Genomic DNA, 56,005 nt, shown 5'->3' with positions numbered 1-56,005 from the left:
AGATAGTCCGAAATATGCGAAACAACGGCCAGGTCGTGGCTGATGAAGAGATATGTCAACCCCAGTTCCTCCTGCAGGTCCTTCATGAGGTTGAGAATTTGCGCCTGAACGGAGACGTCCAGAGCCGAGGTCGGTTCGTCGCAAACCAGGAATTCAGGATCACCAGCCAGGGCTCGGGCAATGGAGATGCGCTGACGCTGTCCGCCGGAGAATTCATGCGGATACTTGTCGCCATCCTTTTCCGAGAACCCCACATGCTCGAGCAGTTTGGCGATCCGCTTGCGCATGGGCGCTCCCTCCTCGAGCAATCCATGTGTGCGAATGGGTTCTGCAATGATGTTGCGAACACGCCAGCGCGGATTCAGGCTGGCATAGGGGTCCTGGAAAATGATCTGGATACGTCGCTGGAAAGGCGCGAGTTCCCGAGGAGTCTTGAGCCTGGAGACCGGCTTGTCATCGAAGAAAATTTCTCCCTGCGTCGGCTGATAGAGGCCTACGAGAAGGCGGGCCACGGTGGATTTGCCACATCCCGATTCGCCGACAAGGCTGAATGTCTTCCCGCGCGGAATGTCAAAGCTGATGTCGTCCACGGCGCGCAAGCTCCTGCGATGCCTGCCATGCAGCAGACGCGTCAGGAACGGCGGCGAGATATCGAAATGCTTGGAGAGCCCCTGGACGGAGACCAGTGGTGAAGATGAGTGCCACGCAGAGCTCTTGACCTGAAGGATGTCTGTCATGGCTCTGTACTTCCTGACATGGCCCGCTCTTCGTCATACAGCCAGCAGGCCACTTTCGAATCCTCGACCGGGATCGGGTCCGGGCGTTCCCTGACACAGCGCTCGAATACCTTCGGGCAACGCGGGTTGAAGGCACAACCGGGCGGAATCTCGGTCAACCGCGGCATGGCGCCATCAATCTGAGTCAGGCGTCCCAGTTTCTGCCCCACCGTCGGAATCGCTCCCATAAGGCCCTTCGTATATGGATGGAAGGGGTGCTTGATGACCTTCTGTACAGGACCGATCTCGGCCAAGCGACCGGCGTACATCACGGCCACCCGGTCCGCGGTTTCGGCAATCACGCCCATATCGTGAGTGATCAGCATGACGGCGGTTCCCTGCTCGCGGCACAGGCGCTTCAGAAGATCGATGATCTGCGCCTGGATCGAGACGTCGAGAGCTGTTGTCGGTTCGTCGGCAATGATCAGGGAGGGATTGGCGCAAACCGCGAGTGCGATCACGATACGCTGGCGCATGCCGCCCGAGAACTGGTGGGGATACTGATCGATGCGTTCCTTCGGAGCGGACAGCCCGACCTCGGACAACAGCTCGATACTGCGTCGCCGCGCCTGGCTCTCGGTCATGTCCAGATGGGTGCAGATCGTCTCAACCAACTGCTTTCCCACCGTATAGAGGGGATTGAGGCTTGTCAGCGGATCCTGGAAAACCATGCCGATCTGCCGGCCCCGTATGCGCCGCAACTGTTCATGCGACAGGTTGTCGATCCGCTGACCTTTCAGGCGAACCTCACCGCCGGCGATCTGGCCCGGTGGCTCCAAAAGGTTGATGACAGCCGTGCCTGTCAGAGACTTGCCCGCGCCGGATTCACCGACAACGCCCAGCACTTCGCCCGGCTGGATATCGAAGGACACATCGTCAACGGCAACCAGCGTGCCGCGTCGTGTCGGAAATTCGAGACGCAGGTTGCGAACCTCCAGCAGAGGCGTTTCTGATGAACTGCTTTCCGTCATTACCTCAACTTCGGATTCAGGGCATCGCGCAGCCAGTCCCCCAGCAGATTCACTGACAGGGCCAGCATCACCAACGCGATGCCGGGAAAGATGGTGATCCACCACTCTCCCGAGAAAAGGAAATCATTACCGATACGAATCAGGGTCCCCAGCGAGGGCGTGGTTGGCGGCACGCCCACACCCAGGAACGAGAGCGTGGCTTCGGCAATTATGGCCAGAGCCAGGCCGATGGTGGCGATCACGAGAACAGAACCCATGACATTCGGCAGGACATGCCGGAACAGGATGGTGAACGGCCGCACGCCAATGACCCGCGCCGCCTGCACATACTCCCGATTCTTCTCGACCATGGTGGTGCCCCTCACGGTGCGGGCATACTGGACCCAGTCCGACAGACCGATGGAGATGATCAGGACATAGATCGCCATATGATCCTGGTAGTCGCGTGGTATCATCGCCTTGGCCAGACCGAAGATCAGCAGCGCCACGAGAATGGCAGGAAAGCTGAGCTGCACGTCCGCGATCCGCATGATGACCGTATCGATCCAGCCTCCGCGATAGCCCGCGATCAGCCCCAGGGTCACCCCCAGGACCATGGCGAAGAGAACCGCACAGAATCCAACCAGCAGGGAAATTCGGGCACCGTAGATGATGGCGGAAAAGACATCGCGACCCTGGTCGTCCGTGCCGAACACGTAGAAATTCCCGCTCATCCCCTCTTCGAACGGCGGCGTGAAGCCGTCCATGAGATGCAGCGAACCAGCCTGGAAAGGCGTATAGGGAGCAATCAGCGGCGCGAAGATCGCCGCCAGGAAGAACATCAGCGTAACGATCGCCGAGAGAACCGTTATCGGGGAACGCGAAAAGCTGTGCCAGATATCGCTGTCGAAAACGCGATGCAGGAGGCCCTGAGGCCTGTCCTGCAGGACCGGCTCCCCATGCCCCTGTGCCGTGGTCTCCATTGATTGCTGTTCTGGTCCGGAGGCACTCATTCAGACACCTCTTCTCAAGCGGCCGCCCGCGCCGTGGGGGCTTCCACACGCAGGCGCGGGTCCACGATGTAGTACAGCAGGTCGACAATCAGGTTGATGATGACGAAGAACAGCGCGATCAGGATCAGATATGCTGCCATGACCGGAATATCGACGAAGCGAATGGCGATGATGAACAGCAGCCCCACACCCGGCCACTGGAAAACCGTCTCGGTGATGATCGCAAAGGCGATGATTGACCCCAACTGCAAGCCCGTAATGGTGATCACCGGCACCAGCGTGTTCTTGAGGGCGTGGCCGAAGTTGACCGAACGGTTTGTCAGGCCACGTGCGCGGGCAAATTTGATGTAGTCCGTACGCAGGACCTCCAGCATCTCGGCGCGGACAAGCCGCATGATCAGGGTCAACTGATAGAGTCCCAGTGTCACGGCCGGCAGGACCAGAGCCTGCAAGCCGCTGACTGTCAGGAATCCGGTGCGCCACCCCCCGAGACTGACCACCTCGCCCCGACCGTAGGACGGCAGCCACTGCAGATTGACGGCGAAGAGCCAGATCAGAAGGATGCCGATCAGGAACGTTGGCAGAGACACCCCGATCAGGGAAGCCGTCATCACGAAACGGCTGATCCAGCCATAGCGATTGAGGGCACTGTACACACCCAGAATGATTCCCAGGGTCAGGGCAAAGGCCGCAGAGGTCACGGCCAACTCGATGGTCGCCGGCAAGCGCTCCGCAATCAGTTCGGCCACCGGTCGTGTCGTACGATAGGAAATCCCGAATTCGCCCTGAACGGCGTTGCCCACAAACCGCAGGAATTGCACCGGTACAGGATCATTGAGGCCCAGCTGTTCGCGCAATTCCGCGCGCTGCTTCATGGTGGCTTCCTGGCCCACCATGTTGTTGATGGGATCGCCGACAAAGTTGAACAGGCTGAAGGCGACCAGCGCCACCACCAGCATCACCACAATGGACTGCAATAAACGACGTACGATGAAGGCGAACATCTGCAGGGATCAGTTCACGTTAACGATCAGGGCAATCGACAAAAGCACTCCGCCGGAACCTCTTTCGAGGTTCCGGCGGAAGCAGGGTGCACTCATTCAATTATCGAAGGTGGCTGTCGCCAGGTGCGGCTGATTGTCGGCCCGCAGAGGAACGTTCACACCTTCGCGCGTCGCCCAGTTCAGGACCTGCAGGTGGATCGGCAGGTAGACGAGCTCTGAATCGGCCAATTCCCAGGCCTCGGCGATCATCTCGTTGCGCCGCTCCTCATTCACCTCGGTGCCCATTTCCTGGACCAACTCGTCCATGCGCTCGTTGGAAAAGCCGGTGGCGTTCCAGGAGCCACGCTCTCCGTCATCGGTATGATAGAGATAGTTGAAGACGTATTCGCTGTCGAAGGTGGGGACACCCCAGCCAAGCAGGTAGAAGCCGACTTCGCGATTGCCAATGTCCTGGAAATGCAGGCTGCGGGTCTGGGAGACGAGATCGATCTCGATATCGATTTGACCCAGCATCCCGGCCACGGCCTGGCAGATGGCTTCGTCGTTGATATAGCGGTCATTCGGGCAGTGGAGGGTCAGCTCGAAACCGTCCTCATAGCCGGCCTCGGCCAGCAGTTCCCGTGCCTTCTCCTGATCGACGGCCAGCCGCTCATCGAGTTCTTCCGGATAGCCATTGATGAAGGGAGGTGCGATGGTCCCGGTCGGTATCGAGCGGCCACGCATGACGACCCGCTGGATGGTCTCCGCATCAACCGCATGGTACATGGCCTGACGCACGCGCTTGTCGGCCATGGGGTTCACGCCATCCACGTTGTCGAATTCGCTGTCTTCCTCGCGCAAGTTGAAACCAAGGAAGATGGTGCGGTTCTCCTCGCCCTGTTCGATGTTGATGTCGCCTTCTTCTTCCAAGCGCTCCAGGTCCTGCACGGGCGGATCGAGAACGAAGTCCAGTTCACCGGACAACAGGGCTGCGACACGCGTCGAATCCGAGGAGATCGGCGTATAGACGACGCGCTCGACCTCCATGGGAAAGCGGTCCATCCCCCAGTAGTCGTCGTTGCGCGTCAGCACGGTGCGTACGTCGCCTTCCCTGGACTCCAGCTTGAACGGCCCCGTTCCCATGGCATTGCGAACGGCGTAGCTTTCTTCGCCGCTGGCATAGTCCTGGGCGGTTTCCACATCATGCTCCTCGGCCCACTCCTTGCTCATCATGGAAATCTGGGTGAGTTGCTGGGGCAGGATCGGATTGGGCCCGGAGGTATGAATGTGGATCGTTGTGTCGTCGACAATCTCGATGTTCTCGATCGATGAGATGTAGTTCCGGAAATCAGAAGGTTCCGTGCGCGCCCGATTCAGCGAAAAGGCCACGTCCTCGGCCGAGAAATCCGAACCGTCGTGGAATTTCACATCATCGCGAATCTCGAATTCCCAGACCGTCTCCTCGACGGCCTCCCATGAGGTGGCCAGGCCTGGCTCGATCGACATGTCATTGGCCCGCATGACCAGCGGATCATGCAGATGCAGAGACATGGTATTGGTCGGACCTTCATTCTGGGCATGAGGGTCCAGCGTCAGCGCATCGCCCTGGCTTGCCCAGCGCAGTGTTTCCGCCTGTGCCGCCGAGGCCAGCGCCAGACTGCTCCCAAGGAGCACACTCATCAGAAGTGTTCTTGTTTGCATCGTGATTTTCCTCTCCCTGTGGACGGCTCTGGGGCCGATTTTCTGATTGAACTAAGTTCGAAGCACAACCGGTCAAAAGCCGATTTCATAAGGTATTGATTACCATGACACAGACTCTTTCGCCCTGTCAGCCAGGATTTTCATGAACAACCAAAGAGAAGAATATATTTCGAATAAAACAACCACTATGGGAACAATGCTGCCTTTCATCTGGTGGCTTATTCCGCGCTCAATCCCGGCGGCGACCAAGGAGGTGCAGGAAGGACCCAGCCACGTTCCCGGAAACCAGGCCTTCCGATCCACGGTCCCGACCGCGGGCATCCCGCACCGTGAATAGGGAGTCCGCGGGGCCGAGTGCCAGTGTTTGCGCATAGTGGAATTCATGGGCCGTCAGTTCATCGCTGGTATCCTGCCAGAACGGCAGCGTTCTACAGGCATGAAGCCGGCGATAGCCGAGATGCAGGCGCGGGGTTTCGAATGAGGTGTGAAGCGGCAGGAAGCCAAGCATCGGAAACTCCTGGCCCCTGGCATCCGTCAACAGCTTCCCCAGGGTCATGTAGCCTCCACATTCGCCATAGACGAAAGCGCCCCGCTCAACGACTGCCGTCATGCCCAGGCGAAAACGATCGGCCTGACTGAGCCGTTCCGCATGAAGTTCCGGATAACCACCCGGCAGATAGACCGCATCGCTGGCAGGATCCGGCACCTCGTTGTCCAACGGCGAGAAGAATGTCAGTTCCGCCCCACTGGACCGCCAATGCTGAAGAAGGTGGGGATAGACAAAGGAAAAGCAGACATCCTGTGCTATGGCCACCCTCTGTCCCGGAGGGTTTGGTAATTCCCCAGCGACCTGGGACCTGACGGGCTGGAAAGCCGGGCGGGTACAGATCTCCTGAAGTGTTTCCAGGTCCAGGTGCTGCTCCATTTTGTCCGCAGCAGTCTCCAGGAAGGCATCGAGATCGTTGCGTTCACTGGCCTGGACCAGGCCCAGATGACGGTTCGGCGCGTGCAGCTTCTCGTCGCGCGGCACGCCCCCCAGAACCGGAATATCCAATGGAGCCAGGGCTTCCTGCAACATCTCAAGGTGAACGTCCGATCCCACGCGATTGAGGATAATGCCGCCCAGCACCAGCTCCGGCTTGTGGTCGCGAAAGCCTTTCACCAGTGCGGCAACGGATTGTCCCTGCCCACGAACGTCGACCACCAGCACTGCTGGCAATCCCAGGGTCACGGCAAGATCCGCCGTCGAGCCGAGCCCGTTTGAAGCCGCGTCGAACAGCCCCATCACCCCCTCGACCAGAACAAGGTCACGATCCGCTCCTGCCTGCAGGAAAAGGTGCTGCAGAAGTCCGTCCGACATGGCCCAGGGGTCCAGGTTGAAGGCCGGACACCCTGTTGCCCGTTCATGAAAGCGGGGATCGATATAGTCGGGCCCGACCTTGGCACCTGCGACACGGACGCCTTTCCGGCGCAAGGCCCTCAACAGAGCCAGGGTGATCGTGGTCTTGCCGGCCCCCGAAGACGGGGCGGCGATGATGGCACCGCGCGAGTCAGCCGGCATCGCTCTTGTGCCGCAGGCCCAGAGGATCGGCCACGAGTTTACGGCCGGCCAGCGCGCCCACCCAGTCCAGGGCCGCACGCAAACGCACCACTTCCCCCAGGACCACCATGGCCGGTGGCTCGATACCCGAGTCGGCGAGTGCCTGAGGGGCTTCGCCAAGCGTTGTTTCCAGTACCCGCTGGTCCGTGAGCGTGGCCTGGCTGATGATCGCCATCGGTTCGTCGGCACGGCGTCCGCCTTCCATCAGGCAGTCCCGAATTTCGACCAGATGCTTCAAGGCCATATACATCACGATGACGGGAGACGACTTCGCAACGGCCGGCCAATCGATCGCACTGGGCGTCAGTCCCGTGGCATCGTGGCCGGTCAGGAAGGTGACAATGCTGTTTGTATCACGATGGGTGACGGGAATCCCGGCATAGGCCAGCCCACCGATTCCAGCGGATATGCCGGGAATGATGCGAAAAGGAATGCCCGCTTCGACCAGGGCCAGCGCCTCCTCCCCTCCACGCCCGAAGACGAAGGGATCGCCCCCCTTGAGTCGAAGCACACGCTTGCCCTGCCGTGCCAGCTCTATGATGCGCAGCGTGATATCCGCTTGCTTCGCGGAAGGTTTGCCGCCGCGCTTGCCGGCATACTCAAGGAAGGCATCGGAGCGGGCCAGGGAGAGAATATCCTTCCCCACCAGGGCGTCATAGATGATCGCGTCGGCGGAATGCAGGGCGTGGACACTGGCAAGGGTCAACAGCGCAGGATCCCCCGGGCCTGCACCTGCCAGCCAGACCCACCCCGGCTCGAACTGGGGCATTGGAAGGCCTTCAAGCATCCTCAACTCCCTTGCGGATAATTCGATCTTGCGTCTGGTCACTGCCCCGCAAGCCACCTATAAATTCTGCATGACTCGCAAGCCGGAAGGAACACTGCGGCGGGGCTGGACCACGGGCGCCTGCGCCACGGCCGCCACCAAGGCAGCCTGCATCGCCCTTCTTGAAGGCGACTTCCCCGATCCTGTCGAGATTCTCCTGCCCAAAGGCGAGCGCCCCTGTTTCCCGCTGGCCTTTGAGAGCCGGCAACCGGACAGCGCATCGGCCGGCATTATCAAGGATGCCGGAGACGACCCCGACGTGACCCACGGCGCCCTGATTATCTCGACGGTCCGTCACGCTCCGCCAGGTTGCGGTATTCTCTTCCGCGCCGGACCCGGTGTCGGAACCGTTACACTTGAAGGTCTGCCCGTACCACCGGGGGAAGCCGCCATCAATCCGGTTCCGCGTCAAATGATGCAGGACGTGGTCTGCGGACTGACTGGGCGAAATGTCCCCGACATGGAGATCGAGATCTCCATTCCCGAAGGGGAAAGGCTGGCGGAGAAGACCTGGAATCCTCGCCTCGGTATCACGGGAGGGCTCTCGATCCTGGGAACCACCGGGGTGGTGCATCCCTTCTCCTGCTCGGCCTGGATCCACTCTATCCATCGGGGGATCGATGTTGCCCGCGCCAAGGGAACTGAACGGGTTGCCGGCTGTACCGGCTCGACCTCGGAGAAAACGGTCCAGCAACTCTATGGCCTGCCGGATCATGCCATGCTCGATATGGGCGACTTTGCCGGCGGCATGCTGAAGTACCTGCGCCGCAATCCCGTGCCGATGGTCACGATCGGCGGCGGCTTTGGTAAACTGGTCAAGCTCGCACAGGGGTTTCTCGACCTCCATTCGGGGCGCAGTCAGGTGGATTTCGAGTGGCTTGCCGGAGAAATGGACAGCCTTGGCGCTTCGCCTGGGCTTGTGGATCAGGTGCGTATTGCCAACACGGCTGCACAAGTGCTTACGCTGGCAGCGGACGAAAGCCTGCCACTCGCGGAGCGCATCGCTGGGAAGGCGTGCGAAACGGCACAAAAGACCCTGGGGCACGCTCCTTGCCAGGTGGATGTCGTCGTGGTCAATCGACAGGGCCAAATCGTGGGGCAAAGCAATGGTTAGCCTGTTGATTCTCGGCGGTACGCAGGAGGCGGCGGAACTGGCTCGCCGGCTGACCCGCGACACCGACTGGCGCATCATCACTTCCCTGGCCGGACGGACGCGACATCCCGCCACCCTGCCTGGCGAAGTTCGCATCGGAGGGTTCGGAGGCAGCTCCGGTCTCGCGGAATACCTGCGCCAGGAAAGAATCGACCTGGTGCTGGATGCAACCCACCCCTTCGCCCAGAAGATGCCAGGCCATGCCGAGCGTGCAGCAACCCTTGCCGGCGTGCTGCGAATCAAGCTGCTGCGGCCGGCTTGGGTGCCGCAGGCCGAGGACCGCTGGATTCCGGTGCCTGGCCTCGAAGAGGCCGCCGAGGCCCTGCCCGTCTCGTCCCGGACTTTCCTGACCACGGGGCGGCAGGAACTGGCGCCTTTCACCGGTCGCAGCGATGTACATTTCGTGGTGCGGCTCGTCGATCGGCCGGAGGATCCCTTGCCTCTGGTGCAATACGAGGTCATCACCCAGCGTGGACCTTTCCGGACGGACGAGGAAACCGGCTTACTGACCGAGCACAGGATCGACTGCCTCGTCAGCAAGAACAGCGGCGGCAGTGCTTCGTATGCCAAGATCGAGGCCGCCCGCAACCTTGGCCTGCCAGTTGTCATGGTCGAGCGACCGCCCATCCCTCCCGGCGCCCTGGCAAACTCGGTTGAGGAAGCCCTGGACTGGATCGGCGAGATCATCCGCTGACCTTTTTTCTGTGCGGGCGCAGGACGTGAACATGGTCGGCATCATAAAGAGCGCTGTCCCGGAAACGCCCTGGTTCCAGCACCGGCCCCACTAGGACCAGGGCCGTGCGCGTGATCTTGGCCGCCCTTACCTTGGCCTGGATATCCGAAAGCGTGCCGTGGATATAGAGTTCGTCCGGCCAGCTGGCCCGATAGGCGACCACCACCGGACAATCCTCGCCGTAGTAGGGAATCAGCTTTTCCCGCACGACCCGCAGATTGCGGACCGAAAGATGAATCGCCAGCGTGGCACCGCTCTTGCCAAGCACCTCCAGATCCTCGCCCGGCGGCATGGAAGATGATTTCATGGCCGTTCGCGTCAGGATCACTGTCTGGCTTATTTCCGGGAGGGTCAGCTCCCGCCCCAACTCCGCTGCGGCAGCTGCGAAAGCCGGCACGCCCGGCACGATCCGGAAGGGAATGCCCAGTTCATCAAGACGGCGTATCTGCTCGCCGATCGCGCCATAGAGCGAGGGATCTCCGGAATGCACACGGGCAACATCCTGGCCACGTTCGTGCGCTGCCTGGATACGCGCGATTATGTCCTCCAGTGTCATCGAGGCGGTATCCTCGACGATTGCTCCCTCTGGCGCCTCGGCCACAACTTCGGCCGGCACCAACGAACCGGCATAGAGGCAGACGGGACTGCGCCGAATCAGGTTGAGTCCGCGCAAGGTAATCAGGTCCGGTGCCCCCGGCCCCGCACCGATGAAATGAACCGTCATGACGCCGTCTCCGTTTTCCTGTTCTTGGCCGCATAGCCCCGCGGGGTATAAACCCACTGTCTCCCGTCCGAACGCGGCACCACGCGGCTCTGAGTGCTGCCCACAAGGACAGTGGTCAGCATGTCCACATCATCGACCTCCAGATCCGCCAACCGAATCACCTCCATGCGCTCACCCTCACGGCCCAGATTGCTGCCCAGCACCACCGGCGTTTGCGGAGGCCGTGCCGTCAGCAGGATTTCCTTGGCCCGGGCCAACTGATGCCGTCGGCGGCGCGAGACGGGATTGTAGAAGGCAATCACGAAATCGCCTTCCGCCGCAGCTTTCAGACGCCGCTCGATCGCCTCCCAGGGGGTCAGCAGATCGGAGAGCGAAATGCAGCAGAAATCGTGCCCGAAAGGCGCTCCGATACGGGCCCCCATGGCCTGGAAGGCGGAAATGCCGGGCGCAACCTCGATCTCGATGCGCGGCCAGCGGTCATCCTCGCCTCGCTCCAGCAGTTCGAAGACCAGGGTTGCCATAGCATAGATACCGATATCCCCGGACGAGACCAGTGCCACATTGCGCCCCTCGGCCGCCAGATCGAGCGCGGCGCGAACCCGAACCTCTTCCTCGCCCAGATCAAAGACGTGATGCCGCTTGCCCTCAGTCAAGGGACCCAGCAGGTCCAGATAGAGACCATAGCCCACCAGGTCTTCCGCTTCGGTGATCATGCGCGTGACTTCCGGCGTACGCCACTCGGATCGCCCGGGGCCGATGCCAACCACCGACAGGCGGCCACGGGGCCTGCCGACCTTTTCGGGCTCGACCGGCGCGGAAGATCTGGCCAGAGCACAAGTTGCGCGCCGGCTTTTCCGCTTGGGCACCTCCAAAGTCCCGCTTTCACCCGCTGCGGCCAGGGCAGCAGCCTCTGCCACCCCATGACAGCCAACTTCCTGAAAGACCACTTCGGAGGGATGCGCCAATCGCGGTGTTTCCGCCTCCAGAATTTCTGATGCCAGGAAACGAGCGGGAACACCCAGCCCCTCCGCCAAATGATGGACGGCAGCTTCATCCGCCTTCACATCGATCGAGACGACCAGGGCCACTGCGTCCCGGGCATAGCCGCTTTCGGACAGCGTTTCCTCAACCAGTGTCTCAAGTTCAGTCGGCGAACAGTTCCGCTCGCAGCCGACGCCTAGCGTGAGCAAGGAAGGATGATAGACCAGACGCCGGCCGCTGCCTTCACTGACCCTCGGGCCAATGGCAACTTCAAGCGTTCCTTCAGGCAACTGAGGAAGACCCTGCAGAAAAGCGGGCAGAGAACTGTTTGTCCTAACCTTTTCCCCACTCATAAGCGCCGCAGAAAAGGCTTTTACATCCTGTGGATTGGCCAGGCACCAGCCACGAGGTGGATCGTCCAATGCCGTGTCGAACTTCAGGTCACTGGCAGTGGTGACCGCGGCCATGCCTTCCAGCTGCTCTGCCAGGAAACGCGCAAGGCGATTGGCGCCATGATGCCCGCCGAGCAGCGGTACGACAGTGCTGCCATCCTCGGCCAGGGCGAGAACAGGCGGCTCGCTGAACTTGTCGCCCAGCATCGGTGCCAGTATCCGGATCAGGATCCCGCAAGCGCAAATGCCGACGATCGGACGTTCTTCAGCAAACAGGGAGCGCAGTCGTTCGCCCGTCTCCGTGAAGCTTTCATCACAATCCTCGACACGCCCTTCCAGCCCATAGAGCGTGCTTCCCGGAAGCTGGGGCTGGAGCCGTCGTCCCAGTTCGCCTGCCGTGGGTGTGAGGGCGATGAAGGCCGTGTTGTGCGGAAGTTCTGCCGTCATCGCCATGCGTCTCCACGTCGATGGATCAGGATCATCGAGAAATAGGGCACGCCGTCCTCGGCAACTTCCTGCATGGACAGAATCCTTTGGGTCGCCAAGGTGGCGCGTTCCACATAGCGCGCCTGGTCCTGCAGCCCCATCCTCAGCAGAAGTGCCTGGACGCGTGCGAAATGTCGGCCGGGCTTGATAATGGCCACGGCATCAAAGGCGCGGATGCGCTCCTCCAGTTCCTCGTCAGGCAAGGGAGCCGGCAGGATGGCCAGCGTATCGTTCCGGGCTGCCAGGGGCGCGCCAAGCGCGGCAGCACAGGCCGTCAAGGAGGTGACACCGGGAACGACTTCGGTGGGAAAGCGCGCCGCGAGCCGTCCAAAGAGATACATGAAGGAGCCATAGAAGAAGGGATCGCCCTCGCAGAGCACAGCAACCTGGTGCCCTGAATCCAGGCAATCCGACAGCTCTCGGCTGGCACGGTCATACGCCGCCTGGGCCGGGCCGCGTTCCACGGTCATCGGTATCCGGATGGCGATTTCCCGCTGCCAATCCTGCAGGTAATCCGAAACGATGGAGCGGGCGAAACTCTCGCCATCCTCCAGCGTGGGATAGGCAACCACCTCGCAGGAGGCCAGCAATCGATGAGCCTTGAGCGTCAGGAGTTCGGGGTCGCCGGGCCCCAGGCCCAGCCCGTAGAGGCGGCCGCTCATATCCCGGCCCCTTCCGGCTTGCGAAGCGCCCACTGGGTAACAGGCATGGCGGAGCGCCAGCCGCGGAAGGGTCCAACCGGTTCAGCCCGGGACACGCTCAGGCGTTTCAATTCCCCTCCATGTTCCGCCTGCAATGCCGTGAGGCGGGCCTCACCTTCCAGGGTGACGGCATTGGCCACCAGCCGCCCGCCTGGCTTCAGCGCTTGCCAGCAGGCCTTGAAGACTCCCGTGGTGTTGATGCCCCCGCCGATAAAAACAGCATGGGGGGCCGGCAGGCCCGCCAGGCAATCCGGAGCCTCACCTGATACGATCTGCAGGTAAGGAACTCCCAAGCTTGTCGCGTTGCTGGAGATCATCTCGCAGCGCACTGCCTGACGTTCGATCGCCGCTGCCTGGCAGGTCGGATGGCACCGCATCCACTCCACGGCAACGGACCCGCAGCCCGAGCCCACATCCCAGAGCAGCTGTCCCGGCCCCGGCATGAGAGCCGAGAGCGTGACGGCACGCACCTCGCGCTTGGTCATCTGGCCGTCGTGTCGAAAAGCCTCGTCGGGCAGGCCCGGAACGGTAGGCAGTATCTCGGCCTCCGCGCCGGCCCGACAGGCAACGGCGATGGTGTTAAAATCGGCAATGGCGGGGAATTCAGCCTGGTCGGCGCGCAGGTGCAGAGTCCGTTCCTTCGGCCCTCCCATATGCTCCAGGACATGCATTTCACTGCCGCCGAATCCCTTCTCGCAGAGCAAGCGCGCCACTTCGGCCGGTGTCGCACCGCTGTCGCTCAGGACCAGCAGGCGGGCATCCGGCTGGATCGCCGGTATGATCAGGGAGGTCGGGCGGCCATGGAGCGTCAGCTGCGCGACATCCGGCAGGGACCAGCCAAGCCGGGCACAGGCCAGGGAAAAGGCCGAGGGCGCCGGGATCACCTGCATCTCTTCCATGGGAATCCGGCGAGCCAGGGTTGAGCCGATGCCGAAACAGAAGGGATCGCCCGTCGCCAGCACGCAGAGTGCCTGGCCGCGCCGGCGTTGGATTTCCTCGACCAGGGCGCTAAGCGGCGACGGCCAAGCCATGCGCTCCCGACCGTCCTCCGGCAGCATCGCCAAGTGGCGCTCGCCGCCGATCAGCACATCCGCTCCGGCAATCAGGGCTATGGCCTCTTCGCCCAGGCCCTCCAGGCCGTCCTCGCCGATCCCCACGATGGAAAGCCACCGGCTCATGGGGCCTCGCCTCCCGCCAGGGCATTGACGGCAGCAGCGGCAATGGCACTGCCGCCGCGGCGCCCGCGCACGGTAACGTAGGGAATCCCGAAGGGGTTTTCTATGAGTTCTTCCTTGGACTCGGCTGCCCCCACGAAGCCGACCGGAAATCCGAGAATCACGGCAGGGTGCGGCGCACCCTTTTCCAGGAGTTCCAGTAGGCGGAACAGAGCCGTGGGCGCATTCCCGATCGCCACGACCCCCCCGTCCAGATGCTCGGCCCAGAGATCCACGGCCGCCGCAGATCGGGTCGTCGAGAGATCCTGGGCAAGCTGCGGCACAGTGGACTCATTCAGGGTGCAGATCACCGCATTGGCGGCCGGTAGCCGAGAGGGAATGATGCCGCGGGCCAGCATTTCGCAATCCACCAGCACCGGCTTCCCCTCCTGCAGGGCCCCGACACCGGCCTCCACCGCATGGTCGCTCACGCGGATATCCCCGGCCAGATCGACCATGCCGCAGGAATGGATCATGCGGATCGCCAGGGCATGGGCCGCCTGTGGCAGATGCTCGAGCACGGCTTCCCGACGCACGGTCGCAAAGGACTGCCGATAGATTGCCGCCGGATCGCGCAGATAGTCTCTCTGCGGCATGATCATCTGTCCTTCTGACCGTCTCCGGCATTGTCCTTCAGCGTGCGAGGGCCCAGAGGATGGTCGGCATGCGGATAGGGATGATGATGCCCGTGCCCGTGATCATGGCCATGATCGTGATGATGCCCATGGTCGTGACCATGGTGGTGATGATCGCCATGATGGTGATCGTTGTGGCTGTGTTCGCCGGACCCGATACCCTCCACATGATGATGGTGGCTTTCCTGCGGCAGTCCCACTTCCGACTCGAAACCGAGCACCTGTTCGCGGTACTTGCACATCTGGCAGTTCATGTTGTTGGCGCCTTCCAGGATCTCCTCCACGCGCGCGGCCATGGTGTTCAGGACCTGTGGGTGATCGTTCAGGTACGGGGCCTTGATGAACTTGATCTCGGGATGGCGCGCCGCCACGCGATCCGTGTGCTCGTAGATCCGCCGCACCAGGACACCGGTGAACAGGAAATAGGGGAAGACAATGATGCGCTTGAAACCCAGGCGCGCCGCATGCTCCAGGCCGGGCTCCACCAACGGAAAGGTGACCCCGGAATAGCAGGTCTCGGCCCAGCCGAACCCCATGCCCTCCCAGAGCATGCGCGTGACCTTGGAGACGTTGGAGTTGGCATCGGGGTCGGAAGCACCGCGTCCCACCACGACCAGCAGCGTGTCATGCCGGGAAACGCTGTCGTCTGCACCGTCCAGGGCTTCCTGGATCCGGTCGCCGGCCGCATGCAGCATCTTGAGGTCAATGCCCAGTTCCCGGCCGTAATTGATCTCCAGGCCGGGATGCTGTGCCTGATAGGTGTTCAGCACCGAAGGGATATCGTTCTTGGCATGACCGGCCGCGAACAGCATGCCCGGCACAGCCAGGATACGCTCCACCTGCTGCTCGCGCAGTTTGTCCAGGCCATCCCGAATCACCGGCCGCGCGAACTCCAGATAACCGTAATCCACCGGCCAATCCGGGAAGCGCCGGCGCATGTGATCCGCCAGCGTCGCGAATTCCGCCACGGCCTGCTCATCGCGGCTGCCATGTCCACAGACCATCAATCCCAGGCGCTCGGCCATCGTCTTCCTCCTGCTTTAACCGTCTTGCTGTTTGCGATTCCGGCGACTCAGATCTGTCCGCCGCCGAGCATCCAGGCACCGGCCACGGCCATGACGCCACCTGCCACGCGCATGGCCGGGGTGTAGGCCAGACGGCCGGACGTCATTCCGAGTGCGATCCCTGCGGCATGCAGGAGAGCCGTCGCCAGCAGGAAGCCCGCAATATAGGCGCCCGGCGCACCGCCGCCGGGCATTTCCACGCCGTGCGCATAGCCATGGAACACGGCGAAGAGGCCGACCAGGGCTGCGCCAACTTCCCAGCGCACACGCACTGCTGCCGCGATCAGGACGCCAAGGACCAGGACCGACAGGGCGATACCGCTCTCGGCCAGGGCAAACTGCCAGCCGGCAAGGCCTGCAGCACCGGCCACAGCCATGGCCAGTACAAACATGCTCGGGACACTCCACAGCGCTCGTCCTCCCAGAGAATAGGCCCAGATTCCGACAGCCACCATGGCCAGAAGATGGTCCAGTCCAGTGACAGGATGCGTGAGCCCGCTCATGAACGTGGCTCCGGCCTGCGTCTCGTGTCCCGGATGCGCGGCGACGACCGAGGCCAAAAGCATGGCCGGCAGAAAAACGATCAGGAAACGGGACGTCCTGCAAATTGCTGTTTGAATCATTCTATCCCCCTTGTTGAGCGCAGCCCGTCGGCTGCACGTTTGTACAAATGCGTATCGGCCTCCCGCTCTTGTGCGGAAGGCAACTCGATTCATCGTTTGGCGGCAGGCTGACTGACTTGCGCAATGTCGACGCTTTCCGCGGACAAGCGCTTACAGGTGCTGGAACAGTTCCGGACTTGACCCCCGGCTTGGGTCGGTCGCACCGGATTGCCTTTCATCCCCTGACGGGGAACCGTCCAATGTTGGCCTTACGGTAGAAAGACCATGGCAAAGGGTCAAGCACTGTGGCACCACAACATGTCGTATCCTGGCCGCAGAGACTCCACAAAAGCAGCGGCACGACACTTGAAGGTCGGCGATGATTTACCATTTCTTTTCACAAAGGCGCCATTCTGGGCCTTTTCGCGGCGGGCCGCGATAACGGACGCCGACGAAGCATCAACCAGCAACCTTGCTCAACTAAGAGGAGGCCGCTGTACTTATGAGCAGATCTTCCTATCTGAACTCCCCTCTGCTGCTCGGATTCGACCAGCTGGAGCGTGCAATCGACCGCATGCACAAGAACAGTGGGGATGGCTATCCTCCCTACAATGTCGAACAGGTGGATGAGACCCATCTGCGAATCACGCTGGCTGTGGCCGGCTTTTCCGAGGATGACCTGGAGGTGAAGCTGGAAAATAATCAGCTGAGTATCCGCGGGCGCCAGCCCGAGGAGGACAGCGAGCGAACTTTCCTGTATCGCGGCATAGCCTCTCGTCAGTTCCAGCGGAATTTCATGCTTGCGGACGGTATGGAGGTTAAGGGAGCCCGCCTTGACAACGGACTGCTTCACGTCGAGTTGAAGCGACAGATGGATGATGAAGTGGTTCGCACTATCAAGATCGAGCGCAAGCAGAGTTCGAAAAGCGCGGAACCCAGCACAATTGACCAGGAATCCGCCTGAACGACAGGCCGGAGAAGAAGGGGTCTGACGGTGAGAACACGACAGACCGCCTGTTATCAAAAGGTACTTGTATCATGCAGAACACGACTCACAGCGATCTGAAACAGCTGACCCAGGACGACTTCCTGTCATTCGGCGTCGATGATGTCGCCTATGTACGTCCATTCCAGGGTGCCATCGGCATCTTCGCGGCAGATGGTACGAAAATCGCTGTCATGGCTGATTTCGATGTTGCCTGTGCCGCTGTGCGCCAGAATGGCATGGAGCCCATGACCGTTCATTGATATCGCCGAAAAGCAGCAGGGGAATGCCGGGATCGAGTCGACATTCCCCTACTCAAGGCGCCCTCTGTCCGCAATGGCGTCACGCAAACCCCCTCCTTGGTGCAGAAGGTTATAGCCTGACAGGTCAGGCGGCGTGACTGGCCGCGGACTCGGTCAATATGGCATAGAGCCCATCCCGGCTCTCTGTCCCCCGCAGCTTGTCGCAGATCGTGCGGTCGCGCAGCAAACGCGAGACGCGCGCCAACGCCTTCAGATGATCCGCACCCGCCTTTTCCGGCGCCAGGAGCACACAGATCAGGTCGACGGGCTGTTCATCTATGGAATCGAACTCGACAGGGGTTTCCAGGCGCGCGAAGAGGCAGTGCAGGCGATCAAGCTCCGCCAGCTTGCCATGGGGAATCGCGATGCCATAACCGACACCCGTCGTTCCCAGACGTTCACGCTCGACCAGCACTTCGAAGATCGCTCTCTCGGGCTGGCCGGTAACGTCCGCAGCACGCTTGGCAAGCTCCTGCAAAGCCTGCTTCTTGCTTGTAACTCGCAATGCTGGAAGAACCCCTTCGGGGCTCAGCATATCGGCGATATCCATAACAATTTGTCCTGATGCTAACTGTCGCGGTTGCCGCGTGGATCAACCCATCCGACATTCCCGTCATTGCGCCGGTAGACGACATTCAGGCCACCATGTGCCCGGTTGCGGAACATGAGAAGCGGTACCTCGGCAAGGTCCATGCGCATGACCGCCTCACCCACCGTCAGACTTGGAATCTCCGTCTCCATCTCGGCGATCACAATGGGCTGATCGCCTTCGCCGTCGATGGCCCCTTCACCGGCAGATGCCTCGCCTTCTTCCGGCTCCGGTTCGGGGGCCAGAATATACTGTTGAGCCGGCAGGACATCGTGGGCGGATGCCCGACCATTGTTATGATCGCGCAGTCGCCTCTTGTAACGCCTCAGTCGCTTCGCAAGACGGTCCGCTGCACTGTCAAAGGCAGGATAGACCTCGTTTGCCTCACCGGAAGCCTGCAGCAGCATACCACGCCCGATATGCACCGAAACCTGAGCACGGAAGAAATGCGACTCCTTCGACAGGGTCACATTCGCCTCTATGGCATCTCCGAAATACTTGTCCAGAATCGTGCTCAGTTGATCTTGGGCATGCTGGCGGAAGGCTTCACCGGTATCGATGTGCCGTCCTTTGACCGACAACTGCATGTGATGTTCCCCAGTAATGAGCTCGAGTGTCTTGTTCGGCCCGGCTCCAAAGCGCGCGGACCATATGTGCGGCCTGTCGGTAAGTCAATAGCAACAAATCACTCCACACAGACCGTACTGAAAGTATATCGGAAGCACCCCCCCTTCCTGCAAGACGGAAGGTTGTGACTTACTATCTTGCCCTTTGCGCTTTGTCACGACGTCGCTGAACCGACGATGGAATATTCATTGATTCTCGATACTTAGCTACTGTTCTTCGAGCGATATCGATATTCTCCCGACGCAACGCCGCGACGATGGCGTCATCGCTGAGTATGGCCCCGGCAGGTTCGTCGTCAATCAGCGAACGTATCCTGTGACGCACGGATTCCGAAGAGTGCTCGCCGCCTTCCGTTCCCGAAATCGAGGTCGAGAAGAAGTACTTGAGCTCGAACACTCCGCGTGGGGTGGAAATGAACTTGCTGTTCGTAACCCTGCTGACCGTGGACTCATGCATCTCGATGGCTTCCGCGACCGTGCGCAGGATCAAGGGACGCAGATGGGACACGCCGTGACGGAAAAACCCGTCCTGCTGACGTACGATCTCCTCGCTGACACGCAGGATCGTGTTGGCGCGTTGGTGCAGGGAGCGGACCAGCCAGTTCGCGGCCTGGAACTGCTCGTTCACGAATTCCTTTTCCTGGCGATTGCGACAGCGCGTCACGATGCGATTGTAATCGACCCGGTTGACCAGGACGCGCGGCAGCGTATCGGGATTGAGCTCCAGTTGCCAGCTCCCATCCGGGCGCATGCGCATCAGGATATCCGGCACCACTGGATCGGCCGGCTGGGTGTTGTATAACAGAGCCGGCTTGGGGTCGAGCTGACGCAACTCCGCCAGCATCTCGGCGAAATCTTCGTCATCAACGCCGCAGACACGCTGGAGCTTGCTGAAATCCCGGCTGGCCATGAGTTCGAGGTTGTCCAGCAGGCTGGCCATGGCCGGGTCGAAGCGGTTGCGGTCGATCAGCTGCAGCTTCAGGCATTCCTTGAGATCACGGGCGAATATCCCTGCGGGCTCCAACGTCTGGAGCGTCGCCAGAACTTCTTCCAGCCTTGCACGTGTACAGCCCAGCTGGTCACAGGCCTGATCAAGATCGACCTGCAGATATCCCGCCTCGTCCAGTCCGTCCAGCAGGTAGAAGGCGATCAAGCGCTCCTCGGCCGTCGCAAACGTCAGCTGCACCTGCTCCAGCAGGCCATCCCGGAACGAGCGTTCGGCCGCCAGGTTCTCATCCGCCGGGCGGCCCTCATCCTCGAAGCTTCCGCCTGTTCCTGCCGCGGCCGAGGGAAGGGACCATTCCCCCTCGCCTCCCCAGTCATCAGAAGGGCTGTTGTCGTCATACTCGTAGGTGGCATCCAGGGGCGCATTGCCGGCCTCGCCAAGGTTATCGGAAAGCGCATGATCAAAGCTGTCACGTCCGTCCTCTCCGAAGGCCTCGTCTTCGGATCCCCCGCCACCAAACGACTCTGCTGTCTGCGCCCCCTCACCGCCGGCTTCGCTCGTCTGGGCAGAAGCCAGAGCATCCTCACCTCCCTCCTCTCGTTCCAGAAGGGGATTCTGCTCCAGTTCGCGTTCGACGAATTCAGCCAGTTCCTGACTGGAGAACTGCAGCAGCTTGATCGCCTGCTGCAGCTGCGGCGTCATCACTAGCGATTGGGACTGGCGCAGCTCTAGACGCTGAGAAACAGCCATAGTGGAAAGCCTACAGGCTGAACCTTTCACCCAGGTAAACGCGGCGCACTTCCTCGTGGGCCACGATCTCGGATGGAGCGCCCTCCATCAGCACCCGCCCTTCATGGATGATATAAGCCCTATCAACGATCTCCAGTGTCTCGCGCACATTGTGATCGGTAATCAGGACACCGATGCCCCTGTCCTTCAGGTGAATCACCAACTCGCGTATGTCGTTCACGGCAATCGGGTCGATGCCCGCCAGCGGCTCGTCCAGCAGGATGAACTGCGGCTGCGCAGCCAGGGCCCTGGCGATCTCGCAGCGCCGCCGCTCCCCGCCAGAGAGCGAGACCGCCGGTGAGCGCCGGAGATGGGTGATGGAAAACTCATCCAGAAGAGCCTCAAGGGATCGTCTCTGGCGGGCCCGATCCTTCTCCACGACCTCGAGCACGGCCCGGATATTCTCCTCTACTGTAAGGCCGCGGAAGATCGAGGCTTCCTGGGGCAGATAGCCTATGCCCAGGCGCGCCCTGCGGTACATGGGAAGGTCGGTGATATCCTCGCCATCAAGGGCGATATACCCGGTATCTGGGGCCAGAAGCCCCGTGATGATGTAAAAAGAGGTTGTCTTTCCCGCGCCATTGGGCCCCAGCAGGCCAACGGCCTCGCCCCGGCGCAGGCGGATGGAGATATCCTTCAGGACCACCCGCTTCTGAAAGCTCTTGCCGATACTGACGGCTTCCAGCCCCCTATGCTGCGGGACCAGTCGGGCAATTTCCTGCGTTGCATCAACAACGTTGCTTGTATCGTTCATTGGCTCTCCGGGGCATTGTCGTTGTTCCCGGATGAACCGGACGTATCATCTTCCTCATCTGGAGAAATCAACCCGCTGACACCCTGGCCTTCCGTCGCCAACAGGCGGCTGACTCCGGTGCGCATATTTATCTCGGCCCGGTCGCCATTCAATTGATTGTTGCCGCGGGTGACCTTCACGTTGCCTTCCAGAGTCGCCGTCTCGTTATGGGCATAGTATACGCCCTGTTCCCCACTGGCGAATACAGTATCGTTCTCGACCTCGACATTTCCCACGGCCTCGGCTTCCTGCATCTCGGATCCGCCGTTCTCGGAGTCCCCGTTTTCAGTCTCCCCGTTCGCGGTGTCCTCGAAATAGGCCGTGATCACGTCTCCGCGAATCTGATCACCGTTCGCGCGATCGACAAAGGCGTTGCCGCGCGCAATGGCAATGGGACCGGGACCGTCGGCATTCTCCTCGTATTCCAGGCTGTCGCGGGCCGTCACGGTTTCCTCGGCACTTACATAGCGCAGATCGTCGCCGGTTACCTCCAGTGAACCTTCTTCCAGGAAGTAGATGGCGTGATCACCGAAGATCTCCTCGCCGTTCTCCGTCACGATCCGCACCTGGCCGACGGCCTCGACCTTGTATATGTCCTCTCGATCCTCCTCGCTGCGGTAATGGGCAAGCAGGCGGTCGGCATAGACCGTCAGATCGTCGCGCACGGCGACGGCATCGCCGATGGCGATATAGACCTGGCGATCCCGATGCCACTCGATCCCCTCGCTGGCCTGGACCTCGATCGTGGAGTCGCCCTGCTGAACGCTCATTTCCTGTGCGATGGAGAGGCTCGAGAAAGCCATGAGGGACATCATCAACGTCCCTGCCAGCAAAAGCCGTTTCTTCATTGTTCCGAAGTCCCCCCCTGATGCACCTGTTCCGTTTGCTGTTCGCCCTCTTGTTGCTTCTTCTCGTCATAGAGGGTCAGCTTGCTCTTGCCGGTAAAGTAAATCACACGCCCCTCATCTTCCAGCCGGAAGCCCTGGGAAATGATATGCCCTCCCGGGCCAAGACCGTTGACGGGCTGATGGCCTTCCGCACGTCCCTGAGAAAGTTCAAGGAAGGCCGACGACGTCATGATCTTGAAGCCTTCGTCGTTTCGCAGATTGACATCGCCTTCCAGGTCCATGTTCTCCGCCTTGCGGTCATACATACCGGAAAGCGCCGTCAGGGTCACCCAACTGCCGTCCTTTTCGAACAGATCCCCCTTGGGATTGTCCAGTTCCACATAGCGCTTGCTGCCGGAGGCGTAGTTGGCGGTATTGGCCGTCAGATTATAGGGGCGGCCCTTCGTATCGACCCCTTCGAATTGCGGACCGAGCAGGCGCGAACGGGACTCCTCGGAACTTCTCCGGTCACTGCTCTTGAGACCAAAATCCCCGGATTTCTCCTGAAGCTGCGGCCAGAAGAAGACCAGCCCCACGCAGACCACGGCCACGAGCGGTAAAATCACCCGCAGCCACCCCATCACCTTCCTGCTTCGGGAAAGAGCGGTGGGAGGACGAACGTTAGGGGGATCTTCGCTGTCAGTTGTCTTCATCTTTGTTCAGGCAACACCTTCGCGCAGGAGATCATGCATGCGCAGGAAACCTATGGGCTTGTTCTCCTCGACGACGAACAGGCTGGTAATCTTGTGGGCGTGCATCAAGCGCAGGGCCTCCACGGCCAGGGCACCAGCGCGTATCGTTAGGGGACTGGCCGTCATCACATCACCCGCCGTCTGCTCCAGCAGGTCGGCATCGATATGGCGGCGCAGGTCACCATCGGTGATGATGCCGATCAGTTCGCCAGCCGCGTTTACTACGCCAACACAGCCGAAGGTCATCGCACTCATGGTGATGATGGCCTCCTTCATCGAGCTTTCCGGCTGGCACAGCGGCAATTCGCCGGGGCCATGCATGATGTCGGAGACCCGTACGAGCTTCTTGCCAAGGGATCCACCGGGATGGAAAACCTGAAAATCCTCGGGTGAGAAACCGCGACGCTCCAGAAGGGCGATCGCCAGGGCATCTCCCAGGGCCAGCGCCATGGTGGTCGAGGTGGTGGGGGCCAGTCCCATGGGACAGGCCTCATCCACGGGCGGCAACAACAGGACCGTGTCCGCCGCTTCTCCCAGCACGCTTTCCCGGCGGCTGGTGATGGCGATCAGCGGGATATTGAATCGGCGGCTATAGGAAACGATCGCCGCCAGTTCGGGCGTGTTCCCGGAATTCGACAGCGCGATGATGGCATCACGCCGGGTCACCATGCCCAGGTCACCGTGACTGGCCTCGGCCGGATGGACAAACTGCGAGGGCGTTCCCGTGGAGGCCAGCGTGGCAGCGATTTTGCAGCCAACATGACCGCTCTTGCCCATGCCAGTGACGATAACGCGTCCCTCGACCTTCTGCAGTCGATCCAGGGCTTCGATAAACTCCGCGCCCAGGGAATCAGACAGCGCGTTCAGCCCTTCCGTTTCGGTGGCCAGAGCACGCCGCGCAGCGCCAATGTCATTGTGTTCGTGCTCTTGTTCGGCCGCAAGTTTACGGCTTGCCTGTACATCCATATCCAAAAAACCGGTCCCGTAATTCCAAGTGCATCAGATGATCACATCGGCGCAGGAAATAATATATACGCAGATGATATAGAAACCCTGTGCTTTAAAGCAGAAAAAAGCGGCAACGATAAGATCGCGTATCGTCGCAGACCGATCCCGGCAGCGTAAACGCTAGTGCGCAAAGATATCGACTTCATCCCAGCCGGCCAGGTCCAGCCGTGCCCGGTGGGGCAGGAAGTCGAAGCAGGCCTGTGCCAGGTCCAGCCTGCCTTCCCGCGCCAGCATGTCGTCCAGCCGTGCGCGCAGGGCATGCAGATAGAGAACATCGGAGGCGGCATAGCGCAGCTGTTCCTCGCTCAACTCCTCCGCACCCCAGTCGGAAGACTGCTGCTGTTTCGAGATGGAGACGTTCAGCAGGTCTGCGCAAAGGTCCTTCAGGCCGTGCCGGTCCGTGAAGGTCCGCACCAGCTTGGAGGCGATCTTCGTACAGTAGACCGGAGTACAGGCGATGCCGAGGTAACGCTCGATGGCCGCGATGTCGAAGCGCCCGAAATGAAACAGCTTCGTTACCGCCGTATCGGCCAGCAGGGACTTCAGCCGGGGCGCCTCGTAGCCATCGCTGAACTGTACAAGATGGGCCGTGCCGTCTCCCGTCGAAAGCTGTATGAGACACAGGCGGTCGCGTTGCAGGTTCAGCCCCATGGTTTCACAATCCACGGCGAGGCTGTTGCCTGTGATCTCGAAATCGGCAGGCAAATCGTTACGATGCAGGGTGACAGTCAAGAGCGGCTTTCCATCGGGAATGAGTAAGCGTATGGCTTCTGCAGCAAAGGCGCAAAGATATCGCCCGCTTGGCAGGTGTCAACTTTGCCCTGCAGAAATGCTATACAGCGCCACGAATCGAACAGCAACCAGCCGGGACACGCAACCGGATGCAAGTAAGGGGTGCAGGAGGACTCAATGGCTCAGGGTACAGTGACGATTTTCGGAGGCTCGGGATTCATCGGACGCTACATCGTCGAGCGCCTGGCCGATCAGGGCTGGACGATCCGTGTGGCGGTTCGCCGTCCCCAGCGTGCCCAGTTCCTCAAACCCCTGGGAAACGTCGGCCAGATCGTGCCCATTCCCTGTGACCTGAACAGCAGCGCGGCCATTCGCAGCGCCCTGGAAGGTGTCGATGCCGCCATCAACCTGGTCGGCATCATGCAGGAGAGCGGCAGCCAGAATTTCTCCAACCTGCAATCTCAGGGCGCACGCCTGATTGCTGAAACAGCTGCCGAACTGGGGATCGGCGCCTTCGTCCAGATGTCCGCCATCGGCGCCTCGGAAGAGTCCGGCTCGGAATATGCCCGTACCAAGGCCGCCGGCGAGGAGGCCGTCCGCAAGGCCCTGCCCGATGCGGTGATTCTCAGGCCCTCGGTCGTGTTCGGCCCGGAAGACGACTTCTTCAACCGCTTTGCCGTCATGGCGCGCCTTTCCCCCTTCCTGCCGCTTATCGGTGGCGGACATACAAGGTTCCAGCCGGTTTACGTGGGCGACGTGGCCGACGCCGCCGTGTTCACCCTGCAGGAGCCCAAGTGCTACGGAAAATTCTACGAACTGGGCGGACCAAGGATCTACAGCTTCCGGGAACTGATGGAACTGATGCTGAAGGCCATTCGCCGCAAGCGCCTTCTGGTTCCCGTTCCCTTCGGCATGGCTTCAATCATGGGCAGCGTCGCCCAACTGCTGCCCTTCGCCCCTATCACGGCTGACCAGGTCGAGTTGCTGAAGAGCGACAACGTCGTTTCGGACAATGCATTGACCCTGGAAAGCCTGGGCATCGAGAAGCACTCCGCCGAGGTCATCATTCCCACCTATCTGGACCGCTATCGCCCGGGTGGACGCTTCAACCCCAACTGACTGGAACGAACGGCACTCAGACATGGGGTTTCAGGTCTACGGGAAAGCGCGCCTGGATACGCTCCATCAGTTGGTCCCGGACATCGCGAAAGGCCTGTAGCTGGATTTCCCGGTTGCCCTCGGTCAGGGACGGGTCGAAAGTGTTCCAGAACTCCACGTCGCAGGCCATGGTGCGGGTCATCTCGACGGCGGCGTGCTGTGCCTCGGGCGAAAGCGAGACGACCAGATCGAAGGAGCTGTCCTGCAGGTCCTCGAAGGTCTTGCTCCGGTGCCGCGACAGGTCGATCCCCAGCTCGTCGAGAACTGCGATGGCAAACCCATCCACTTCACCGGCACGGATGCCCACCGAATCGACGTAGATCCTGTGGCCCAACAGGTGCTTGAGGATTGCCTCCGCCATCGGTGAACGGATGGAATTCTCGGTACAGGCGAAAAGTACGGCCCCCGGCAGATCTGCCATCGGCTTCATCCTCGCACGTGCAGGACACAGAGCAGGGTAAACAGCCGGCGGGAGGTATCATGATCCACCTCGATCTTGCCGCTCAAGCGCTCTCGCAGCAATTCGGCTCCCTCGTTGTGCAGGCCACGGCGGCCCATGTCTATGGCCTCGATCTGGGAGGGACTGGCCGTTCGAATCGCCTCGTAATAGCTTTCACAGACCAGAAAATAGTCCTTCACGAGCTTGCGGAACGGAATCAGCGGCAGGACGATGCTGCACAGTTCCTCCTCGCCTGTCCTGTCGAAAACCTGAAAGAGCAGTCGTGTGCTTTCCTCGATTCCCAGATGCAAGACGAAGGGTCCCGCGAAATCACCCTGCGGCGCAAAATGGTTCTCCTCCAGCAGGTCATAGATGGCGACGGCACGTTCGTGCTCAACTTCGGGATTCCGTCGGACGCCCATCCGCTCGTCGAGAGTGATATTGACGATGCGGTGGTCCGGCATGGATCAGTCGCCCTGTTTATCCAACCCCAAGCGAACGGCAAGCGACAGGGCGTGCGCGTCCAGACCCTCGGCGCGGGCCAGGGTCATGGCGGGCGGACCAACCGCCGGCAATGATGTTTCCGTTGCCTGGATCACGGAGCTGCGTTTCAGGAAGTCGAGGACGGAGAGTCCCGATGAGAAGCGGGCCGAACGGCCGGTGGGCAGCACGTGATTGGGGCCGGCCAGATAGTCTCCCAATGCTTCCGGAGTGTGGCGTCCCAGGAATATCGCGCCGGCATGACGTATATGCGCGGCCAGCTGCTCGGGCTCCGCCACAGCCAGTTCCAGATGCTCCGGCGCTACGCGATTCACCAGCTCGGCCGCCTCGTCCAGCTGTCCGACGCGTATCAGCGCCCCGTGCGTGTGCCAGCTCTCGCCGGCAATCTCGCTGCGCGGCAGTCGCTGCAGATACACCTCGATCTGCCGCTTTACCTTCTCGAGAAAGTCCGCGTCATCGGAGATCAGGATCGATTGGGCCGAGGTGTCGTGTTCGGCCTGGCTCAGCAGGTCGGCCGCGATCCATGATGGATCGTTCTCTGCATCGGCCACCACGAGGATCTCCGAGGGGCCGGCAATCATGTCGATCCCGACATGGCCGAAAACCTGGCGCTTTGCCGATGCCACATAGGCATTGCCGGGCCCGGTGATCTTGTCCACCGGGGCCACGCTTTCCGTCCCGTAAGCCAGCGCTGCCACCGCCTGGGCCCCGCCCATGCGATAGATCTCGTCGACCCCCGCCATCCGAGCCGCCGCCAGAACCAGGGGGGCGACCTGGCCGTCCGGCGTGGGGACGGCCATGGCCACGCGCGACACCCCGGCCACCTTGGCCGGAATGGCGTTCATCAGGACCGAGGACGGATACGAGGCCGTACCGCCGGGCACATAGAGCCCGACCGCATCGATGGCATTCCAGCGATGGCCGAGACGCACGCCCGTTGCATCATCGTAGGACAGGTCTTCAGGCTTCTGACGTCGGTGGTAATCGCTGATCCTCTCGGTCGCCAGTTCCAGCGCCTCCAGCGTCTGTCGCTCGCAGAGACGTTCAGCTTCATCGATCTCGCGCTTCGAGAACCGCAAGGTGTCTGCGCTCAGAGGTACCCGGTCCAGCTTCTCCGTCAGCTCCAGCAGTGCGGCATCCCCCTCGCGGCGGACCCGATCGATGATGGCCGCCACGATCTCGTCCACGGCCTGCTCCGAATCCCGCCGCGCCTCGAGGAATTCCTTGAAGTCCTGCTCGAAGGAGCTCGCGGTTTTGTCCAGCTCATACGGCATCTACGGCCTCGCGAAAGCGGTCGATCCAGCTGTTCAGCGCCGTGGGGCGCGTCTTGAGGGCAGCCCGGTTGACAATCAGCTTGGATGTCACCTCGGCTATGGTTTCCACCTCTACCAGCTCGTTGGCCGACAAGGTGCTGCCCGTGGAGACCAGGTCGACGATACGCCGGCACAGCCCCAGAGCGGGCGCCAGCTCCATGGCACCGTTCAGCTTGATGCATTCTGCCTGAACGCCGCGCGCCGCAAAATGCGAGCGCGTCACCGAAGGATACTTGGTGGCCACGCGGATATGGCTCCAGCGGGCAGGATCGTCGCTTTTCTTGAGGCTCTGCGGCTCGGCAACGGACAGGCGGCAATGGCCGATGTTCAGATCGACCGGAGCATAGATCTCGGGATAATCAAACTCCATCAGCACATCGTTGCCGGCCACGCCCAGATGGGCTGCGCCAAAGGCGACAAAGGTCGCGACATCGAACGAGCGCACCCGCACCACTTCGATATCCGGCAGATTGGTCCGGAAGCGCAGCTGGCGCGAGGACTCATCGGAGAATGCGGCTTCCGGCTCGATGCCGACCGCCTCCAGCAAGGGAACCAGTTCCTTGAGGATGCGTCCCTTGGGAACGGCCAGAACAAGCGGTTGGGGCTGCGGCACTGCGCGTCTCCCGTGGACTTCAGGAATTCCGAGAGCCGCTGCACGGCCCTCGACTGCACTCGACTCCGGAGATTTAGCCCGCCTCCGGTTCGGCGTCCAGAACATGCTCGGGTCGCGCAAAGGTTGGCCAGGGCTCTCCCAGGTCCTTCATATGGCAACGCACCTCGGACACCTTCAGATGGATTTCTCCCCCTTCGGAAAAATAGAGGACGATATCCTTCGGCCAGGTGGCGATGGTCAGCAGATTGAGGAAGTGGCTCTTGTCCTTGAGGTCGATATTGCGCGTGGACACAGAGCGAACCTTGTCGAACACGAGGCCGGCATGGGTGCGATGATAGACGGGGCGGGCCTCGGCATCCGAAAAACTGGCATCGTCTTTCTTGCTGTCTGAGTCCGCATCCGAATCCTCACTGGGCTCCGGTTCGGGAATGGCCTCTTCCTGGAGGTCACTGTCGACCTGAAGCTGTCGCACGGCACGGTCGATCCCTTCATCATCCTCCACTTCCTCCCACTTGAAGCGGTTGAGGACCATGACAAAGCGCTTCTCCTTCTTCAGGAAGGCAATATCACGCACGGGCACGAGCGAATCCTGCAGGCAGGATGCCAGCACATCCATGTCCGCAGCATCGCGGGCGCGCAGTTTCAGGGCCGTCGACTCTGTCATGAGGGGGTGCTCTCCTTGCTTCTGACGATGCTGGCTCCACAGGCAGCGAGTTTCTCCTCGATCCGTTCATAGCCACGATCCAGATGATAGACGCGATTCAGCTCCGTCTCACCCTCTGCTGCCAGGGCGGCCAGCACCAGGGATACAGAGGCCCTGAGGTCGGTCGCCATGACCGGCGCGGCCTTCAGGCGCTGCCGGCCACGGACCAGGGCCGAGGCGCCGTGAACCGTTATGTCGGCGCCCATGCGCATGAGTTCAGGCACATGCATGAAGCGATTCTCGAAGATCGTCTCCGTAATCATGGAGGCTCCTTCGGCCGTCGCCATCAGGGCCATGAACTGTGCCTGCAGGTCCGTGGCGAAGCCGGGAAAGGCCTCGGTCATGATGTCCGCGCCCTGCAAGGGCCCATTGGCCCGGCGCACTCGGAGTCCCGTTTCCACCGGATCGATCGCGACACCGGCCTGCCTGAGAACCTGAAAGGGCTTTTCCAGGTGATCCGCCCGCGCTCCTTCCAGACAGAGGTCCCCATCACTGATCGCGGCCGCCATGACGAAGGTTCCGGTCTCGATGCGGTCCGGAATTACGTGATGGGTCGCGCCCGCCAGGCTTGCGCGCCCTCTTATGGTGATTTCGTCCTTGCCGGCGCCTTCGATGTCGGCCCCCATGGCCGTCAGACAGTTGGCCAAGTCGACAATCTCGGGCTCGCGGGCCGCATTGACCAGCCGGGTTTCCCCCTCGGCCAGGGCTGCAGCCATCATGAGATTCTCGGTCGCACCGACGGACACGTTGGAGAAGATGATTTCCGCACCCTTCAGCCCATTCGGTGCCTGTGCCTGGATGTAACCGTCCGCCAGCTCGATCTGGGCACCCATCGCCTCCAGGCCGCCCAGGTGCAGGTCGACGGGGCGCGTTCCAATGGCGCAACCTCCCGGAAGAGACACCTCGGCATGCCCCTGCCTCGCCAGCAGAGGTCCGAGCACAAGGACACTGGCCCGCATCTTGCGCACCAGGTCGTAGGGCGCGACCGTCGAGGCAATCTCATCTGCCCTGAAAACGAGGCTACGCCCTGACGGACCGTTGCCCCTCTCCTCGACGCTGACACCCAGCAGGCCCAGCAGCTCGGACATGGTCCGGATATCGGCCAGTTGCGGAACATTCTCCAGGCACAACGTCTTCCGGGTCAGCAGGCTGGCCGCCATCAGGGGCAGCGCGGCATTCTTCGAACCGCTAATCCGTATCGTTCCATTCAGCGGTACACCGCCGGTGATCTTGATCTTGTCCATACAGTCCCTGCAATCTCGGCGCCGGAGTCCGGAGGGCAACCCCAGCGAAGGTTAGTCTTCGTTCCCCTGCTCCTGCGTGCCGCTCTCCTTGCGCGAACGCGTCTGCGCCTTGCGCTTCTTCAGGTTGGCACGCAAGGCCGCGGCGAGCCGGGACTGGCGCTCGTTGCCCTTCGCATCGGCGCCGGAGGAGTCAGATTTCCGCTTCGTCTGTGACATGGCAGCACTCTTGTCAGGCAATACGGCAGGATCAAGGTATATGACCGGAAAAACGGGCTTTTCCGAACGGGATACATCTGTACCTTACGCCATGCAACTTTCCTGTTGACGCGGGGCTTCTTCCTGTGTCGTCAACTAACATCGCTGCGGGGGGATGAAAACGGCATTCACAGTTTCACCCCGTTGGAAATATAGAACCAGACCGCTGATCATGGGGATCTCTCTTGCTGGATAGAAAATTCATCCTGGAAAACCTGGAGGCCGTACGAAGCAATTGTGCCAACCGGGGCATCGATGTCGACCTCGACAGCTTTGCCGAGCTCGACGGGAAACGGCGGTCCCTCCAGCAGGAGGTCGACCGCCTGAATCAGGAAGCCAACGCCACGGCGAAATCCATCAAGGACGCAAAGGATCCCGACGAGCGGCAGAAGCTGATCGACCAGGGCAAGCAGCTGCGCACCCAGCGGGCCGAGGCGGAGGAGAAGCTGCAGCAAGCCAAGGACGAGTTGGAAGCCCTGCAGTCCATTATCCCCAACATGAGCCACCCGGCCGCCCCCATCGGTGCTTCGGATGCCGACAATGCCGAGCTAGAGCGCGGCGCGACCCCCCTGCCCAGCTTCGACTTCAAGCCTCTGGATCATCTCGAGATCGGCGAGAAGCTTGACCTGATCGACATGGAGGCCGGCAGCAAGGTCACCGGCCATGGTTTCTACTTCCTGAAGAACGACGCCGTGTTGCTGGACCTGGCGCTGCAGAACTATGCCCTGAACATCCTGGTGAAGGACGGCTTCGCGCCCGTAACCACCCCGGACCTGGCACGCAACGAAGTGATGCGCGGAACCGGCTATGTTCCGCGCGGAGCGGAAACCCAGATCTACAGCATCGCCGAGACCGACCTCAGCCTGATCGCGACTTCGGAGATCACGCTGGCCGGCCTGCAGGCCGGCGAGATCCTTCCGCAGGATCAGATGCCCATCAAGCTCTGCGGAATAAGTCATTGTTTTCGCACGGAAGCGGGGGCACACGGTCGGGCTTCGCGCGGCCTCTACCGCGTCCATCAGTTCACCAAGGTGGAGATGTTCGCCTTCACCATGCCGGACGGCAGTCCCGAGATGCACCAGCGCATGCTGGACCTGGAGAAGCAGATCTTCGACGGCCTGGGTATCCCCTACCGCGTCATCGAGAACGCCACCGGCGACCTGGGCGCCGCCGCCTATCGGAAATACGACCTGGAAGCCTGGATGCCCGGCCGCGGCGACGGCGGGGAATTCGGCGAGATCACCAGCACCAGCAACTGCACGGACTACCAGGCGCGTCGCCTCAACATCCGCTACCGCGGCGAGGACGGCAAGGTTGCCGGATTCCTGCACACGCTGAACGGCACGGCGATCGCCATCAGCCGGGCCCTCATTGCGATCCTGGAGAACTATCAGCAGGCCGATGGCAGCGTGCGCGTCCCCGAAGTTCTGCGCCCCTTCCTCGGCAAGGACGTGATCGGGTCGACCGGCTGACCCGCTGCGTTGCCGCACGCAAGACGAACGCCCCGCAGCCCGTGCTGCAGGGCTTGTCGTTTACGAGCTTGCCGGAGATGCCTCGTTCTCGTCGCTTGAGATCTCGCCCATGGTTTCGCTGGGGGCCTCCGGCTCCGTCTCTTGAGGATCCGGCGTGATCGGCTCTTCCCGCAGTCCCTTCACCAGACAATAGCACATGCCCAGCATGATCACGCAGAAGGGAAGACCGGCCGTGATCGACGCCGCCTGCAGGGCTTCCAGCCCGCCGGCCACCAGCAGGACGGCCGCCACCACACCCTCGGTCACGGCCCAGAAGATACGCTGGCTCTTGGGCGGATCCGTGTGCCCGCCGGCGGTCAGCATGTCGATCACCAGGCTGCCCGAGTCCGAAGAGGTCACGAAGTAGCTGACGATCATGATCACAGCGATCAGGGAGATGATCGCATTCCAGGGCAATTCCTCGAGCATGACGAACAGGGTAGTTGCGACATTCTCCTGGGCCGCGGCCGCCAGCCCGACGCCTTGGTTGACCTCCAGATCCAGGGCCGTGCCGCCAAAAATCGACAGCCACACGAAGGTTGCCAATGTCGGAGCCAGAAGGACGCCCAGCACGAATTCCCGGATGGTCCGGCCGCGCGAGACACGGGCGATGAACATGCCCACGAAGGGCGCCCAGGAAATCCACCAGCCCCAATAGAAAATGGTCCAGGAGTTCTGCCAGCCCGTGTTCGCGAAGGTGTCGTTCCAGAAGCTCATGCCGATGAGGTTCTGCAGGTAATCGCCTGACGTCTCCACGAAAAAGCGCAGAATGAAGAGTGTCGGCCCCGCCACCAGGATGAACAGCAGCAGGATGACGCTGACTATGATGTTGAACTGGCTGAGGCGCTGAATGCCCTTGGTCAGGCCCAGCACGACCGAGATCGTGGCAAATCCCGTGATGATGGCGATCAGGACCACCTGGGTGAAGGAGGATTCGGTGATGCCGAACACGTGATTGAGCCCGGCGTTGATCTGCAGGACGCCGAGTCCCAGCGAGGTCGCCACGCCGAACATCGTCCCGAAAACCGCCAGGATATCTATGAGATGCCCGATCGGACCGTAGATCCTGTCGCCCAGCAACGGGTAGAAGGCGGAGCGGATGGTCAGCGGCAGCTTCTGCCGGAACGCGAAATAGGCGATGGACAGGCCCGTCACGGAATAGATCGCCCACGGGTGCAGGCCCCAGTGATAATAGGTATAGCGCATGGCCCGAATGGCCGCTTCCGCGGATTCTCCCTCGCCATGCGGCGGGCTCATGTAATGAAAGAGAGGCTCGGCCACACTCCAGAACAGCAAGCCGATACCCATGCCGGCACTGAACAGCATGGCAAACCAGCCAACCAGGCTGAAGCGTGGACTTTCGAAGGGATCGCCCAGCCGGACATGGCCGTAGCGCGACGCCATGAGGGCGATGACGAAGATCAGGAATATCGACGCCGACAGGATGTAGAACCAGCCGAAGCTCGACGAGATCCAGGACTGCACGTCCATGAAGACGCCTTCGGCGGTCCCGGTGAAGCCTGCGCCGAAGATGATGAATGCGATGATGAGTCCCGCACTGACCAGGAAGACCGGTGCGCAGACTTCGGGGAAGATGCCGAAGCTGGTCGTCCTGACCTTCGCAAAGTTCTCCTCGCTGTCCTTGGCCATGAGTCGCCTCTTTCTGGTCTTCACCTGACGGAAGGTATTTTCCCAGGGCACTATGGCGATTGACCCTAGCAACCTGAAAGACGTGAACAAGCCTCAGCATTGTGACAGCCGCCGTGACCACGGAATGCGCCCCTGAGTCATCTGCGGAACATTCCGCGGGAGTGCCTTCATGGCGACAAATTCACTGCCAAACTGTCGAACCATGAACGCAACAAGGCTCTACAGACTTTCGCATCTTCCCCTCGCACTTCTGCTTGTGCTCCTTCTGTCTCTGGGACTGCCCGGGACCTTGCAAGCCGAAGTTCTCGACGATGCGACGTATCGCATTTTCCTGAACGGCTTTCCCGTCGGCGAGCACCATTTGCGTGTCGAACGCCAGGGAGATCGCGTGATCGCCCACCAGAAGGGCGAGGCCACCATCTCTCTCGGCCCCATCGTCATCACCCGCGTCAAGCAGGAAACCGAAGAGATCCTGGAGGACGGGAAACTGGTCGAACTCAACATCACCAACACGAACGGCTACTACAACGAGAAGGTGCGCCACATCACCGCGCGGCGGGGAGAGAACGGCAAGATCAAGCTCAATGACGACGGGGATCGCGACCATGTCCTGCCGGCCTCCGCCCTGCCCGCCACCGGCTGGAATCCCGATGCCATGCAAGCACCGGTCCTGATCCGCCCGCACAAGGGACGGCCCTCGGACGTGCCTTCGGATATCGAGATCACCTATCATGGCGAGGAGCGCATCGACACACCGTCCGGACGCGTGATGACGGAAAGCTGGGAGATGGAGGGCGATCTTGACGCCCGCCTCTGGTACGAGAAGGAAACCCAGCATCTCATGCGCCTCGTCTTCCGTTACAAGGGCAACCGGGTGGAGTACGAGCGCCAACCCTAGGGGACCCGAATCGTCCGGACAGCCGCCGCAGCCGCTTGTTTAGGGATTTCTTAACCCTCCGCTGAGTAGAATTTTTCCTGGAATAATCCCTTCTGTGTCCCTGCAGGTTCAGGGGAAAGGGTCGCTTGCGGCTGTGCAGTCCATGTATCGCAGAAAAACCTGGCCTCTGCTCTCCATCTGGCGACGCTATGCGCGCCGCAAGGAGGGTGCCGTCACGGTCGAGTTCGCGCTGATCGCGGGCGCGCTCGTGCTTCTCATCGTGGGTATCCTGGAACTCGGCATCATCATGCTCATCAATTCCAGCCTCGAGGGCTCGGCCCGCAACGCCGCGCGCTACGGAATCACGGGCCAGGCCTCGACGATCAGCGTCGAGGAACGCGAAAGCCGGATCCGGGAAACCGCGGCCCGCATGCTGCCGAAGTTCCTCGATACCGATCAGCTCGACCTCCACATGCTGAACTACCGCGAGTTCGACCATATCGGCGAGGCCGAGCCCTTCGAGGATGCCAACGGCAACGGCAGCTACGACCTGGGCGAGACCTTCACCGACCTGAACGGAAACGGGACATGGGACGAGGATGCCGGCCTGGAAGGCGCCGGCGAGTCGGGCAGCATCGTCGTCTACGAGCTGCGCTATCCCTGGTCCGTCATCACCCCCCTGTTCGGACAATTCTTCTCCGACGGCAAACTGGACCTCTCGGCGCGTATCGTCGTGAAGAACGAGCCCTATGATGTTCAGGATCGCTAGCCTGTTCCGCATAGGCCGACGGCTGCGCGGCTTCCTGCGCGGGCGGCGCGCAGTCTCCGCCCTCGAATTCGCCCTGCTGGCGCCGGTCATACTGCTGTTGCTGATGGGCGGGTTCGAGATGTTCCGGCTCTATCTCTTCACCACCAAGGTGGATCGCGCCGTGGTCAGCATCGGGGACGTGACCGCACGCCTGCCTGAGGTCACCGAAAGCGACCTGGTGGATATCTTCGAACTGGCCGGCGAACTGGGCAGCCCCTTCGAACTGAGCGCGAGCGATTACCGCATCTATCTCGTCTCCATTTCCAACGACGACGATGACCTGACGGTCAACTGGGTGCGCGATCACGGCAGCCTGGCCGAAGACGGCCGGCTTGCGGATAACCTGGAAACACTGGTGGACCCGAATCTTGTCAGCGAGGAGTTCGACAGCCTGATCGCCAGCGAAGCGGTGTTCCGCTACGAACCGGTCTTCCCAGGCTTCCTGTTCGACGAACGCCGGATTTACCGCAACGCCTTCTTCCGTCCCCGCCTGGGGCGTCTGACGACGGTCAGCCCCTGACCCGGAAACAGCGGGACTCCTCGGTGATTCTGCTGCGATAAAGAAAACATTAACCAAAACCACCTATAAAAAACGACAGGAATTGGATCCAAGCCTGTTCGAAAGGGGCTGAATGCATGTGGCCGTCCACGAGAACTTTCCTTCGCCTGTCCGCTCTTTCCCTGTCACTCGGCCTGGCCGCCTGCGGTTCTGTCGACAGCCGGTACGAGCGGCCGGTCTCCGGCTCCAACCTCGAAGAGATCAACGCGAGTGGAATGAGTTCGGATCAGCTCGTACGCATCGCCAACGCCAGTGCAAGCTCCGGTGACCTCTCGCTGGCGATGAAGCTCTATCGGGATGCCAGCAAGAAGGCGCCGCGCGACCCGATGCCCTGGATCGGTCTGGGCGACACGATGGTCAGTGCCCGGCTGCTCGACCAGGCGACCGAAGCTTACGACAATGCTCTCAACCTGGAGCCGAACTCACCCGGCGCGAAGCTTGGCATGGCACGTATCCACTTGATGCTGGAGCAGGCTCCGGAAGCGCGCGCCTTGCTGGAAGAGGTGCAGGAGATCCAGCCGGAAAACTGGCGTATCTACAATAGCCTGGGTGTGTCCGAGGACCTTGCCAAGAACCACGCGCGCGCCCAGGATTACTATCTCCAAGCCCTGGATTTCTCGCCCCGCAACCTGTCGGTCCTGACCAACTATTCCCTCTCGCTGGCGCTCGACGGCAACCACGCGGACGCCATCTCGATCCTGGAAGACGTGATCGAGGAACCCTCGGCCACGGCCCGGCACCGTCAGAACCTGGCACTGGTCTATGGACTCGCGGGCTCCGAGAACAACGCCCAGCAAATGGCGCGCAGGGATCTCTCCGACCGGGATGTCGAAAACAACATGGACTTCTACCGCTTCATCCGCGGCATGACGAACGGCTCGGCGGGCGAGTTCATCCCGCGCCAGTACGACAGCCGCCTGGAGGGTCAGGCCGGGGAAGATAGCGGGCTCAGCGAAGCTGAAAGACAGAAGATGGAACAGGCCATGGACTCCTACTTCCAGTAAGGCCTGCAGTGCTGGATGGCTTCTCTCAATGTTATCCTGCTGAGGATGTCTTCCCCAACGCTTCTCTCAAGACATATACTCCAAAGCACTGAGGATCGCCGGCCCGAGAATGACGATAAACAGCGCGGGCAGGATGAAGGCAATCAACGGCACCGTCATGATGACGGGCAGCCGCCCGGCCTTTTGCTCGGCCGCCAGCAGGCGTTCCCGGCGGAATTCTGCCGACAGCGTGCGCAGGGCATGTGACAGCGGTGTGCCGTAGCGCTCGGCCTGGGTCAGGGCCAGCACCACGCTGGTCGCCAGCGGCAGGTTCACACGCTTCGAGAAGTTGGTCAGCGCTTCCTCGCGGTCCTGGAAGAAGGTCAGCTCGGCATTCAACAGCGAAAGCTCCTCCGCCGTCACCGCATTGGAGCGCTCGAAATCCTCGGCCACCTTCTTGAGCGCCCCGTCGAGCCCCAGCCCCGCCTCGGCACAGACCACCAGAAGGTCGAGTGCATCGGGAATGCCCTTGCCCAGCTTCTTGCGCCGAGATTCTGTTATCCTTCTCAAAGCGAAGTCAGGAATATAGGAAATGATCAGGGCAGTTCCGGCGACACCAACAAAACTGTATAACAAGCTTCCCTGGGTAATCTCGCTGGTCAGTATCACCGTCAGGGCAACTACAGCGCCTGCAATCGGCAGCAGCAGCTTGAGCGCCAGATAGATGATCACAGCCTCACGGGAACGAAATCCCGCCTGTATGAGTGTCCAGCGAATCTTTTCCGACTGGTCGTTGCCAACCAGCTTGATTCGGTCGACTACCTTGCCAAGAGCAGACATGGCCCTGGCGGGGCGCCAGTGGCGCTTCCTCTGGCGACCGCGCAAGCCTTCCTGGCTCTGCGCGCGCAGATCCTCGCGATAGCTGCTCAGTGCGCGCGCCACCCGCTTGCGCCGTTCGAAACGCAGCGAGCTGTAATAGACGGCGACAATACTGATGAAGGTCAGGACGGAACTGAGGGTGATGGCGATTTCAAGACTGTCAGGCATGGTTGGGGCCTCTGTTCAGATATCGAAACGCATCATGCGCCACATCACGATGGCACCGGTTACAATGCCGCCAGCGCCGATCCACAGCAGGAGATTCCCTGTATCCGACTCGAACAGGGGATCGAGGTAACCTGGATTTATTAGTGTCAGGAGACCCAGCAAGGCTATTGGCATACAGCCAATCAGATAAGCGGAGGCCCGAGCTTCCGATGACAGCGCCTTGATCTTGTTGCGCACCTGATGGCGCTGGCGCAGCAGATCTGACAGATTGCCCAGCGTATCGGCCAGACTGCCGCCGGTTTTCTGCTGCAGGGTCAAGCTGGTCACGAGGAAGTAGAATTCCTGGATGTCCAATCTCTCGGCAACACTTAGCAGGGCCTCGTCGAGCGGCACCCCCAGCTTGGTCTGGCGGCCGATACTGCTCAATTCGCTTCCCAGCGGTTCGTCGATTTCTTCACCCACTGCCATGAGGCTCTGGGTCAGGGGTAGACCGGCACGCACGGAGCGCACGATCATGTCGAGAACGTCCGGCAGCTGGGCCAGAATCTTTTTCTGCCGGCGCGCACCCAGATAGACGACGGTAAAGTGCGGCAGTCCGATCCCGAAGATCACGGACAGCGTTGCCTGCAGGATGAACGGCAACGGTAGCATACGCGAGAGCAGGAAGAAGGCCAGCAGAGTCAGCCCGCCCATCATGCAAAGATAACCGGCCGCCGAGATGTCGAGACCCGACTTCCTAAGCAGTCCGGTGATCTGCGAGAGGCGCGGCACGAAATTGAACAGCACAGTCTCCATGCGTGCCGAGACGCCGGTGCGCTCCTGCCGCCGTATTCCTTCCCGTTCCTGGGACGGCTTCTTGCCGCCGGTCGCGGTTCCTGCGGTCCCGACAATCATCGCCAGCCGCCGCTGCCGGCGGCGACGCTCAGACGCGCTGAGCAGGTGCCACAGGAAGGCCAGCAGGATCACGAACCCCAGGGTTCCCAGCGCACCGATAGCGGCGATCAGGACAGGCGCCGTCATGTCATGGCCCACAGCACGGCATCTTCCAGGCCGTAGTAACCGGCCTGCTCGATGAAGCGGGGGCGCACCTCACTGGAGACGAAACGTCCCATCAGCTGGCCGTCGCGCGCCTCGCCTTCGTACTGGAAGCGGAACAGCTCCTGCAGTGTGATGATGTCGCCTTCCATGCCGATCAGTTCCGAGACGTTGGTCACGCGTCGTTTGCCGTCGCGCATGCGCTCGATCTGTACAATCAGGTCCACCGCGCTGGAGATCTGGGCGCGGATGGCCTTGCTGGGCAGCTGCATGCTCGAGGACATGACCATGTTCTCGATACGGGTCAGGGCATCGCGCGGCGTGTTGGCATGGATGGTGGACATGGAGCCGTCATGACCGGTGTTCATGGCCTGGAGCATGTCCAGGGTTTCCTCACCGCGCACCTCGCCCACAATGATGCGGTCGGGACGCATGCGCAGGGAGTTCTTGAGCAGCGAGCGCATGGTGATTTCGCCCCGCCCCTCCACGTTCGGCGGGCGTGTTTCCAGACGCACCACATGGGGCTGCTGCAACTGGATTTCGGCCGCGTCCTCGATGGTCACGATGCGTTCCTGCGGATCGATCAGCCGCGACAGCGCGTTGAGCAGGGTGGTCTTTCCCGAGCCCGTACCGCCCGAGACGATGATGTTGAGGCGGCAGGCGGCAGCCACCTGGAGCAGGCGGCCCAGCTTCTCGGAGATATTGTCCTGCCGGATCATGTCGTCCAGCGTGATCTTCCGCTTGGCGAACTTGCGGATGGAAATCGAACAGCCGTCGATGGCCAGCGGCGGCAGGATGATGTTGACGCGGCTGCCATCCATCAGGCGGGCATCCACCATCGGACTGGCTTCGTCGACGCGGCGGCCGATGTTGTAGGCGATGCGCTGCGCGATCGCCGTGGCATGCGCCTCGTCGCGGAAGGTGATCGGCGTCAGCACGAGCTTGCCGTTGCGCTCCACGTAGACCTGCGAAGGCCCGTTGACCATGATGTCGGTCACGGTCTCGTCTTCCAGCAGGTCCTCCAGCGGACCGAGGCCGACCATGTCGTCAACCAGGGCGTCCGCAACCTCCTTCTGCTCGGCGGCCGTCAGGCGATAGCCGTCCTCCACCGAGATATCGGCCACCATCTTGCCGATCTCGCGCGCCAGCGCCTCGCGGTCCAGATGGACCGCGGCATCGAAATCGATGGTCTGATAGACCTTCTTGCCGATGGTCTGCCGAACGCTTTTCAGGCGGCCGGAATGCCGGCCTTCGGATGGTTCGTCCTCCATTACGGCCGCTGCGGGCGATGCCTGGACGGACGCCGGAGGCACCAGCGGGGAACTTTCCGAAAGGCTGGGGTCCGTTGCCGGCGGCGGACTCTCCGGTTCCACGGCAACAACAGGGATCTCTTGGCCACGGACGTCATACGCTCCGCCCGCGGTTCCATCCGTGACTCGCTGCGGTTTGTCGTCCTGTCGACGCCGTCCAAACATTCTTGGATTACCTCCCGATCAGGCGTTTCAGGATCGACCCACGGGTCCGGCGCGGATCGCCGCGGCCGCTGACGCGTTCGGCGATAGCCTTGATCTGCCTGGAGGCAGCGTGGGAGCCGGCGATCAGGGGTTCCCCCCTCAGTTCGGCGTCCTGGAAGGCTTTCGTGTCCAGGGAGACCGTGAAATCGATGTCGCGTCCCAGCTGCTCGCGTATTTCGCTTTCCTTGAAGCGTGCGCTGCGGCTGTCCGGGGCCTTGTTGGCCACCACAAGCACCTCGCCCGGACACTGCAGGGCCCCCAGGGCCTGGACATAACGCGCGGTATCCCGCAGGCCCGCAAGGGTCAGGTCGGTCACCAGCACGATCGTCGAGGCCGAGCGAACCATCTGAGCCGCCGGCGACAGCAGATGGCGCGGCAGGTCGGCCACCACGAAGTGGCACTGCTGGCGCACTTCCTGGAGGAACGCCTCCATGCCGCGGAATCCGGACGAGATGGGTCGTTCCAGCGGCGTTTCGCTGCCGAAGACGAACAGCTTCTCGTCCACCTTGCTAGCCAGCCGCTCGACGACCAGGCTGTCGGTACGGCGCGGATCGTCCAAGGCCTCCAACAGGCCTGAGACCGGATCGCTGTCCAGCAACAGAGAGGACACGCCCGTCTGCAGGTCCAGGTCCAACAGCGAGGTTCGGCGCTTGAACTCCGAGGAAAAGTGATAGGCTATGTTCGCAGCCAGCGTGGAGGCTCCCACACCGCCGTGCACGCCCATGAAGACGCTCAGGCGGGCGATCTTGCTGCCGATCCGCGTGTCCATCCCCTCCTCGGAGCTGACGACCGCCGTTTGCAACAGGCTGGAGTTCAGCGGCTTGACCAGGTAGTCGCTGACCCCCGCTCGCATCAGGTCCCGGAACAGGCCGACGTCGTTCTGCTCGCCGATGGCGATCACCTTCACGCCCGGCTCGCAGACATCCGCCAGCGCATTGATGTCCTGCAACGGCATCTTGGAGTCCGAGAGATCGACGATGAGCAGCGGCGGTGAGCGCACCTCCTCGAGCTGGCGTATGGCGACGGAAATGTCCCCACGCTGGATCGAGGCATGGGGGATCAGCAGCTGCTGGACCAGCCCCTTGATCAGCTCCTCCGACTCAGAATCACTGACGAAGGCCATGAACTGGGAGCGGTTCTCCATCACGCCGGTATCGGGCATAGCACGCATTTCCAAGGTATCCATGATCACTGCTCCCCGATCGGGAAGGGCTTGAGCTCGCCGGCTCGATAGCGCTCGATCGACCCGACAGCCGTGACGCCATCCATCGGCGCCAGGCCGCGACCCGGCGCCACGAGATCGCGGGGATCGGCCACCATCAGTCCCAATGCCCGTTCGTTCGAACAGCCGAGATTCGACATGGTGACGGCGTTGTGGCTGGTCCCGCCGGGCAGCGACCAGTCCCCGCATTCGGGGGGCACCACGGCATACTGCAGGGCCTGCACGATCACTTCGGGGGGGCTGTTCTCGGACGCGCGCAGCGAGCCGGACGAGCGAACCGGTAGCCCCAGCTCCTTCAGATGGGCGACCGCTTCCTCGCGCACCCTCGGCGCCGCGACATCGGTAACCGTGATCTCGTTGGCCCCGAGCAGGCGCGCGGCCATGACGTCGAGCCGGCGCCTGTCCTCGGCCTGCAGGGCCGTTTGGCCGCGCCGCAGCGGCAGGCGGTACTCGCTCTGCGATTCCCGGACCTCGTTCTTGTAGACGACCTCTCTCGGCGGTTCGGACACGCGGGGCGTACAGCCAAGCGCGAGCACAAGGGCGCTCAAGGCAAGGACGGTCGTGACTGTCTTCATGGTAGTATCCACCCCTATTCCAGGATAAAACCGGCACTGCCCTTGAGGCGCATGCCTCCAGGGCCGGTGGGGACGCCGTCGCCCCCGCCCAGGTTGCTGCGCGCCGTCCGGTTCTTGAGCAGCCGTTCGATGGAATTGCCCGAACGCAGGCCATCGCCTGGCGTCGACAGCAGGTCAGAGCCGGACACCGGTTTGACCACATAGGGCGTGACGATGATGATCAACTCCGACTGATTGCGGCGGAAGCTCTGCGAGGAGAACAACCCCCCCAGAACCGGCAGATCGCCCAGTCCCGGAAACTTGTCGACCGTCGAATTGATATTGTTTTGCAGCAGGCCGGCGATCACGAAGCTCTGTCCGCTCTTCAGCGCCACGGTGGTGTCCGCCCGCCGTGTTGTCAGAGCGGGAATGGATATGCCCTCGATCTCCACGGCACCGGTGCTGGTGATCTCGCTGACCTCGGGGCGCACTCGCAGGCTGATGCGGCCGCGGTCGACGATGGTCGGCGTAAAGTCGAGCCGCACGCCGAACTCCTTGAACTCAATACTGATCTGGCCCTCGTCCGCCGACACGGGGATGGGGAACTCGCCCCCCGCCAGGAAACTGGCGGACTCACCCGACATGGCGGTCAGGTTGGGCTCGGCCAGGATGCTCAGCAGGTTTTCCTGCTGCAGGGCATCGATCATCGCGTTGGCGTTTATATCCCCACTGGTATAGGAGGCACTGGCGCTGCCCAGTCCCCCTCCCGCCCGGTTTAGGCCGGATCCGTTCAGGAAATCGCGCCCGATGCCCAGCCCGAAGCCGAAGTTTCCGAAGCTGGCGAAACTTTCCCAGTTGATGCCAAGCTCGTCGGTCACCTCGCGCGAAACTTCCGCCACGCGGACCCGCAGGTTAATCTGGTTGACTTCGCTGACGGACATCATGTTGACCAGCGGAACCTCCTCGCCCATGGAGCCGCTGACCACCTCCATGATGTCGGCGGCCGCCTTGGCGGTAGAGACAGAGCCCTGGACCGCCACGCCGTCGTCCACGGCCTGCAGTTCCACCGTCTCGTCGGGAAGCAGCCGCTTGAGAGTGGCGTTCAGGCGCTTGAGATTGGGCGTGACATAGAGCTCGTACTCCGTCAGTTCACCGTCCTCCTCGCTCAGGACGAACAGGCGTGTCGTACCGCTTTGCTTGGCAAAGACATAGACGACCTCCGGCGAGTTCACCTGGACATCGGCAATATCCGGATCGGCCACGAAGACCTCGACGGCCGGTTCGTCCAGCTCGATCGCCCGGCCATCGCTGACTTCCAGGGAAATCTGCTGGACCTGTGCCAGCGCGGACGACAGCGGCACCAGCAGAAGAACCACCAAGATGGCGAGCAGGCACCGGAGAGGATTGAGGATAACAGAAAGCCTTTTCATTGGTTCATTCCGCCTGTTGGGCGCTTTCCTGCGCCTCCTCGTTCGACCTGCTGGTAATGATTTCACTGCCGCTACCGCGCATGACCGCAACCGTGCGGGGCGCGCCGGAGCGGCTCTTCGAGAGGGCCGGAGAGACCTCGTAGTCCCAGGATCCGGTGTCGCCGGTCGGCAACGGCAGCCTCTGCCCCGCCCGCTCGGACTCTGAGGCAAGGAAGGTGTTGCTCTTGGGTAGCTCGGCGATGCTCTGCAGGACCACTGTCAGCTGCCCCAGCTGCTCGGCCAGGATGATGTGCTCGGCCTGGCGCCTGTCGACCTCCAGGGTCATGGTCTTGGCGGGCTGGGCCGTCCGGTCGTTGTCCAGGGACTGGTCGACGGCGACGACCCGCAGGCCCGACTGCAGCGTTTCTGAGACCAAGTGTGTATCGCCGTTCTCCCCGTTCTCGACGCGGTGCGTCAGGATCAAGTCGACCTGGTCGCCGGGCAGCACGAAGCCGGCGTTTCCGGAGGCCGTGTTCACGTTGACGGAGATCGCACGCATGCCGGGCTCCAGCACGGCAGCCAGGAATCCACCATCCTCGGGCCGCAGGAAGGCGCGGCGCATCAGCGGCTCGCCCTCGCCGGTCTCGCGGCGCACCACAGCCCCGGTGATGGAGTCCATCTCGTTTTCGCTGCGAAGCACCATGCCCTCGGACACGGCATCGGCCGGCCAGGAGATCCAGCGCACGTCCTCGGGCCGTATGAACGCGCCTACCGAGAGCTCGGTCGAGGTGGCCAGCACTTCGACTCGGTCATAGGTTTCCCGCTTGACGACCGTGGTCTCCTCGGGCGTTGCGGCCGTCTTCCGGTCCTCGACCAGGTCATAGACGAGCAGCCCCACCCCCGCCGAGGCGGCGACGGCGGCGATCAGAAAGATAACAAAACGTAGACCCATTCCCGTATTCCCGGTTCAAAGCTGAGGAGGGCGAAAATGCCTCCTGCCGCAATTGCAACGCCGTAGGGAAGTCCCTGGGAAGATACTCGCCCTTCTGGCGAGCCCTCCGGGCCCGAGCCCGGCGTTGTCTGAGGGAACACTTTGGGGATTAACCCTTTCGAAACCGTAAACAGAGCCAGGATTCCTCCGGCAATCGACATGACGAACAGGAAGGTCGGCACCGCCGCCGGTTCCAGGAACAGCACCAGCACGGCCGCCAGCTTCGAATCACCGGCCCCCAGCAGCTTCGTCAGGAACAACAGGAAGCCGACGGCAAAGACGGCTGCGGCAAGCAGCAGGGGTATGAGGGGGTCGGCACCAGTCAGCGGGAAGCGCAGCCCGGCAAGCAGCAGGATCACCAGGCTGATCCAGTTGGGAATGCGCCGGCTGGCAATATCGCTGCCGGCCGCATAGACCAGCAGCGCCAGACAGGGCAGTGTGGTGGCCAGGAAGACGGTATTCGAAAGCACGACTGTGGGCATATTCGCACCCTGCCCCTCAGGTCACTTCACGATACGCAGGTTGTAGAGGCCTCGGCTTATGGTAGAAAAAACCTCTTCCAGCTTGCCACCGTCCGGCGCATGGAAATAGTTGCCATCGCCCGAGGCGCAGTTCTCCATGACCTGCTGGATGCTGCTGTTCACCCCGCCGCCAAAAGTGATGGTGTAGACTTGAATGCCCTTCTGCTTGACGGCCGCGCAGACACGCTCGGTCCGGTCGTCTATCTCCGCGGTGGCCTGATTCTTTGCCGTGCCGCCGAAATCGGGGAACAGGCGTTCGTCGGACAGGCGCCCATAGGCCGTATAGTCGGCATCGTATCTGTCGGGGTAGTCCGATATCGGCTGGCCCGGTGCACCGTCGGGCCAGTCGTACCAGCCGTTCGCCCCATCGGTCAGCAGGATGATCGCCTTCTTGATCTCCCACTCGTCATAGGCGACCGGCATCTCGTGTTCCAGGGCCGAGAGGTTCCAGTATGGCTCCCACTCCGGCGACAGGGTGCGCCAGCCCCAGGCCATGCCGATGTTGGTGAAGGTACCGCCCCGGAAATAGGCGTTCAGGCTATTCAGCCGGGCGTCGATCACCGCGCGGTCGTTGGTCAGCGGCTCGATCGGCTGCGGACAGCCCAGGTTGGGGCTGGTCGCCGTGTTTTCGTAGTGCTCCGGATCTCGGTAGGACGACCAGTGGTATTTGTCGCCCCAGTCGTTGTCGCCACGTACGCGGTTGCCATGGCGCGTGTACATCAACTCCTCCGTGGACTCCCACAGATAGCGAACAAAGCGCCCGTCCGCGGTGTCCGGCGGATCCTCGTCCAGGTCCAGCGGCAGGCGCGGCGGCGAGCGCTCGTCGGTCGAGCGTGCCTCGACGCAGCCCCGCCAACTCTCCTCGCCGAACTCGCCGGGATTGATGGCGTGACGCAGCCAGTTGCTGTTGTGGGTACCAATGCTCACGCTGGCCGAATAGGGCACCAGGCTGACATAGAAGTCCTCCGGGAAGGTCCCGTCATCCTCCGCCATGATCTCCGTCAGGACCAGCGCCGCCGACTTCATCTGCTCCAGCTTGGAACCGTACCCACGCCCCATCGAACCGGTAACGTCGAGAACCATGGAGAGCTCCAAACCGCGCAGTTCGCGCTCCACCGTGGCTGAGGCCCTGAGCGGGAAATTTTCGATCCCCACTAGCTTGGCCGCTACGGTAGAAATGCGCGCATCGGCCGTTACCTTGTATTGGGTGTCGCCCTCAATAAGTTCCATCTGGAAGTCCTCGAGAGTCACACCATTCTCGCTCTTGAAATTTGCCTTGAGGAAGGCCTCTGCGACCTTGTCCCTATCCTCCTGCCCATAACTCCTGGCCCCTGCCAGCGCTGCGCCATCCACTGCGTAGGAAAGGCGGGAGTACGCCATATAGGCACGTGCTGTATCCAGTCCCATGAATGCAAATATTGCAAGTAGGGATATCAACAAGGCTACAATTACAAAAGTTGCACCTTTTTCTTTACGAAGAAAATCCCTAAACAAATGGAAAAATTTTCCAGTATATTTTTCAATAAGTGCCTGGTACAAGACATATACACACCTAGTCACAAGCATATCTCCATAAAAAATTTAGTTTATTTATAGTGTATATGTTTTCTCATATTATTATTCCAAAATGCTTAATTAAAAATAAATCGCGAGGCAGATAATTACTGCCTCGCGATTATACTATATAAAATCTATTCTATTATTATAAATAACATTAACTACCGCTATCACCATCTCCAGTGCTATCACCACCACCACTATCTCCAGCAGCGGTAGAGAGCGCATCTCCAATGTTTCCGAAGATGGTTTCAATATCAGCGCCAAATGTACTCATTGCGCCAAGCAAAACCGCAGCAACGAGCGCAATGATTAGCGCGTACTCAACCGCAGTCGCGCCCTTTTCTTCTCTCAGGAACCCAAGAAACTTCAGCATACCTATTCCTCCTTGAAGCCGACTGGTCCAGGCCACCCACACAGCAGCCTTATCCATAGGCATCATTAATACACCTCTCCGCTTTTCATTGGAAGAAAAAATTGCGATATATAAAAATAAAAACAAGTATACAATACATTTACCTTTGTTAAAAATGAGTTAATACCGTTAATATTTATTAATTAGATAATTAATTATAAGTAAAAAATTATTAATAATCCTATATTAACCATGATACAGTTATAAGTTATTTTTATATGATATGGAAATTATGGTTTATAAATTCTTAAGCGTGCGTTAATCTGGAATACACAAACAAGAAACTTGAAATGTATATTCTGATTTCCTGATTCGAGCGCTGCGGACAAGCTCGAAAATTCTGTCCCGTGCCAAGCGAGTCCTGAGTCATTGCAGACTCAAGATCACCAGATGCATGGTTAACGTTGCGTTAAATCGGTGCGGCTTTGAGAACAAAGACACGGACGGGCTTGCAGAGACGTCGATCATGACGGGCAAAGCTGCCGTACCTTTCAAGCAATAGAGTTGAAAGCTCTTGCCCGCGGGCCCGGCTCATGCTTCGATTTCAAGCAGGGGGAGAGGGACATGATCGACACATCGAAGACGAACTCCGGACTGTGTGACAAGGGGGGCCCTTGGCGCGTTTTCAGGCGCAGCCATCTTGCCGCGGGCCTTGTTGCAGGCCTGTTCCTGCTCTCCGCCCCTCTCACGGCCCTGGCACAGCAATGCTCGGCGGAACAGACGGAACAGCTTGTCCCAGCTAATTCCAACGTCTGCAGCGATCTACGCAAGGCCGTGCGCGATCCCTCCGCCCTGCCGCTGGACCAGTACCAGGACAGGCTGAACCGCTTCCTCGAGAACTATTGCCACCGCGCAGCGGACTCCGGCTGGCGCCGCGACAAGGCCGTGCGCGACACCGGGCCCTTCACGGCCAGCCTGCAGGGCGGTGAGTGGCAGGGCAAGGACCACGGCACCCATGCGCCCGTGGTGATCTGGTATTCGCCGGAGATGGCCGACTGGCTGAGCGAATATCGCTCGGACGGCGAGTCCACGGACGAGGAGGCGCCGCCGGTGCCGGACGGCGCCATCATGGTGAAGGAGATGTATCCGGCCCCGGCCAGCCGCTGCAATGACGTGGACCCGCTGAAGCTCTACCCCACCAACGGCGCCGCCATCATGATCCGCGACAACGACGCCTCGCACGACGGCTGGTACTGGGGCTGGTACGGCTTCGGAGAGGGCAGCGGCTGGGCACCGGACTGGCCGCCCGCGCCCACCAATCCCATGCCCAACCAGGGCTTCGCGCAGTACTGCATGAACTGCCATGCCTCGGCCGAGGACAACCTGACCTTCGCCTCGCCTAGCAACATCGAGGGCGAGCCCGGCGAGCCCCTTACCTTCCTTAGCCAGGATTTCTTCGAGGCCCCCGCCCCTTCGGCGCGTCACCGCGAAGTGGCCCTGCCCGACGACGAGGTCCATCGCCTGGGCACCCCGCATTACAGGAGCGACCAGGAACTGCTGGAGGCGCTGCGTGCGCTGTCCGACGAGCTGCCGGACTGGGACAGCGTCTCGAAGATGCCGTCCCAGACCTATGACAACACCTGGGTCGGCGCCGGCGGCCCCGATGCCTCGGACGAGTTCCTCACCTCCAGCCAGTGTCTGGGCTGCCACGACGCGGGCAGCACCGGCCTGCAGTTCGACATGACACAGCCCAATCCCCACGGCGACGACCTGTTCAACCTCTCGCCCTACGCCACCTGGCGCAGCTCGCCCATGGGCCTTGCCGGGCGCGACCCCTTCTTCTTCGCCCAGCTGGCCAGCGAGACCCAGACGTTCCATCCGGAAGAGCCCGGCATGGTGGAGGACACCTGCCTGGGTTGCCATGGCGTCACCGGCCAGCGACAGTTCCACATCGACCAGTACGCCGAGACGGAGTCCTGTCCGGACTTCCGGCGCGAGACGGTGAACGCGGTGCCCTGGCCGGACGACCATCCCGGCGTGGAGAACGCCCAGTACGGCGCTCTGGCGCGCGACGGCATCTCCTGCACCGCCTGCCACCGCATGGCGCTGGGCGAGGAGACAGAGGACGCCCTCTCCCAGCCCGAGAACGCCTGCGTCGAGGAGCGTCAGGCGCTGCTCAATCCGGACAACAGCGGATTTGCCAAGACCTTCACGGGCAGCTTCCCCGTGCGCCCTCCCGACTCCCTGATCGGCCCCTTCGAGGACCCGAAGGTCAAGCCCATGGAGAACGCGCTCGGCATCACGCCGGAGCACAACGCGGACATAGCAAGCTCCGAGGTCTGCGGCACCTGTCACACCGTCCACCTGCCGGTGATGCAGGAGGGCGAGACCATCGGCCATACCTACGAGCAGACCACCTATCCGGAATGGGCCTTCAGCGCCTATCGCACCGGCGACACGCCGGACGGGCCCCTGCCCCACGGCAAGGGCGCGCGAGCCGAATCCTGCCAGAGCTGCCACATGCCCTCGGAGGCCGAGGACGGCACGCCCTATCGCAGCAAGATCGCCAGCATCCAGGAGCACAGCAACTTCCCCGAGGCCGAGCACAGCCTGGGATCCGAGGACATCGACCTGGAGGAACGCGACCACTACGCGCGCCACACCCTGGTCGGTCTGAACGTCTTCCTGGTCAAGATGGCCCAGCAGTTCCCCGACATCCTGGGCATCCGCACCGTCGACCCCATGCTGGTCGGCATGGGCGTCGATCCCCTGCTGCGCACCGAACAGGCGATGCTCGACCTGGCTTCCAACGAAACCGCCGAGATTGCCGTGGATCGGGTCGACAGCAGCGCGGACAAGCTGACCGCCCACGTCTCGCTCACCAACAAGGTCGGGCACAAGTTCCCCTCGGGCGTCGGCTTCCGCCGCGCCTTCGTCGATTTCCGCGTCCTCGATGACCAGGGCAACACCCTCTGGGCCTCGGGGCGCACCAACGGCGCGGGCGTGCTGGTCGACCAATCCGGCGCGCCGATCGAGGGCGAATACTGGTGGTCCAAGGACTGCAGCGCGCGCATCCGTCCCGAGGAACGCCTGCACCAGCCGCACTACGAGACGATCGCGCGCCAGGACAGGGCCCAGATCTATCAGGAGCTGGTCTCCACGCCGCCCGACGACGCCAGTGCCGCGAGCTGTGGCAAGAACTCGGAGCCAGCCGGACAGCTGACGACCAGTTTCCTATCCATCTGCAGCACCGTGAAGGACAATCGCCTGCTGCCCCACGGCTTCCTGCCGGACGAGCAGCGAAGTGACATCGCCAAAGCCCTGGGCGCCGGCGACGACCTGGCCGAGGACGTCGCGCCGACAGCGATTGGCGATGATCCGGATTACAGCCAGGGTGGCGGGGATTCGCTGGTCTACGAGGTGCCTCTGGCCGACCTGCCGAAGGGCGCCAAGCCGGCGGCGGTCAAGGCGACGCTCTATTACCAGGCGACGCCGCCCTTCTATCTGCAGGATCGCATGTGCACGGCCAAGGGCGAGGATCGCGACCGCCTGGGCTTCCTGGCCGGGCACCTCAATCTCGACGGAACCCAGGCCGAGGACTGGAAGCTGGAGGTCGTCTCCAGCGGCGCCGTTGCCTTGTCGGAGTAAGCTTCGGCTTTCCTTAAGGTCTCGTCGCGTATAAATACGCGCATGACCGGGCCATCGCACGGCTTCCACCTGGAACACCCATGATCACCAACGTCCTCATTCTCTTCGCCACCTCGCTTGCCTGGTCGACGAGCTACCTCTTCATCAGCGGCGCCAAGGAGATTCCGCCGATCACGGCCACCGCCATGATGACGGCCATCGCTGCTGTCGTGATCCTGCCCGGCGTGCGCTACGCCCTGCGACGGCCCCTCATGCAGCCGTTGCGCGTGCGTGCCTGGGTTCCGGTCGTCATGGGGCTGACGGCAATCGCCCTGCCCAATCTCTCGGTGGTGATCGCCGAGCACCGGATCACGCCGGGACTGGCGGCCGTGCTGGGGACGACCGTGCCCGTGACCACCTTCCTGCTGACCACCTTCGTCACCCGCGAGACGCCCTTTTCCCCGCTGCGGCTGCTCGGCGTGCCGCTGGCCGTGCTCGGCCTGATCACTTTCGTGGGCTGGCATCACCTGGCCAACCACACCGATGAGCTCTTCAGCATGCTGATCATGATGTCGGGCGGGGTCGTGTTCGCCCTCAACGGCATCTTCGTCGCCCGGCAGTCAAAGGACCTGGACAAGTACGCCCTGACCGCCTGGACCATCCTGTTCGGCGCCATCGCCCTGTTCCTGGCCGCCTTCGCCATTGAACAGCCGCTGGAAACGGATTACAGCGGCACCGTCTGGGCCCTGGCCGGCGAAGGGGTACTGGGCATGGGCCTGGCCTACCTGGGATATTACCTGCTCGTGGCGCGGGCCGGAGCGAACTTCGCCTCGCTCTATGCCTTCCTGGTGCCCCCGCTGGGGGCCCTGGGCTCGGCCCTTGTCCTGGACGAACCCGTGACGTCGGGGCACAGCTTGGGCGTTTTCCTCGTGCTCTGCGGCATGGTCCTGATGTCACGACAGCCGCAGCGCGCACGCCTGGACGTCGTATCCGGCAGCACCCCATCCTGACCACCTGATCCGGGCCGTCTTAGCGCTCCAGAGAAGCCAGCACCTTGGCATAGACCGTCTTCACCTCCTGGGCGAAGTGCTCCACGGAATAGGCACGCGCGAATTCGCGTGCCTGGGCGCCGAGCGTTCGACGCAGGGCCTTGTCCTGGATCAGGCGCGCCACGGCATCGCGCCACTGGTCGCGCACCTCGCGGGTCTTGTAGCCGTTGTAGTCCTGGCGCACGACATCATCGATGCCGCTGGAGCGTACAGCCACAACCGGCAGGCCGGAGGCCATCGCCTCCAGGATCACCATGCCCTGGGTTTCCGACTTGGAGGCAAAGACGAACAGGTCGCCGAGGCTATAGTACAGCGGCATCTCCTCGGGCGGCACACCGCCCACCAGCATGCAGCAATCCGCCAGTCCCAGTTCCTCCAGCCGTTTCTGCAGCCGATTGTGCTGGTCGCCTTCGCCGAGCAGCAGCAGCCGGAAGGGCTGGTCGATGCGCTGCCGCAAATCGGCCAGGGCATCGAGCATGAAGTCGATGTTCTTTTCCAGCGACAGGCGGGAGACGCTCATGAGGACGATTTCGTTGCGCCCGATGTTCAGCTTCTCGCGCAGGGACTGGACCGCGTCCTGATCGGCCTCCTGGAATCGTTCGTACTCGATGCCGGTGGGCTGTACGAAGATATCGCGCTTTACGCCGATCATGCGCATGTACTCCTCGGCCGAGGAGGTGGGCACGATGATCCCATCGCACTTGTTGGCAAAGCGCTTGACCACGGCATGAGAGATGAAGTTGCGGAACAGCCGGCCCGGCACCGGAACGAAGTGGGCGTAGTGCTCCAGGCGCGTGTGATAGGTGTAGATGGCGGGAATCCGCATGCGCCTGGCCATGAAAAGCCCGAGCGAGCCCAGCCAGAAGGGATGATGCAGGTGGATCACGTCCGGCTTGAACTCCCGCACGCGGCGGCGAATTCTGGGCAGGAAGATGTTCGCCATGCGGAATTCCCGTTTCCGGCCGACCGGCAGCAGGGAGGGCACATGGAAGGTATTCTCTTCCTGTCCCATATCCGCGGAATAGCGCGGCGCAATGACCAGTGTGCTGTTCCCGAGCGCATCCAGGCCGCGCCGCAGCCGCGCGATCGAGATCGGAACGCCGCCGATGAAGGGCAGGTAGTTGTTGGTGAACATCGCGATCCGAAGCGGCTTGTCCAGCCAGGGAGTCGGATCGATGTCGAAATCCGGATAGTAGCTCCGGTCCAGGAAGATCCTCGTGTAGAGGCGGATCGCGATCAGGGTCAGAACGCTGACGATCAGGATGAAGTTCTGATAGCCGACGTAGAACAGCGAATAGATGAAGAACCAGATGCTCTCCAGCTGTTTCAGGACCGGATGCTGGCCGACGTCCAGGGGGACCAGCTCGACTTCGAAATCCTTGGGTGTCACGTTGACCTGGACGAAGTGATAGAAACTCACATCGTTGTTCAGGATCAAACCGCCCGCTCCACCGGTCGTGACGTAGACGGTCTCGCCCACCTGCTGCTTCGAGTACAGTGGCAGATTGGCCGAGAAAACCGCATCGATTCCGAACCTGTTGATCAGGTCGAGCAGCTGCTGGCGTGCGGTCTCGGACTCCCAGTACGCCCCTTCGGAGCCAAAGAGTACATCCTGTTCGGCCTCGAACAGGGGATGGCCGACAAAGACGAAAATATGATCGGAATCGTCCCCTTCGAGGAGATCCTCCAGCCAGCGGTACTGCCAGGAAAAGGGTGTCTTGCCTGTACTGTCGAGGAACACCAGGCGGCTGTTGTTGACCACGACGGAGTAGAAATGAGGCCCGAAATGTTCGTAGAAACGAAAGCTGCCGAAGTCGTCGTACTCGTTGTCGCCGAAGGTCAGAAGATAGGGAATCTCCAGCTGGCTGAGACTGCCGTACAGGGCCCTGTACTTGTCCTCCCCGCCGCCGCTTACGGCATTCCCGGCAGACACCATGAAGTCGACATCGGACTCGTTGAGCATGGGAATGATCTTGCGCTCGAAGATTCCCACGGAGTTGTTCGCATTGCCCACAACGGCAAAGCTGAACGCGTCCTTGCCCTCGACCTGTTCCTCCAGCTGGGCCAGCTGCTCCGTATGCTCCGCATTGAAGTCGGAGAGAAAGAAGTTCAGGTACGCCTTGTAGATGACCAGGAAAGCGACGATCAGGACGTTGAGATAGAAAAGCAGTTTGAGCGGGCTACGTCTTCTCACGTGCTTTCTTCCCCGGTGCGATCTCCACCTGCATGATCACAAGACCGATCAGCATTCCGATATAAACGGTTACCAACCGCCAGATCAGGATCACGAGAATCAGGTGATCAGGCGTCAGAATGCCGCTGAAGAAACTGCCGAACAGACCTTCCGATACTCCGGCGGCTCCAGGCGTCGGTGAAAAATACATGACAAAGGTCGTCACCACCAGCAGCCCGGTCGTGACAAGATAGTCCACGTGATAGCCGAGCCCGGCAATAATCAGAGCCGGAAAACTGAACAGGCTGATCAGGAACAGGAAGGTGAAGAAGACGGACAGGAGGATGTGGAGCTTCGGGCCCTGCAGGTAGATGGCGAAACTGGAGGAAAAGCGCAGCATCTCGCGCCGGCACCTGTATTGCCAGCGTACATACCTCTCTTCGCTGATCAGATGCAGCCGCCGCAGGATCCGCAGCGTCCGCGAGACCGGGCCGATCAGCCAGCGCGAGCGGAAGAGAACGATCGCGAAAAATCCCAGATAGAGCACGATCAGGACCGCCAGGACCCCACTGATGCGACTGATCAGCGCCTGGTTATGAAGCACCTCCAGTGTCAGCAGAAAGATCGGCGTCAGCGAGAAGATGAAGATCACGGCCAGTACGGTTCGGATGGTGGTAGCCGCCGTCGCCGTTCCCATCCGTACGCCATGGCGTTGAAGATACCAGATCTGTGCCACACCACCGCCCGTCGCCATGGGGGTGACGTTGGAAAAGAAGATATTGATGAAAACCAGGCGAAAGATCTGTCCCAGGGGAACCTTCTGTCCCAGGGCGCGCAGTGTGAAATAGAGCCGCAAGCCGTCGGACAGGATATAGAGAATAAAAAGGCCGCCAATGGACAGGAGCGTGGTCCAGGCCAGAAGCTGAGGGTCGAACACCAGCTTCTGGCCGGCGAACTGGTCATACACGGCATAGAAACCCAGTAAGGTCAGCAGTGCGAAGAGTCCCGAGAAAATCAGCAGTCGCCGGCCGGAAACCAGCAGCTTCCGGGGCGCACTCACATCCTGATCGCTCATACTGTCCTGTCTAGGTCATACATGGGAAATCCAGTTTCTCGAAGCGCCCGATCTATAACAGAAGATCGGCATTTTACGAGGGTTGCTTTTCGGGAAAATCGTTATAGGAAGGGCTGCTCGCAAGCGGGGGAGTCCGTATCCTCGCGTACTCCACCGTCCGATCGCACCCGAACGGCGGCCCGCAGAGGGCCGGCATCTCTTTCATTGTCTTCGGATTACCCGGGGCCTATCTTTACCTGACAGGGTTAACGAGTCCTTACCGCCATGAACAAGAACAATGACCTGCACAGACTTGTCGGCGACAACGTCCAGGACCGAGAGTTGGAAATCCCCGTTTTTCCACTCGGCACAAACACGGAGTCCGCTCAGAATCCTGTCG

General features: G+C 61.4%; 55 protein-coding genes and 1 riboswitch (2 of these 56 cut by a window edge). Of the genes, 13 read left to right on the top strand and 42 right to left on the bottom strand.

From position 1 onward, the window contains the following. The 7 genes from ACFOW6_RS05875 to cobA all read right to left on the bottom strand — a co-directional run. Nucleotides 1–737, bottom strand: the 5' portion of a protein-coding gene (locus tag ACFOW6_RS05875) for an ABC transporter ATP-binding protein (RefSeq protein WP_382421410.1). The gene continues 334 nt to the left of window position 1, outside the view; the window shows 737 of its 1,071 coding nt (coding positions 1–737); the start codon lies at nt 735–737; its stop codon lies beyond the left edge, outside the window. Beyond that, nucleotides 734–1,747, bottom strand: a complete 1,014-nt coding sequence (locus tag ACFOW6_RS05870) for an ABC transporter ATP-binding protein (RefSeq protein WP_382421409.1) — start codon at nt 1,745–1,747, stop codon at nt 734–736. The genes ACFOW6_RS05875 and ACFOW6_RS05870 overlap by 4 nt, the downstream gene beginning before the upstream one ends. Then, nucleotides 1,747–2,739 carry an ABC transporter permease gene (locus ACFOW6_RS05865; RefSeq protein ID WP_382421408.1) on the bottom strand — a complete coding sequence of 331 codons (993 nt, stop codon included), beginning with the start codon at nt 2,737–2,739 and terminating at the stop codon, nt 1,747–1,749. Before ACFOW6_RS05865 ends, ACFOW6_RS05870 begins: the two co-directional genes overlap by 1 nt. A gap of 14 nt (nt 2,740–2,753) precedes the next feature. Further along, entirely contained in the window at nt 2,754–3,743 is a 990-nt protein-coding gene (locus ACFOW6_RS05860; RefSeq protein WP_382421407.1) for an ABC transporter permease, read from the bottom strand. 96 nt (nt 3,744–3,839) lie between these two features. Next, complete coding sequence (locus ACFOW6_RS05855; protein ID WP_382421406.1) at nt 3,840–5,402, bottom strand: ABC transporter substrate-binding protein; 1,563 nt, start codon at nt 5,400–5,402, stop codon at nt 3,840–3,842. Nucleotides 5,403–5,652: 250 nt separating this feature from the next. Beyond that, complete coding sequence (locus ACFOW6_RS05850; protein WP_382421405.1) at nt 5,653–6,984, bottom strand: cobyrinate a,c-diamide synthase; 1,332 nt, start codon at nt 6,982–6,984, stop codon at nt 5,653–5,655. Further along, entirely contained in the window at nt 6,974–7,810 is an 837-nt protein-coding gene (cobA, locus tag ACFOW6_RS05845; protein ID WP_382421404.1) for a uroporphyrinogen-III C-methyltransferase, read from the bottom strand. The genes ACFOW6_RS05850 and cobA overlap by 11 nt, the downstream gene beginning before the upstream one ends. Nucleotides 7,811–7,880: 70 nt before the next feature. On the opposite strand from cobA, the gene ACFOW6_RS05840 reads away from it, so the two are divergent. Together ACFOW6_RS05840 and ACFOW6_RS05835 are read left to right on the top strand one after the other, a co-directional pair. After that, a complete protein-coding gene (locus ACFOW6_RS05840) occupies nt 7,881–8,963 on the top strand; it encodes a cobalt-precorrin-5B (C(1))-methyltransferase (protein WP_382422093.1) in 1,083 nt (360 codons plus the stop codon). Beyond that, on the top strand, nt 8,956–9,696 hold the full coding sequence (locus ACFOW6_RS05835; protein WP_382421403.1) for a cobalt-precorrin-6A reductase: 741 nt from the start codon (nt 8,956–8,958) through the stop codon (nt 9,694–9,696). The genes ACFOW6_RS05840 and ACFOW6_RS05835 overlap by 8 nt, the downstream gene beginning before the upstream one ends. On the opposite strand, the gene cobM is transcribed toward ACFOW6_RS05835, so the two are convergent. From cobM to ACFOW6_RS05800, 7 genes are read right to left on the bottom strand one after another with little or no spacing between them, the layout of a single operon-like run. Next, nucleotides 9,686–10,459, bottom strand: a complete 774-nt coding sequence (gene cobM / locus ACFOW6_RS05830; RefSeq protein ID WP_382421402.1) for a precorrin-4 C(11)-methyltransferase — start codon at nt 10,457–10,459, stop codon at nt 9,686–9,688. The genes ACFOW6_RS05835 and cobM overlap by 11 nt on opposite strands. After that, on the bottom strand, nt 10,456–12,279 hold the full coding sequence (cobJ, locus tag ACFOW6_RS05825; protein WP_382421401.1) for a precorrin-3B C(17)-methyltransferase: 1,824 nt from the start codon (nt 12,277–12,279) through the stop codon (nt 10,456–10,458). The genes cobM and cobJ overlap by 4 nt, the downstream gene beginning before the upstream one ends. Then, complete coding sequence (cobI, locus tag ACFOW6_RS05820) at nt 12,276–12,980, bottom strand: precorrin-2 C(20)-methyltransferase (RefSeq protein ID WP_382421400.1); 705 nt, start codon at nt 12,978–12,980, stop codon at nt 12,276–12,278. The genes cobJ and cobI overlap by 4 nt, the downstream gene beginning before the upstream one ends. Continuing rightward, nucleotides 12,977–14,197 carry a precorrin-6y C5,15-methyltransferase (decarboxylating) subunit CbiE gene (gene cbiE, locus ACFOW6_RS05815; protein ID WP_382421399.1) on the bottom strand — a complete coding sequence of 407 codons (1,221 nt, stop codon included), beginning with the start codon at nt 14,195–14,197 and terminating at the stop codon, nt 12,977–12,979. The genes cobI and cbiE overlap by 4 nt, the downstream gene beginning before the upstream one ends. Beyond that, nucleotides 14,194–14,829 (bottom strand): precorrin-8X methylmutase, encoded by a 636-nt coding sequence (locus ACFOW6_RS05810; RefSeq protein ID WP_382421398.1) that lies wholly within the window; start codon nt 14,827–14,829, stop codon nt 14,194–14,196. The genes cbiE and ACFOW6_RS05810 overlap by 4 nt, the downstream gene beginning before the upstream one ends. A 2-nt stretch (nt 14,830–14,831) precedes the next feature. Beyond that, nucleotides 14,832–15,893: a sirohydrochlorin chelatase gene (locus tag ACFOW6_RS05805; protein WP_382421397.1), complete on the bottom strand. Its 1,062-nt coding sequence runs from the start codon at nt 15,891–15,893 to the stop codon at nt 14,832–14,834. Nucleotides 15,894–15,940: 47 nt separating this feature from the next. Further along, nucleotides 15,941–16,555 carry a HupE/UreJ family protein gene (locus tag ACFOW6_RS05800; protein ID WP_382421396.1) on the bottom strand — a complete coding sequence of 205 codons (615 nt, stop codon included), beginning with the start codon at nt 16,553–16,555 and terminating at the stop codon, nt 15,941–15,943. Nucleotides 16,556–16,639: 84 nt separating this feature from the next. After that, nucleotides 16,640–16,807, bottom strand: a riboswitch (cobalamin riboswitch). Between the two features lie 229 nt (nt 16,808–17,036). Here ACFOW6_RS05800 and ACFOW6_RS05795 point away from each other — a divergent pair. After that, complete coding sequence (locus tag ACFOW6_RS05795; protein WP_382421395.1) at nt 17,037–17,498, top strand: Hsp20 family protein; 462 nt, start codon at nt 17,037–17,039, stop codon at nt 17,496–17,498. A 74-nt stretch (nt 17,499–17,572) separates the two neighbouring features. After that, complete coding sequence (locus ACFOW6_RS05790; RefSeq protein ID WP_382421394.1) at nt 17,573–17,782, top strand: DUF1150 family protein; 210 nt, start codon at nt 17,573–17,575, stop codon at nt 17,780–17,782. A gap of 124 nt (nt 17,783–17,906) precedes the next feature. Here the strand turns inward: ACFOW6_RS05790 and ptsN are convergent, their stop codons facing one another. From ptsN to ACFOW6_RS05750, 8 genes are all read right to left on the bottom strand, one after another. Continuing rightward, on the bottom strand, nt 17,907–18,371 hold the full coding sequence (gene ptsN / locus ACFOW6_RS05785; RefSeq protein ID WP_382421393.1) for a PTS IIA-like nitrogen regulatory protein PtsN: 465 nt from the start codon (nt 18,369–18,371) through the stop codon (nt 17,907–17,909). 17 nt (nt 18,372–18,388) lie between these two features. Beyond that, nucleotides 18,389–18,997, bottom strand: a complete 609-nt coding sequence (hpf, locus tag ACFOW6_RS05780; protein ID WP_382421392.1) for a ribosome hibernation-promoting factor, HPF/YfiA family — start codon at nt 18,995–18,997, stop codon at nt 18,389–18,391. A gap of 172 nt (nt 18,998–19,169) precedes the next feature. Continuing rightward, on the bottom strand, nt 19,170–20,732 hold the full coding sequence (gene rpoN, locus ACFOW6_RS05775; RefSeq protein WP_382421391.1) for an RNA polymerase factor sigma-54: 1,563 nt from the start codon (nt 20,730–20,732) through the stop codon (nt 19,170–19,172). A gap of 10 nt (nt 20,733–20,742) precedes the next feature. Beyond that, nucleotides 20,743–21,525 carry an LPS export ABC transporter ATP-binding protein gene (gene lptB, locus ACFOW6_RS05770; protein ID WP_382421390.1) on the bottom strand — a complete coding sequence of 261 codons (783 nt, stop codon included), beginning with the start codon at nt 21,523–21,525 and terminating at the stop codon, nt 20,743–20,745. Further along, nucleotides 21,522–22,412, bottom strand: a complete 891-nt coding sequence (locus ACFOW6_RS05765) for an LptA/OstA family protein (RefSeq protein WP_382421389.1) — start codon at nt 22,410–22,412, stop codon at nt 21,522–21,524. Before ACFOW6_RS05765 ends, lptB begins: the two co-directional genes overlap by 4 nt. Further along, nucleotides 22,409–23,017, bottom strand: a complete 609-nt coding sequence (gene lptC / locus ACFOW6_RS05760; protein ID WP_382421388.1) for an LPS export ABC transporter periplasmic protein LptC — start codon at nt 23,015–23,017, stop codon at nt 22,409–22,411. The genes ACFOW6_RS05765 and lptC overlap by 4 nt, the downstream gene beginning before the upstream one ends. Before the next feature lie 93 nt (nt 23,018–23,110). Beyond that, nucleotides 23,111–24,109 (bottom strand): KpsF/GutQ family sugar-phosphate isomerase, encoded by a 999-nt coding sequence (locus ACFOW6_RS05755; RefSeq protein WP_382421387.1) that lies wholly within the window; start codon nt 24,107–24,109, stop codon nt 23,111–23,113. A gap of 162 nt (nt 24,110–24,271) precedes the next feature. Next, nucleotides 24,272–24,883: a ribonuclease D gene (locus tag ACFOW6_RS05750; RefSeq protein ID WP_382421386.1), complete on the bottom strand. Its 612-nt coding sequence runs from the start codon at nt 24,881–24,883 to the stop codon at nt 24,272–24,274. A 177-nt stretch (nt 24,884–25,060) separates the two neighbouring features. Here ACFOW6_RS05750 and ACFOW6_RS05745 point away from each other — a divergent pair, with 177 nt between their 5' ends. Further along, nucleotides 25,061–26,002, top strand: coding sequence for a complex I NDUFA9 subunit family protein (locus ACFOW6_RS05745; protein ID WP_382421385.1), 942 nt, complete (start codon nt 25,061–25,063; stop codon nt 26,000–26,002). 16 nt (nt 26,003–26,018) lie between these two features. On the opposite strand, the gene ACFOW6_RS05740 is transcribed toward ACFOW6_RS05745, so the two are convergent. The 7 genes from ACFOW6_RS05740 to ACFOW6_RS05710 all read right to left on the bottom strand — a co-directional run bounded on the left by ACFOW6_RS05740 (nt 26,019) and on the right by ACFOW6_RS05710 (nt 31,070). After that, nucleotides 26,019–26,462 (bottom strand): arsenate-mycothiol transferase ArsC, encoded by a 444-nt coding sequence (locus ACFOW6_RS05740; protein ID WP_382421384.1) that lies wholly within the window; start codon nt 26,460–26,462, stop codon nt 26,019–26,021. A 5-nt stretch (nt 26,463–26,467) separates the two neighbouring features. Then, nucleotides 26,468–26,944: a UPF0262 family protein gene (locus ACFOW6_RS05735; RefSeq protein WP_382421383.1), complete on the bottom strand. Its 477-nt coding sequence runs from the start codon at nt 26,942–26,944 to the stop codon at nt 26,468–26,470. A 3-nt stretch (nt 26,945–26,947) separates the two neighbouring features. Next, nucleotides 26,948–28,255 carry a histidinol dehydrogenase gene (gene hisD, locus ACFOW6_RS05730; RefSeq protein ID WP_382421382.1) on the bottom strand — a complete coding sequence of 436 codons (1,308 nt, stop codon included), beginning with the start codon at nt 28,253–28,255 and terminating at the stop codon, nt 26,948–26,950. Then, nucleotides 28,245–28,907, bottom strand: coding sequence for an ATP phosphoribosyltransferase (gene hisG / locus ACFOW6_RS05725; protein ID WP_382421381.1), 663 nt, complete (start codon nt 28,905–28,907; stop codon nt 28,245–28,247). Before hisG ends, hisD begins: the two co-directional genes overlap by 11 nt. A 73-nt stretch (nt 28,908–28,980) precedes the next feature. Further along, nucleotides 28,981–29,571, bottom strand: coding sequence for a DUF2948 family protein (locus ACFOW6_RS05720; RefSeq protein ID WP_382421380.1), 591 nt, complete (start codon nt 29,569–29,571; stop codon nt 28,981–28,983). Next, nucleotides 29,568–30,854: a UDP-N-acetylglucosamine 1-carboxyvinyltransferase gene (gene murA / locus ACFOW6_RS05715; RefSeq protein ID WP_382421379.1), complete on the bottom strand. Its 1,287-nt coding sequence runs from the start codon at nt 30,852–30,854 to the stop codon at nt 29,568–29,570. Before murA ends, ACFOW6_RS05720 begins: the two co-directional genes overlap by 4 nt. Nucleotides 30,855–30,905: 51 nt before the next feature. Next, nucleotides 30,906–31,070 (bottom strand): hypothetical protein, encoded by a 165-nt coding sequence (locus ACFOW6_RS05710; RefSeq protein WP_382421378.1) that lies wholly within the window; start codon nt 31,068–31,070, stop codon nt 30,906–30,908. Nucleotides 31,071–31,294: 224 nt separating this feature from the next. On the opposite strand from ACFOW6_RS05710, the gene serS reads away from it, so the two are divergent. Beyond that, complete coding sequence (gene serS, locus ACFOW6_RS05705; RefSeq protein ID WP_382421377.1) at nt 31,295–32,581, top strand: serine--tRNA ligase; 1,287 nt, start codon at nt 31,295–31,297, stop codon at nt 32,579–32,581. Between the two features lie 60 nt (nt 32,582–32,641). Here serS and ACFOW6_RS05700 read toward each other — a convergent pair whose 3' ends face one another. Continuing rightward, nucleotides 32,642–34,270 (bottom strand): BCCT family transporter, encoded by a 1,629-nt coding sequence (locus tag ACFOW6_RS05700; RefSeq protein ID WP_382421376.1) that lies wholly within the window; start codon nt 34,268–34,270, stop codon nt 32,642–32,644. A 169-nt stretch (nt 34,271–34,439) separates the two neighbouring features. On the opposite strand from ACFOW6_RS05700, the gene ACFOW6_RS05695 reads away from it, so the two are divergent. The 4 genes from ACFOW6_RS05695 to ACFOW6_RS05680 all read left to right on the top strand — a co-directional run bounded on the left by ACFOW6_RS05695 (nt 34,440) and on the right by ACFOW6_RS05680 (nt 37,518). Continuing rightward, complete coding sequence (locus tag ACFOW6_RS05695; protein WP_382421375.1) at nt 34,440–35,168, top strand: DUF6134 family protein; 729 nt, start codon at nt 34,440–34,442, stop codon at nt 35,166–35,168. Nucleotides 35,169–35,310: 142 nt separating this feature from the next. Next, nucleotides 35,311–35,916: a TadE/TadG family type IV pilus assembly protein gene (locus ACFOW6_RS05690; protein ID WP_382421374.1), complete on the top strand. Its 606-nt coding sequence runs from the start codon at nt 35,311–35,313 to the stop codon at nt 35,914–35,916. Then, on the top strand, nt 35,897–36,475 hold the full coding sequence (locus ACFOW6_RS05685) for a TadE/TadG family type IV pilus assembly protein (RefSeq protein WP_382421373.1): 579 nt from the start codon (nt 35,897–35,899) through the stop codon (nt 36,473–36,475). Before ACFOW6_RS05690 ends, ACFOW6_RS05685 begins: the two co-directional genes overlap by 20 nt. A gap of 116 nt (nt 36,476–36,591) precedes the next feature. Beyond that, the gene (locus ACFOW6_RS05680) at nt 36,592–37,518 is read left to right on the top strand and encodes a tetratricopeptide repeat protein (RefSeq protein ID WP_382421372.1); all 927 of its coding nucleotides are present in this window, start codon (nt 36,592–36,594) and stop codon (nt 37,516–37,518) included. Nucleotides 37,519–37,584: 66 nt separating this feature from the next. Here ACFOW6_RS05680 and ACFOW6_RS05675 read toward each other — a convergent pair whose 3' ends face one another. From ACFOW6_RS05675 to ACFOW6_RS05630, 10 genes are all read right to left on the bottom strand, one after another. Next, nucleotides 37,585–38,544 carry a type II secretion system F family protein gene (locus tag ACFOW6_RS05675; RefSeq protein WP_382421371.1) on the bottom strand — a complete coding sequence of 320 codons (960 nt, stop codon included), beginning with the start codon at nt 38,542–38,544 and terminating at the stop codon, nt 37,585–37,587. A 15-nt stretch (nt 38,545–38,559) separates the two neighbouring features. Beyond that, a complete protein-coding gene (locus ACFOW6_RS05670; RefSeq protein ID WP_382421370.1) occupies nt 38,560–39,564 on the bottom strand; it encodes a type II secretion system F family protein in 1,005 nt (334 codons plus the stop codon). Next, on the bottom strand, nt 39,561–40,952 hold the full coding sequence (locus ACFOW6_RS05665; protein WP_382421369.1) for a CpaF family protein: 1,392 nt from the start codon (nt 40,950–40,952) through the stop codon (nt 39,561–39,563). The genes ACFOW6_RS05670 and ACFOW6_RS05665 overlap by 4 nt, the downstream gene beginning before the upstream one ends. 109 nt (nt 40,953–41,061) lie before the next feature. Beyond that, nucleotides 41,062–42,279 (bottom strand): AAA family ATPase, encoded by a 1,218-nt coding sequence (locus ACFOW6_RS05660; protein WP_382421368.1) that lies wholly within the window; start codon nt 42,277–42,279, stop codon nt 41,062–41,064. 2 nt (nt 42,280–42,281) lie between these two features. Further along, nucleotides 42,282–42,890, bottom strand: a complete 609-nt coding sequence (locus tag ACFOW6_RS05655) for a CpaD family pilus assembly lipoprotein (RefSeq protein ID WP_382421367.1) — start codon at nt 42,888–42,890, stop codon at nt 42,282–42,284. A 14-nt stretch (nt 42,891–42,904) separates the two neighbouring features. Further along, a complete protein-coding gene (locus tag ACFOW6_RS05650; RefSeq protein ID WP_382421366.1) occupies nt 42,905–44,299 on the bottom strand; it encodes a type II and III secretion system protein family protein in 1,395 nt (464 codons plus the stop codon). A gap of 4 nt (nt 44,300–44,303) precedes the next feature. Then, nucleotides 44,304–45,230: a Flp pilus assembly protein CpaB gene (gene cpaB, locus ACFOW6_RS05645; protein ID WP_382421365.1), complete on the bottom strand. Its 927-nt coding sequence runs from the start codon at nt 45,228–45,230 to the stop codon at nt 44,304–44,306. Next, nucleotides 45,203–45,751, bottom strand: a complete 549-nt coding sequence (locus ACFOW6_RS05640; protein ID WP_382421364.1) for an A24 family peptidase — start codon at nt 45,749–45,751, stop codon at nt 45,203–45,205. Before ACFOW6_RS05640 ends, cpaB begins: the two co-directional genes overlap by 28 nt. Before the next feature lie 21 nt (nt 45,752–45,772). Next, nucleotides 45,773–47,356 carry a pilus assembly protein TadG-related protein gene (locus ACFOW6_RS05635; protein ID WP_382421363.1) on the bottom strand — a complete coding sequence of 528 codons (1,584 nt, stop codon included), beginning with the start codon at nt 47,354–47,356 and terminating at the stop codon, nt 45,773–45,775. A gap of 148 nt (nt 47,357–47,504) precedes the next feature. Continuing rightward, the gene (locus ACFOW6_RS05630; RefSeq protein ID WP_382421362.1) at nt 47,505–47,723 is read right to left on the bottom strand and encodes a Flp family type IVb pilin; all 219 of its coding nucleotides are present in this window, start codon (nt 47,721–47,723) and stop codon (nt 47,505–47,507) included. A gap of 603 nt (nt 47,724–48,326) precedes the next feature. On the opposite strand from ACFOW6_RS05630, the gene ACFOW6_RS05625 reads away from it, so the two are divergent. Both ACFOW6_RS05625 and ACFOW6_RS05620 read left to right on the top strand, forming a co-directional pair. Next, nucleotides 48,327–51,350 carry a hypothetical protein gene (locus ACFOW6_RS05625; RefSeq protein ID WP_382421361.1) on the top strand — a complete coding sequence of 1,008 codons (3,024 nt, stop codon included), beginning with the start codon at nt 48,327–48,329 and terminating at the stop codon, nt 51,348–51,350. Between the two features lie 80 nt (nt 51,351–51,430). After that, on the top strand, nt 51,431–52,339 hold the full coding sequence (locus ACFOW6_RS05620; RefSeq protein ID WP_382421360.1) for a DMT family transporter: 909 nt from the start codon (nt 51,431–51,433) through the stop codon (nt 52,337–52,339). 19 nt (nt 52,340–52,358) lie between these two features. Here ACFOW6_RS05620 and ACFOW6_RS05615 read toward each other — a convergent pair whose 3' ends face one another. Continuing rightward, entirely contained in the window at nt 52,359–54,572 is a 2,214-nt protein-coding gene (locus tag ACFOW6_RS05615; protein WP_382421359.1) for a glycosyltransferase, read from the bottom strand. Beyond that, complete coding sequence (locus ACFOW6_RS05610; RefSeq protein WP_382421358.1) at nt 54,559–55,626, bottom strand: lysylphosphatidylglycerol synthase transmembrane domain-containing protein; 1,068 nt, start codon at nt 55,624–55,626, stop codon at nt 54,559–54,561. Before ACFOW6_RS05610 ends, ACFOW6_RS05615 begins: the two co-directional genes overlap by 14 nt. 264 nt (nt 55,627–55,890) lie before the next feature. Here ACFOW6_RS05610 and ACFOW6_RS05605 point away from each other — a divergent pair, with 264 nt between their 5' ends. Then, nucleotides 55,891–56,005: the start of a hypothetical protein gene (locus tag ACFOW6_RS05605; protein ID WP_382421357.1), read on the top strand. It continues 236 nt past the right edge of the window; the window shows 115 of its 351 coding nt (coding positions 1–115); the start codon lies at nt 55,891–55,893; the stop codon falls past the right edge of the window.

The sequence above is a fragment of the Fodinicurvata halophila genome, assembly GCF_042651425.1.
GTDB lineage: Bacteria > Pseudomonadota > Alphaproteobacteria > Kiloniellales > DSM-21159 > Fodinicurvata > Fodinicurvata halophila.
This window is presented reverse-complemented; position numbering and strand designations above follow the sequence as displayed.

What these genes read in the sequence shown, in the direction of transcription:
- ACFOW6_RS05870 (WP_382421409.1), bottom strand. Translation starts at nt 1,747, where the DNA reads ATGACGGAAAGCAGTTCATCAGAAACGCCTCTGCTGGAGGTTCGCAAC.
- ACFOW6_RS05865 (WP_382421408.1), bottom strand. Translation starts at nt 2,739, where the DNA reads ATGAGTGCCTCCGGACCAGAACAGCAATCAATGGAGACCACGGCACAG.
- ACFOW6_RS05860 (WP_382421407.1), bottom strand. Translation starts at nt 3,743, where the DNA reads ATGTTCGCCTTCATCGTACGTCGTTTATTGCAGTCCATTGTGGTGATG.
- ACFOW6_RS05855 (WP_382421406.1), bottom strand. Translation starts at nt 5,402, where the DNA reads ATGAGTGTGCTCCTTGGGAGCAGTCTGGCGCTGGCCTCGGCGGCACAG.
- ACFOW6_RS05850 (WP_382421405.1), bottom strand. Translation starts at nt 6,984, where the DNA reads ATGCCGGCTGACTCGCGCGGTGCCATCATCGCCGCCCCGTCTTCGGGG.
- cobA (WP_382421404.1), bottom strand. Translation starts at nt 7,810, where the DNA reads ATGCTTGAAGGCCTTCCAATGCCCCAGTTCGAGCCGGGGTGGGTCTGG.
- ACFOW6_RS05840 (WP_382422093.1), top strand. Translation starts at nt 7,881, where the DNA reads ATGACTCGCAAGCCGGAAGGAACACTGCGGCGGGGCTGGACCACGGGC.
- ACFOW6_RS05835 (WP_382421403.1), top strand. Translation starts at nt 8,956, where the DNA reads ATGGTTAGCCTGTTGATTCTCGGCGGTACGCAGGAGGCGGCGGAACTG.
- cobM (WP_382421402.1), bottom strand. Translation starts at nt 10,459, where the DNA reads ATGACGGTTCATTTCATCGGTGCGGGGCCGGGGGCACCGGACCTGATT.
- cobJ (WP_382421401.1), bottom strand. Translation starts at nt 12,279, where the DNA reads ATGACGGCAGAACTTCCGCACAACACGGCCTTCATCGCCCTCACACCC.
- cobI (WP_382421400.1), bottom strand. Translation starts at nt 12,980, where the DNA reads ATGAGCGGCCGCCTCTACGGGCTGGGCCTGGGGCCCGGCGACCCCGAA.
- cbiE (WP_382421399.1), bottom strand. Translation starts at nt 14,197, where the DNA reads ATGAGCCGGTGGCTTTCCATCGTGGGGATCGGCGAGGACGGCCTGGAG.
- ACFOW6_RS05810 (WP_382421398.1), bottom strand. Translation starts at nt 14,829, where the DNA reads ATGCCGCAGAGAGACTATCTGCGCGATCCGGCGGCAATCTATCGGCAG.
- ACFOW6_RS05805 (WP_382421397.1), bottom strand. Translation starts at nt 15,893, where the DNA reads ATGGCCGAGCGCCTGGGATTGATGGTCTGTGGACATGGCAGCCGCGAT.
- ACFOW6_RS05800 (WP_382421396.1), bottom strand. Translation starts at nt 16,555, where the DNA reads ATGATTCAAACAGCAATTTGCAGGACGTCCCGTTTCCTGATCGTTTTT.
- ACFOW6_RS05795 (WP_382421395.1), top strand. Translation starts at nt 17,037, where the DNA reads ATGAGCAGATCTTCCTATCTGAACTCCCCTCTGCTGCTCGGATTCGAC.
- ACFOW6_RS05790 (WP_382421394.1), top strand. Translation starts at nt 17,573, where the DNA reads ATGCAGAACACGACTCACAGCGATCTGAAACAGCTGACCCAGGACGAC.
- ptsN (WP_382421393.1), bottom strand. Translation starts at nt 18,371, where the DNA reads ATGGATATCGCCGATATGCTGAGCCCCGAAGGGGTTCTTCCAGCATTG.
- hpf (WP_382421392.1), bottom strand. Translation starts at nt 18,997, where the DNA reads ATGCAGTTGTCGGTCAAAGGACGGCACATCGATACCGGTGAAGCCTTC.
- rpoN (WP_382421391.1), bottom strand. Translation starts at nt 20,732, where the DNA reads ATGGCTGTTTCTCAGCGTCTAGAGCTGCGCCAGTCCCAATCGCTAGTG.
- lptB (WP_382421390.1), bottom strand. Translation starts at nt 21,525, where the DNA reads ATGAACGATACAAGCAACGTTGTTGATGCAACGCAGGAAATTGCCCGA.
- ACFOW6_RS05765 (WP_382421389.1), bottom strand. Translation starts at nt 22,412, where the DNA reads ATGAAGAAACGGCTTTTGCTGGCAGGGACGTTGATGATGTCCCTCATG.
- ACFOW6_RS05755 (WP_382421387.1), bottom strand. Translation starts at nt 24,109, where the DNA reads ATGGATGTACAGGCAAGCCGTAAACTTGCGGCCGAACAAGAGCACGAA.
- ACFOW6_RS05745 (WP_382421385.1), top strand. Translation starts at nt 25,061, where the DNA reads ATGGCTCAGGGTACAGTGACGATTTTCGGAGGCTCGGGATTCATCGGA.
- ACFOW6_RS05740 (WP_382421384.1), bottom strand. Translation starts at nt 26,462, where the DNA reads ATGGCAGATCTGCCGGGGGCCGTACTTTTCGCCTGTACCGAGAATTCC.
- ACFOW6_RS05735 (WP_382421383.1), bottom strand. Translation starts at nt 26,944, where the DNA reads ATGCCGGACCACCGCATCGTCAATATCACTCTCGACGAGCGGATGGGC.
- hisD (WP_382421382.1), bottom strand. Translation starts at nt 28,255, where the DNA reads ATGCCGTATGAGCTGGACAAAACCGCGAGCTCCTTCGAGCAGGACTTC.
- ACFOW6_RS05720 (WP_382421380.1), bottom strand. Translation starts at nt 29,571, where the DNA reads ATGACAGAGTCGACGGCCCTGAAACTGCGCGCCCGCGATGCTGCGGAC.
- murA (WP_382421379.1), bottom strand. Translation starts at nt 30,854, where the DNA reads ATGGACAAGATCAAGATCACCGGCGGTGTACCGCTGAATGGAACGATA.
- ACFOW6_RS05710 (WP_382421378.1), bottom strand. Translation starts at nt 31,070, where the DNA reads ATGTCACAGACGAAGCGGAAATCTGACTCCTCCGGCGCCGATGCGAAG.
- ACFOW6_RS05700 (WP_382421376.1), bottom strand. Translation starts at nt 34,270, where the DNA reads ATGGCCAAGGACAGCGAGGAGAACTTTGCGAAGGTCAGGACGACCAGC.
- ACFOW6_RS05695 (WP_382421375.1), top strand. Translation starts at nt 34,440, where the DNA reads ATGGCGACAAATTCACTGCCAAACTGTCGAACCATGAACGCAACAAGG.
- ACFOW6_RS05690 (WP_382421374.1), top strand. Translation starts at nt 35,311, where the DNA reads ATGTATCGCAGAAAAACCTGGCCTCTGCTCTCCATCTGGCGACGCTAT.
- ACFOW6_RS05685 (WP_382421373.1), top strand. Translation starts at nt 35,897, where the DNA reads ATGATGTTCAGGATCGCTAGCCTGTTCCGCATAGGCCGACGGCTGCGC.
- ACFOW6_RS05680 (WP_382421372.1), top strand. Translation starts at nt 36,592, where the DNA reads ATGTGGCCGTCCACGAGAACTTTCCTTCGCCTGTCCGCTCTTTCCCTG.
- ACFOW6_RS05675 (WP_382421371.1), bottom strand. Translation starts at nt 38,544, where the DNA reads ATGCCTGACAGTCTTGAAATCGCCATCACCCTCAGTTCCGTCCTGACC.
- ACFOW6_RS05670 (WP_382421370.1), bottom strand. Translation starts at nt 39,564, where the DNA reads ATGACGGCGCCTGTCCTGATCGCCGCTATCGGTGCGCTGGGAACCCTG.
- ACFOW6_RS05660 (WP_382421368.1), bottom strand. Translation starts at nt 42,279, where the DNA reads ATGGATACCTTGGAAATGCGTGCTATGCCCGATACCGGCGTGATGGAG.
- ACFOW6_RS05655 (WP_382421367.1), bottom strand. Translation starts at nt 42,890, where the DNA reads ATGAAGACAGTCACGACCGTCCTTGCCTTGAGCGCCCTTGTGCTCGCG.
- ACFOW6_RS05650 (WP_382421366.1), bottom strand. Translation starts at nt 44,299, where the DNA reads ATGAAAAGGCTTTCTGTTATCCTCAATCCTCTCCGGTGCCTGCTCGCC.
- cpaB (WP_382421365.1), bottom strand. Translation starts at nt 45,230, where the DNA reads ATGGGTCTACGTTTTGTTATCTTTCTGATCGCCGCCGTCGCCGCCTCG.
- ACFOW6_RS05640 (WP_382421364.1), bottom strand. Translation starts at nt 45,751, where the DNA reads ATGCCCACAGTCGTGCTTTCGAATACCGTCTTCCTGGCCACCACACTG.
- ACFOW6_RS05635 (WP_382421363.1), bottom strand. Translation starts at nt 47,356, where the DNA reads ATGCTTGTGACTAGGTGTGTATATGTCTTGTACCAGGCACTTATTGAA.
- ACFOW6_RS05630 (WP_382421362.1), bottom strand. Translation starts at nt 47,723, where the DNA reads ATGCTGAAGTTTCTTGGGTTCCTGAGAGAAGAAAAGGGCGCGACTGCG.
- ACFOW6_RS05625 (WP_382421361.1), top strand. Translation starts at nt 48,327, where the DNA reads ATGATCGACACATCGAAGACGAACTCCGGACTGTGTGACAAGGGGGGC.
- ACFOW6_RS05620 (WP_382421360.1), top strand. Translation starts at nt 51,431, where the DNA reads ATGATCACCAACGTCCTCATTCTCTTCGCCACCTCGCTTGCCTGGTCG.
- ACFOW6_RS05610 (WP_382421358.1), bottom strand. Translation starts at nt 55,626, where the DNA reads ATGAGCGATCAGGATGTGAGTGCGCCCCGGAAGCTGCTGGTTTCCGGC.